The sequence below is a fragment of the Microbacterium sp. Root322 genome, assembly GCF_001425645.1.
Taxonomy (GTDB): Bacteria; Actinomycetota; Actinomycetes; order Actinomycetales; family Microbacteriaceae; genus Microbacterium; species Microbacterium maritypicum.
Genome location: NZ_LMCS01000001.1, coordinates 965,022 through 1,022,110, shown reverse-complemented (window position 1 = coordinate 1,022,110; position 57,089 = coordinate 965,022). Strand labels below are relative to the sequence as shown.

General features: G+C 68.8%; 53 protein-coding genes (2 of these 53 cut by a window edge). 29 read left to right on the top strand and 24 right to left on the bottom strand.

The annotated features are described in order from the left end of the window. A protein-coding gene (locus ASC55_RS04835; protein WP_157559407.1) for a glycosyltransferase crosses the window boundary here: on the bottom strand, positions 1–1,870 show its 5' portion. 257 nt of this gene lie to the left of the window's left edge; the window shows 1,870 of its 2,127 coding nt (coding positions 1–1,870); its start codon is at positions 1,868–1,870; its stop codon lies beyond the left edge, outside the window. Positions 1,871–1,965: 95 nt separating this feature from the next. On the opposite strand from ASC55_RS04835, the gene ASC55_RS04830 reads away from it, so the two are divergent. Together ASC55_RS04830 and ASC55_RS04825 are read left to right on the top strand one after the other, a co-directional pair. Continuing rightward, positions 1,966–2,862, top strand: coding sequence for a glycosyltransferase family 2 protein (locus tag ASC55_RS04830; protein WP_055873041.1), 897 nt, complete (start codon positions 1,966–1,968; stop codon positions 2,860–2,862). Further along, on the top strand, positions 2,859–4,667 hold the full coding sequence (locus ASC55_RS04825) for a glycosyltransferase (RefSeq protein WP_157559406.1): 1,809 nt from the start codon (positions 2,859–2,861) through the stop codon (positions 4,665–4,667). Before ASC55_RS04830 ends, ASC55_RS04825 begins: the two co-directional genes overlap by 4 nt. Before the next feature lie 24 nt (positions 4,668–4,691). Here ASC55_RS04825 and ASC55_RS04820 read toward each other — a convergent pair whose 3' ends face one another. Genes ASC55_RS04820 through ASC55_RS04810 form a run of 3 tightly spaced genes read right to left on the bottom strand, consistent with a single transcriptional unit; the run spans position 4,692 to position 8,535 of the window. Continuing rightward, the gene (locus ASC55_RS04820) at positions 4,692–6,209 is read right to left on the bottom strand and encodes a DUF2142 domain-containing protein (protein ID WP_055873030.1); all 1,518 of its coding nucleotides are present in this window, start codon (positions 6,207–6,209) and stop codon (positions 4,692–4,694) included. Then, the gene (locus ASC55_RS04815) at positions 6,206–7,429 is read right to left on the bottom strand and encodes a lipopolysaccharide biosynthesis protein (RefSeq protein ID WP_055869109.1); all 1,224 of its coding nucleotides are present in this window, start codon (positions 7,427–7,429) and stop codon (positions 6,206–6,208) included. The genes ASC55_RS04820 and ASC55_RS04815 overlap by 4 nt, the downstream gene beginning before the upstream one ends. Next, on the bottom strand, positions 7,426–8,535 hold the full coding sequence (locus ASC55_RS04810) for a glycosyltransferase (protein ID WP_055873027.1): 1,110 nt from the start codon (positions 8,533–8,535) through the stop codon (positions 7,426–7,428). The genes ASC55_RS04815 and ASC55_RS04810 overlap by 4 nt, the downstream gene beginning before the upstream one ends. 121 nt (positions 8,536–8,656) lie before the next feature. Here ASC55_RS04810 and ASC55_RS04805 point away from each other — a divergent pair, with 121 nt between their 5' ends. The 6 genes from ASC55_RS04805 (at position 8,657) to ASC55_RS04780 (ending at position 13,558) form a co-directional block, all read left to right on the top strand. Then, on the top strand, positions 8,657–9,748 hold the full coding sequence (locus ASC55_RS04805) for a glycosyltransferase family 4 protein (protein WP_055873024.1): 1,092 nt from the start codon (positions 8,657–8,659) through the stop codon (positions 9,746–9,748). 66 nt (positions 9,749–9,814) lie between these two features. After that, positions 9,815–10,498, top strand: a complete 684-nt coding sequence (locus ASC55_RS04800) for a glycosyltransferase family 2 protein (protein ID WP_017831129.1) — start codon at positions 9,815–9,817, stop codon at positions 10,496–10,498. Between the two features lie 7 nt (positions 10,499–10,505). Continuing rightward, positions 10,506–10,859, top strand: a complete 354-nt coding sequence (locus ASC55_RS04795; RefSeq protein ID WP_055869106.1) for a DUF2304 domain-containing protein — start codon at positions 10,506–10,508, stop codon at positions 10,857–10,859. Continuing rightward, entirely contained in the window at positions 10,859–11,995 is a 1,137-nt protein-coding gene (glf, locus tag ASC55_RS04790) for a UDP-galactopyranose mutase (protein WP_055873021.1), read from the top strand. Before ASC55_RS04795 ends, glf begins: the two co-directional genes overlap by 1 nt. A 10-nt stretch (positions 11,996–12,005) precedes the next feature. Further along, positions 12,006–12,824 (top strand): ABC transporter permease, encoded by an 819-nt coding sequence (locus ASC55_RS04785; RefSeq protein ID WP_055869104.1) that lies wholly within the window; start codon positions 12,006–12,008, stop codon positions 12,822–12,824. Next, complete coding sequence (locus ASC55_RS04780; protein WP_055873018.1) at positions 12,824–13,558, top strand: ABC transporter ATP-binding protein; 735 nt, start codon at positions 12,824–12,826, stop codon at positions 13,556–13,558. Before ASC55_RS04785 ends, ASC55_RS04780 begins: the two co-directional genes overlap by 1 nt. Positions 13,559–13,585: 27 nt before the next feature. Here ASC55_RS04780 and ASC55_RS04775 read toward each other — a convergent pair whose 3' ends face one another. From ASC55_RS04775 to ASC55_RS04760, 4 genes are all read right to left on the bottom strand, one after another. Continuing rightward, positions 13,586–14,161 carry a hypothetical protein gene (locus ASC55_RS04775; RefSeq protein ID WP_235563088.1) on the bottom strand — a complete coding sequence of 192 codons (576 nt, stop codon included), beginning with the start codon at positions 14,159–14,161 and terminating at the stop codon, positions 13,586–13,588. Next, positions 14,161–15,126 (bottom strand): glycosyltransferase family 2 protein, encoded by a 966-nt coding sequence (locus ASC55_RS04770; RefSeq protein ID WP_055869102.1) that lies wholly within the window; start codon positions 15,124–15,126, stop codon positions 14,161–14,163. The genes ASC55_RS04775 and ASC55_RS04770 overlap by 1 nt, the downstream gene beginning before the upstream one ends. A 181-nt stretch (positions 15,127–15,307) precedes the next feature. Beyond that, on the bottom strand, positions 15,308–16,606 hold the full coding sequence (locus tag ASC55_RS04765; RefSeq protein ID WP_055873012.1) for an O-antigen ligase family protein: 1,299 nt from the start codon (positions 16,604–16,606) through the stop codon (positions 15,308–15,310). Next, positions 16,603–18,018, bottom strand: a complete 1,416-nt coding sequence (locus ASC55_RS04760) for an O-antigen ligase family protein (protein ID WP_055873009.1) — start codon at positions 18,016–18,018, stop codon at positions 16,603–16,605. The genes ASC55_RS04765 and ASC55_RS04760 overlap by 4 nt, the downstream gene beginning before the upstream one ends. Before the next feature lie 20 nt (positions 18,019–18,038). Between ASC55_RS04760 and manA the strand changes: the two genes are divergently transcribed. From manA to ASC55_RS04740, 4 genes are all read left to right on the top strand, one after another. Beyond that, positions 18,039–19,217 carry a mannose-6-phosphate isomerase, class I gene (gene manA / locus ASC55_RS04755; protein ID WP_327038117.1) on the top strand — a complete coding sequence of 393 codons (1,179 nt, stop codon included), beginning with the start codon at positions 18,039–18,041 and terminating at the stop codon, positions 19,215–19,217. Between the two features lie 164 nt (positions 19,218–19,381). Then, positions 19,382–19,702, top strand: coding sequence for a WhiB family transcriptional regulator (locus tag ASC55_RS04750; RefSeq protein ID WP_081603945.1), 321 nt, complete (start codon positions 19,382–19,384; stop codon positions 19,700–19,702). Between the two features lie 103 nt (positions 19,703–19,805). Further along, positions 19,806–22,820 (top strand): glycosyltransferase, encoded by a 3,015-nt coding sequence (locus tag ASC55_RS04745; protein WP_055873004.1) that lies wholly within the window; start codon positions 19,806–19,808, stop codon positions 22,818–22,820. After that, positions 22,817–24,202 carry a DUF5719 family protein gene (locus ASC55_RS04740; RefSeq protein WP_055873001.1) on the top strand — a complete coding sequence of 462 codons (1,386 nt, stop codon included), beginning with the start codon at positions 22,817–22,819 and terminating at the stop codon, positions 24,200–24,202. The genes ASC55_RS04745 and ASC55_RS04740 overlap by 4 nt, the downstream gene beginning before the upstream one ends. 29 nt (positions 24,203–24,231) lie before the next feature. On the opposite strand, the gene ASC55_RS04735 is transcribed toward ASC55_RS04740, so the two are convergent. Continuing rightward, entirely contained in the window at positions 24,232–24,660 is a 429-nt protein-coding gene (locus ASC55_RS04735) for a hypothetical protein (protein WP_235563087.1), read from the bottom strand. Positions 24,661–24,738: 78 nt separating this feature from the next. On the opposite strand from ASC55_RS04735, the gene ASC55_RS04730 reads away from it, so the two are divergent. The 5 genes from ASC55_RS04730 to ahcY all read left to right on the top strand — a co-directional run bounded on the left by ASC55_RS04730 (position 24,739) and on the right by ahcY (position 29,421). Beyond that, positions 24,739–24,945, top strand: a complete 207-nt coding sequence (locus ASC55_RS04730; protein WP_021199833.1) for a DUF3499 family protein — start codon at positions 24,739–24,741, stop codon at positions 24,943–24,945. A gap of 100 nt (positions 24,946–25,045) precedes the next feature. Further along, positions 25,046–25,972: an efflux RND transporter periplasmic adaptor subunit gene (locus ASC55_RS04725; RefSeq protein ID WP_055872998.1), complete on the top strand. Its 927-nt coding sequence runs from the start codon at positions 25,046–25,048 to the stop codon at positions 25,970–25,972. Beyond that, a complete protein-coding gene (locus ASC55_RS04720) occupies positions 25,969–26,721 on the top strand; it encodes an ABC transporter ATP-binding protein (protein ID WP_082524237.1) in 753 nt (250 codons plus the stop codon). The genes ASC55_RS04725 and ASC55_RS04720 overlap by 4 nt, the downstream gene beginning before the upstream one ends. Then, a complete protein-coding gene (locus tag ASC55_RS04715; RefSeq protein WP_055872993.1) occupies positions 26,718–27,932 on the top strand; it encodes an ABC transporter permease in 1,215 nt (404 codons plus the stop codon). Before ASC55_RS04720 ends, ASC55_RS04715 begins: the two co-directional genes overlap by 4 nt. A gap of 43 nt (positions 27,933–27,975) precedes the next feature. Continuing rightward, positions 27,976–29,421, top strand: a complete 1,446-nt coding sequence (gene ahcY / locus ASC55_RS04710) for an adenosylhomocysteinase (protein ID WP_055872990.1) — start codon at positions 27,976–27,978, stop codon at positions 29,419–29,421. Between the two features lie 47 nt (positions 29,422–29,468). On the opposite strand, the gene ASC55_RS04705 is transcribed toward ahcY, so the two are convergent. Beyond that, on the bottom strand, positions 29,469–30,278 hold the full coding sequence (locus ASC55_RS04705; protein WP_055872987.1) for an RDD family protein: 810 nt from the start codon (positions 30,276–30,278) through the stop codon (positions 29,469–29,471). 16 nt (positions 30,279–30,294) lie between these two features. Here ASC55_RS04705 and ASC55_RS04700 point away from each other — a divergent pair, with 16 nt between their 5' ends. Continuing rightward, positions 30,295–31,287, top strand: coding sequence for a stage II sporulation protein M (locus ASC55_RS04700; protein WP_055869090.1), 993 nt, complete (start codon positions 30,295–30,297; stop codon positions 31,285–31,287). A 58-nt stretch (positions 31,288–31,345) separates the two neighbouring features. On the opposite strand, the gene ASC55_RS04695 is transcribed toward ASC55_RS04700, so the two are convergent. The 5 genes from ASC55_RS04695 to ASC55_RS04675 are packed head-to-tail and all read right to left on the bottom strand — an operon-like array spanning position 31,346 to position 36,961. Then, positions 31,346–32,653: a DUF58 domain-containing protein gene (locus ASC55_RS04695; protein ID WP_055872984.1), complete on the bottom strand. Its 1,308-nt coding sequence runs from the start codon at positions 32,651–32,653 to the stop codon at positions 31,346–31,348. Next, positions 32,654–33,577 (bottom strand): AAA family ATPase, encoded by a 924-nt coding sequence (locus ASC55_RS04690; protein ID WP_208323723.1) that lies wholly within the window; start codon positions 33,575–33,577, stop codon positions 32,654–32,656. A gap of 44 nt (positions 33,578–33,621) precedes the next feature. Continuing rightward, positions 33,622–34,872 carry a DUF4350 domain-containing protein gene (locus tag ASC55_RS04685; RefSeq protein WP_055872981.1) on the bottom strand — a complete coding sequence of 417 codons (1,251 nt, stop codon included), beginning with the start codon at positions 34,870–34,872 and terminating at the stop codon, positions 33,622–33,624. Further along, on the bottom strand, positions 34,869–35,510 hold the full coding sequence (locus tag ASC55_RS04680) for a DUF4129 domain-containing protein (RefSeq protein WP_055872978.1): 642 nt from the start codon (positions 35,508–35,510) through the stop codon (positions 34,869–34,871). The genes ASC55_RS04685 and ASC55_RS04680 overlap by 4 nt, the downstream gene beginning before the upstream one ends. After that, complete coding sequence (locus tag ASC55_RS04675) at positions 35,507–36,961, bottom strand: glycerophosphoryl diester phosphodiesterase membrane domain-containing protein (protein ID WP_055872974.1); 1,455 nt, start codon at positions 36,959–36,961, stop codon at positions 35,507–35,509. The genes ASC55_RS04680 and ASC55_RS04675 overlap by 4 nt, the downstream gene beginning before the upstream one ends. A gap of 98 nt (positions 36,962–37,059) precedes the next feature. On the opposite strand from ASC55_RS04675, the gene mtrA reads away from it, so the two are divergent. The 5 genes from mtrA (at position 37,060) to hpf (ending at position 42,672) form a co-directional block, all read left to right on the top strand. After that, on the top strand, positions 37,060–37,740 hold the full coding sequence (mtrA, locus tag ASC55_RS04670; protein WP_017831103.1) for an MtrAB system response regulator MtrA: 681 nt from the start codon (positions 37,060–37,062) through the stop codon (positions 37,738–37,740). A 7-nt stretch (positions 37,741–37,747) separates the two neighbouring features. Further along, positions 37,748–39,427, top strand: coding sequence for an MtrAB system histidine kinase MtrB (gene mtrB, locus ASC55_RS04665; RefSeq protein ID WP_055869085.1), 1,680 nt, complete (start codon positions 37,748–37,750; stop codon positions 39,425–39,427). Next, the gene (locus ASC55_RS04660; RefSeq protein ID WP_229778893.1) at positions 39,424–41,142 is read left to right on the top strand and encodes an LpqB family beta-propeller domain-containing protein; all 1,719 of its coding nucleotides are present in this window, start codon (positions 39,424–39,426) and stop codon (positions 41,140–41,142) included. Before mtrB ends, ASC55_RS04660 begins: the two co-directional genes overlap by 4 nt. 93 nt (positions 41,143–41,235) lie before the next feature. Continuing rightward, on the top strand, positions 41,236–41,883 hold the full coding sequence (locus ASC55_RS04655; protein ID WP_055872971.1) for a ComF family protein: 648 nt from the start codon (positions 41,236–41,238) through the stop codon (positions 41,881–41,883). Positions 41,884–42,015: 132 nt separating this feature from the next. Continuing rightward, a complete protein-coding gene (hpf, locus tag ASC55_RS04650; protein ID WP_055869082.1) occupies positions 42,016–42,672 on the top strand; it encodes a ribosome hibernation-promoting factor, HPF/YfiA family in 657 nt (218 codons plus the stop codon). Positions 42,673–42,746: 74 nt separating this feature from the next. On the opposite strand, the gene ASC55_RS04645 is transcribed toward hpf, so the two are convergent. Beyond that, positions 42,747–44,075 carry a hypothetical protein gene (locus ASC55_RS04645; RefSeq protein ID WP_055869081.1) on the bottom strand — a complete coding sequence of 443 codons (1,329 nt, stop codon included), beginning with the start codon at positions 44,073–44,075 and terminating at the stop codon, positions 42,747–42,749. Between the two features lie 105 nt (positions 44,076–44,180). Next, positions 44,181–44,801, bottom strand: a complete 621-nt coding sequence (locus ASC55_RS04640; RefSeq protein WP_055872968.1) for a PadR family transcriptional regulator — start codon at positions 44,799–44,801, stop codon at positions 44,181–44,183. A gap of 189 nt (positions 44,802–44,990) precedes the next feature. Here ASC55_RS04640 and secA point away from each other — a divergent pair, with 189 nt between their 5' ends. Both secA and ASC55_RS04630 read left to right on the top strand, forming a co-directional pair. After that, complete coding sequence (gene secA / locus ASC55_RS04635; RefSeq protein ID WP_055869191.1) at positions 44,991–47,792, top strand: preprotein translocase subunit SecA; 2,802 nt, start codon at positions 44,991–44,993, stop codon at positions 47,790–47,792. A gap of 67 nt (positions 47,793–47,859) precedes the next feature. After that, positions 47,860–49,086 (top strand): pyridoxal phosphate-dependent aminotransferase, encoded by a 1,227-nt coding sequence (locus ASC55_RS04630; RefSeq protein ID WP_017831095.1) that lies wholly within the window; start codon positions 47,860–47,862, stop codon positions 49,084–49,086. Here ASC55_RS04630 and ASC55_RS04625 read toward each other — a convergent pair. Next, positions 49,010–50,251 (bottom strand): AAA family ATPase, encoded by a 1,242-nt coding sequence (locus ASC55_RS04625; protein WP_082524225.1) that lies wholly within the window; start codon positions 50,249–50,251, stop codon positions 49,010–49,012. The two genes, ASC55_RS04630 and ASC55_RS04625, sit on opposite strands and share 77 nt — an antisense overlap. Next, positions 50,248–50,868: an SAF domain-containing protein gene (locus tag ASC55_RS04620; protein ID WP_055872965.1), complete on the bottom strand. Its 621-nt coding sequence runs from the start codon at positions 50,866–50,868 to the stop codon at positions 50,248–50,250. The genes ASC55_RS04625 and ASC55_RS04620 overlap by 4 nt, the downstream gene beginning before the upstream one ends. Before the next feature lie 97 nt (positions 50,869–50,965). Between ASC55_RS04620 and ASC55_RS04615 the strand changes: the two genes are divergently transcribed. Further along, the gene (locus ASC55_RS04615) at positions 50,966–51,244 is read left to right on the top strand and encodes a helix-turn-helix domain-containing protein (protein ID WP_017831092.1); all 279 of its coding nucleotides are present in this window, start codon (positions 50,966–50,968) and stop codon (positions 51,242–51,244) included. Here ASC55_RS04615 and ASC55_RS04610 read toward each other — a convergent pair. Beyond that, positions 51,232–51,843 carry a hypothetical protein gene (locus tag ASC55_RS04610; protein ID WP_055872962.1) on the bottom strand — a complete coding sequence of 204 codons (612 nt, stop codon included), beginning with the start codon at positions 51,841–51,843 and terminating at the stop codon, positions 51,232–51,234. The genes ASC55_RS04615 and ASC55_RS04610 overlap by 13 nt on opposite strands. A gap of 129 nt (positions 51,844–51,972) precedes the next feature. On the opposite strand from ASC55_RS04610, the gene ASC55_RS04605 reads away from it, so the two are divergent. Beyond that, complete coding sequence (locus ASC55_RS04605) at positions 51,973–52,359, top strand: Rv3235 family protein (RefSeq protein ID WP_017831090.1); 387 nt, start codon at positions 51,973–51,975, stop codon at positions 52,357–52,359. Positions 52,360–52,383: 24 nt separating this feature from the next. Next, positions 52,384–53,868: a sensor histidine kinase gene (locus tag ASC55_RS04600; protein WP_055869076.1), complete on the top strand. Its 1,485-nt coding sequence runs from the start codon at positions 52,384–52,386 to the stop codon at positions 53,866–53,868. 63 nt (positions 53,869–53,931) lie between these two features. On the opposite strand, the gene ASC55_RS04595 is transcribed toward ASC55_RS04600, so the two are convergent. Further along, positions 53,932–54,180, bottom strand: a complete 249-nt coding sequence (locus tag ASC55_RS04595; protein WP_017203224.1) for a WhiB family transcriptional regulator — start codon at positions 54,178–54,180, stop codon at positions 53,932–53,934. A 230-nt stretch (positions 54,181–54,410) separates the two neighbouring features. On the opposite strand from ASC55_RS04595, the gene ASC55_RS04590 reads away from it, so the two are divergent. Continuing rightward, on the top strand, positions 54,411–54,797 hold the full coding sequence (locus ASC55_RS04590; RefSeq protein ID WP_055873205.1) for a hypothetical protein: 387 nt from the start codon (positions 54,411–54,413) through the stop codon (positions 54,795–54,797). 55 nt (positions 54,798–54,852) lie between these two features. On the opposite strand, the gene bcp is transcribed toward ASC55_RS04590, so the two are convergent. The 3 genes in view from bcp to aroA are tightly spaced (at most 9 nt apart) and all read right to left on the bottom strand, a layout consistent with a single transcriptional unit that may run on beyond the window. Next, the gene (gene bcp, locus ASC55_RS04585; protein ID WP_055869075.1) at positions 54,853–55,326 is read right to left on the bottom strand and encodes a thioredoxin-dependent thiol peroxidase; all 474 of its coding nucleotides are present in this window, start codon (positions 55,324–55,326) and stop codon (positions 54,853–54,855) included. A gap of 9 nt (positions 55,327–55,335) precedes the next feature. Next, a complete protein-coding gene (gene rsgA / locus ASC55_RS04580; RefSeq protein WP_055869074.1) occupies positions 55,336–56,406 on the bottom strand; it encodes a ribosome small subunit-dependent GTPase A in 1,071 nt (356 codons plus the stop codon). 2 nt (positions 56,407–56,408) lie between these two features. Further along, positions 56,409–57,089: the 3' portion of a 3-phosphoshikimate 1-carboxyvinyltransferase gene (aroA, locus tag ASC55_RS04575; RefSeq protein WP_055869073.1), read on the bottom strand. Its footprint extends 636 nt past the window's final position; only the last 681 of its 1,317 coding nucleotides appear in the window; its start codon lies off the right edge, out of view; it ends in the stop codon at positions 56,409–56,411.

The window sequence follows — 57,089 nt, the reverse complement described above, 5'->3', positions numbered from 1 at the left end:
ATACGAAGCCGTTGCGCTGCATCGCGGGCCAGTGGTCGTTGAGAACCGCACCGGCGGCCTCGTACACCGCGGGGAGCCGATCATTCGGCACGTGGGTGCCGGCGATCGCTCCGGCGGGGATGTAGCCCCGCCAGTCCGGCCCGTACACACGGACAGGTGCTCCGACGCGCAGCGGCTCCACGACGGAGGGTCGCGCGATCCCGCGCGCCGTCCCGACGAAGACGAGATCGCGCGAACGTGTCAGGCCCTGTGGGGTGAACCGGTGCGGATCCGTGCACTGCAGCAGGGGGGTGACGGGGGTGGAGAACCGGGTCGTCGCGGCTGCCGCCCACGCCGTCGACGCGGCGAAGCATCGATCGAAGGCGGAGAGCTCCTCCGCGTGGATCTCGTCGGGATGACTGATGATCCACAGCAGATTCACACGGCTGCGCGACGGCCGGAGCGGATGGGGTCCTCGAAGGACGACACTCACATCGTCGAGCACATCGGAGGAGCGCTGGGCGGCCGGTCGGGCATCGACCGCCGCATACTGGCCCAGGCGTTCCAGGGCCGCTGCGAGGCCGCGGGCGAAGTGCGTGTCGCCCCAGGCCTCCCCGGTGGGTCCGGCGGGAGCCGCTGTCTTCACCGACCAGCGCAGCCGCGGCACGATCGAGCCGTCGGGAAGCGTCGCGGTCTCCACGGCCGTGCGCTTCATGAGGGGCCAGCGTGCGTCGTCGACCTGCAGACCGCGCCCCACGCTGAGCGCGTCCATCCGAGTGTCGCCGGAGGGCAGGCTCATCGCCGCGGCCACGGCGGCGGAGCGGACGGCGACGCCCAGCAGCGTCCGCGGGCCCTCCGTCGACCCCACGCGGAAGGCGCGGACAGGGCTGTCGAGGACAGCGGAGTCCAGCTGGTCTCCGAGCCCGCTCACGTCTTGTGCCGGGTGGCCGGCGAGGAGATGACGCCCTTCGCCATCACGCACGACGACACCTGCCGAAGCGATCGTCCCGTCCATACGCAGCCACAGCGGCGCAGCGGGCGCACGAGTCGCGCTCTCGAGCAGGGTGAGCGCGTCTTCAGCGGAGATCTCGGAATCAGGGTCCCGCACCAGGAGCACGGTGCCGGCTGGCACGGTGGAATCCGCGGGATTCACATCGGGAGCACTGTCGACGACGACCGCGTTCCCCTGCCAGAGCGGCACCTGGGCGCAGGCGAGGCGCAGTGCTGCAGGGGTCTTCTCATCGACGAAGAGCCAGAGCGCGGAGTCCGAGACGGACGAGACTGTGAGGGCGGTGCGCAACGCCGTCCCGTCGTCGTCACCGGGGCCGAAGCGCCAGATGAGCAGACGCGGCCGTGTCACCGGCCCCAGAGCGTCGTGCGGAACCGGAGGCATCCGCTCTGCGTGAAGGAGTTCGGCACGCGTCACGGCGACCGTGGACGAGCCGATGCCGATGTCCAGTCGTCCGCCGTCCAGCGATGAGCGCCACGCCGCGCCGACGGGCCCTCCGGGTGCGCGCAGCGCGTCGGGATGGGCAGCGGCGTAGGCGGGGGCATCCCACGTCTCGCTGGTGTGGATCTTGGCCTGATCGTTGATCAGATACGCGTACAGTGCGGGCACCCGGCCGGCGTCGGGGAGCTGCGATCCGACTCTGCCGTCGAAGAAGAGGGGATTGAGCGACAGGCCGTCCCGGTGACGCCCGCGGACGTAGGCCCTGATGGCTGCGTTCGCGCGGAGCCGCCGGCCGACCTGCAGCTGCACGTGATCGAGGTCGACGAGCTCTGCGCGACGAATGGTGCGAGCCCACCAGACGCGGTCGACGGCGGCGAGGACCCCGCGCACACCCGGGATCCCCCGCGAAACCCGCCAGATACGCCTCAGAGCTGCGAACACCATCAGAGTCTATTTGGTGAGGTTCCCCGCGGCCTCCGCCGTCCGGGATGATAGGTTCGATGAACCGGCCATCCCGCAGCTCGACAGGAGATCTCGTGCCTGATTCGACTGTCCGCGTCGGCGTCGTCATCCGCACCAAGGACCGCCCGATCCTCCTCGCGAGGGCACTCCACGACGTCGCGGCGCAGAGCTTCCCGTCGTGGGCCGCTGTGGTCGTCAACGACGGGGGCCCCCGAGGCCCCGTCGATGCGGTCATCGACGCGTTGCCCGAAGGGGTCAGACGCAAGGTCGAGGTCATCCACCACACCGAGTCGCTCGGACGATCGGCGTCTGCGAATGTCGGTGTGCGAGCGCTGAGCTGCGAGTTCGTCGTGCTCCACGACGATGACGACCTCTGGCATCCCGAGTTCCTCGCCGGCTCCGTCGAATGGCTCGATTCGCATCCATCGGATATCGGTGTCGTCTCCAGAACCGAGATCGTCTACGAGCGCGTCGAGGGGACGACCTTCGTCGAGACGTCACGGGCACCGTTCTGGGCAGACCTGGCGCAGATCACCTACGCCGACATGCTCCAGGTCAACCGCTTCGTCCCGATCGCCTACGTGTATCGGCGTGCGGTGCACGACGAGGTCGGGCTCTACCGAGAAGACGTCCACGCCGCCGAGGACTGGGAGTTCAACCTCCGGGTGCTGCGCTACCACTCCATCGGGTTCATCGACGGCGAGCCGAAGGCCTACTGGATGCAGCGCCGCGCTTCGACCGGCGCGCTGGGCAACAGCATGTTCGTGCTCGCCTCGGAGCACGAGTACTACGACAAGCTCATCCGAGACGAGGCTCTGCGCGAGTTCGCGCAGAAGCACGGCGACGGGATCATGCTCTACCTCTCGCGCTACATCCAGGACGAGGTCGCGCGACAGCTGGATGAGAGGCGTCCGATCTCGCGACGGATCAACACGGCGCTGCGCGCGTGGCGACGCCGGTTCACCTCATGACGACAGCAGCCGGCATCGCCGAGCAGATCACGGCGCAGCGGATCGTCCTGCCGCATGCCGACCGCGCGGATGCGATGCCCCTCTACGTGAACGGTGCGGCGGACGTGATCGATCGCCGCGCGCTGCGTATCGCAGCTGGTGCGGACGCGTCGTTCGATACGTACTTCAACGCCTTCCCGTCCGGATTCTGGCGAACCCATTCCACGATGACGCGGCTCCTCCTGCGCCTGGACGTCGAGGGAGAGTGTCGCGTGGTGCTCCGGGGCGCGCACGCCGACGGGACGCACGTCGAACTCCACGCGGTCGATGCCTCGACATCGCAGCTCGTGATCGAAGTGCCGAACGCCGGTCGTGAGTACGCCTGGGTCTGGTTGGTCGTCTCGGCCTCGACGGAGACCGTCGTCCGCGACGGAGAATGGGTCATCGAGGCGTCGGAGCGACGGGAAGTCCGTCCCTCGATCGCGATCACGACGATGAACCGCGTCGACGACTGCGTCCGCCTGGTCGACGCCCTCTCCTCTGACGGGCTGCCGGATCTCATCGAGCGGGTGGTCGTCGTCGACCAGGGGAGTACCCGCATCCGCGAGGCCATCGCCCCCGTCCTGGAGCGGGCAGCTGTCGATGTGAAGCTGATCGAACAGGCCAACCTCGGAGGATCGGGCGGCTTCAGCCGAGGGATGATCGAGGCGCTCGGAACCGGGGCGACCCATGTGCTGTTGCTCGATGACGACGTCATGCTGGAGACCGAGTCGGTGCGGAAGATGTGCGCCCTCGCCTCCGTAGCCAGGGCGACGCCGTTGATCGGCGCCCAGATGCTCAGCCTGCGCGAGCCGACCGTCCTGCACTCGATGGGCGAGGTCGTCGATCGGCGTTCGATGTGGTGGCACGCCACAGAGCCGGATCTCGTCGCGGCAGATCTGCGTGAGCACCCGATCGTGAAGACGGCCGGATTCCTCCGCCCGAAGGATGTCGACTTCAACGGATGGTGGATGTGTCTCATCCCCGCGGCGGTCATCCGGGAGATCGGTGTCTCGCTCCCGTACTTCATCAAATGGGATGACGCGGAGTACGGTCTCCGCGCGAGCGCAGCAGGACACCGCACCCTCACTCTTCCCGGGGCCGCGCTGTGGCACATGCCCTGGACGGCGAAGGACGACGGCCTCGACTGGCAGGCCTACCATCAGCTGCGCAATCGTGTCGTGACCGCTCTCCTGCACTCATCGAATCCTCTCCGGCTCCTCGTGAGCTCATGGGCGCAGGACGTGAACCACGTGCTCTGCCAGCAATACGGCTCAGCCGACGTCAGATCCGTCGCGCTCCGAGACGTCCTCGACGGACCGGCGCACCTGTGGGCGACGCTGGGCACCCGTCGGAGCGACATGCAGCGGCTGCTGGCCTCGCGCGGCCAGACGATCACCGCGTTCGGCGACTCTGCCGAGATACCGGACAAGGCGCATCGGCCCGCCGCTCCCGACGGGCTGCGAGGACGCATCGTCCGGCTCGTGCGTGTTCTTCTCGCACAGCTCGGATCGGTCGACGAAACGGCCCCGCCGACTCGTGTGCGCAGGACGGACGGGAAGTGGTGGAGCATCGGCATGCTCGACCGTGTCGCCCTGGAGAGCGCCGCGGGAGATGGCGTGTTCCTCCTCCAGCGGGATCGCCGCACCGCCGCACGACTTCTGATGAGGTCGGGATGGCTTCGCCTTCGACTTCTGGTCGCCTGGCCCGCACTCGCACGCCGCTATCGTCGAGCGGCGCCGGATCTCGCGAGGCCTGCGGCCTGGGAGCGCGCCTACAGCGAGTAGGGGGCGCTCCCAGGTCGCCGACTCTCAGACGGCAGCGGGCTGTGCGTCGAGCGATCGCATGTATCGCGAGCCGATGACTGCGAGGAGCGCCATGAGGCCCGCGAATGCTGCGGAGCCCAGAAGCCAGACGACCAGAGGTGTGGGACCTGCGGCCCACCACCAGGCGACGTCTCCGGAGGGGCTGAGCGTGCCCGGGCCGGTGTAGCGGCGGAGGTTGTCGTACAGTGCCACGCTCTGTGCAGCGCCGAGAAGCACGGCCATGACCCAGATCTGGACGGGCGAGAACCGCAGTGCCGCACGCGCAGCGCTCTCCTCCGCGGAGCCGCGCAATCCCGAGTGGATCGCCGGAGCGATGGCGGTGGCCAGGAAGAGGGTGATGAGGGGGAGGACGTATCGCGGCTGAACCTCGTAGCCGACCGTGGTGCGCATGGAGACGAGGATGTAGACCGGAACGACGACGGCAGCCGCACCCGTGCCGGCCAGGGCGAGGAGCTTGCGCCAGCCCTGCCAGCGCAAAGCGGCGAAGAGCGCGCCAGAGAAGGCGAACATCGTCGCGCCCCAGACGACGGCATGCAGCGTGGTGTCCAGCCACCCCAGGCCCCAGTTGAGGCCGAAGATCCCGGCCCAGAGCGCCGGCAGTGACAGCAGGTTCATGCCCAGCAGGGTCAGCTTCGACGGTCCGCCCGGAACCGGTTCGGCGGCCCCACCGAGCGCGAGACCGGTCTGGCCCGCGGTGAGGAAGGCGACGGCTGCGAGAACGACGAGAAGGAGGGGGAGGAGCGCAGTGAGCGCGAAGCGCTTCGTCGGGCGGAACGCGAGCACCGCTGCCGCTGCGACGGCGACGATCGTGTACGCGGCGGCGTCGCCGCGGGCGCTGAGACCGAGGAGAGCGGCCACCGCGGAGATCACGCCGAGCGCGATGCGTTGGCGTCCCGTGGTCGCGAAGAAGCCCAGCAGAGCGGGGAACAGCACGGCGGTGGAGAGCAGCGCCCAGCTGCTCGGATTGACCGAGGCGATGAGGAAGACGCCGAGCGGGACGAAGGTGAGGGCGATGCTCGCCACGAGTGTCAGGCGCAGCGCCCGAGGCAGGAAGAGCCACGCCGCGATCATCATCGCCGTGAAGATCGCGGAGTGGAGAAGCCGGATCAGGATCGTGGAGACGGCCACGTTGTCACTCGCCAGGAACGACGACACGAAATAGAACCCGGACGGATACTGGTTTCCGGTGTTCACGCGCGTGGACTCGCCGAGCTCGTAGCCCTCGTCCAGGTAGTCGCTGCCCTGACAGGACGCGTCCTGCTCCGGGTGGAACGCGTAGCACGCGGACTCCGCGATCTTGTCGGGGATCTCCCTCGAGCGGTCGTCGTCGCCGGGACCGCAGAGGTCTTCGCGCGCTCCGTTGCCGCACCAGATGCTGGCGAGGTGGAAGTCGTCATCGGGTCCCGCCCCGACCGGTGAGGCCAGGGCCCACATGCTCAGGGATGTCATGAGCATCAGGGCGGCCGCGATCGTGCCGATGATCCGTCTGGCAGGCCTCGTCATGTGGTGATGTCCCTTCGAACGTGAGTAGACGTGGTCGGCGCGAGGAACGCGCACAGAATGATGACGATGGAACCGCCGCCGCCTCCGAGAGCGTAGCCGACGAGCGCTCCCCACTGCCCCCAGACAGGGGCGAGCAGGAGCATCGTGGCGGTGCCGATGACGAAGGCGAACATCCAGATCCGGGCGGCGAGACGCTCGCGTCCGGAGGCGAGGAGGAGAGCGGAAGGCGCCGACGTCAGCGAGAGCAGCAGCACGATGCCGAGAAGCACCTGCATCGCCGGCACGCCGTCGGCGTACCTCGTTCCGTAGAACAGGTCGAGAATCCAGGGGGCGAAGACGATCAGAGCGCCGAAGATGAGGCCGAAGCCGGCGGCCGTCAGGGCGAACAGCCGCCGATGGGAGGCGCGCATCGCGCTCGGGTCCGCGCGCAGTCGCGCGAAGTGGGGGAGGAGCACCTGGCTCACCGCCTGCGCGACGATGTTCGCGGGGGTCGCCAGGGTCAGAGCCGCCGCGAACATCCCGGCTGCCGTCGGGGTGTCGAATGCGCGCACGAAGATCATGGTCGCCGGCAGCATGCCACCCATCACCAGCGCTCCGAACGTGGCCTCGCGCGTGAAGGCGAGGGTCTCGCGCTGAAGACTCGACGGGCCGGGCGCAGCGACCGTGCGGCTTCGTGCGAACAGCGCGAACAGCAGGTAGCCCGCCGACAGCGGCAGGAGCAGCACCCAGCTCGAATGCGCGGTGAGGACGAGCAGGAGGACCGTGATGGCGAGCAGCGACGACACCGTGTCCAGAACCGCCGCGCGCAGCAGGCGGTTCTCGCCGGTGAGCACTCCGCGGGAGAAGACGTAGGCGTTGTAGCTGAAGACCAGCACGGCGCTCGCGAGTCCGATGGGAAGGTCGCCGGTGATCCACCAGGCGATCGGGATCGCGATCAGCGAGAGGGGGATCGTCGACACCCAGAACGACGTGCGAAGCGCACGGATGCTGTCGGCCGCCGTCTCGGGGTTCGCGAGGTAGCGGGTGGCGGCGATCGCCGCTCCCGCAGGCCAGACCAGGGCGAGGTACACGGCGAGCGAGAGGATCGCCGTGGTGTCGCTGAGCGCTTCAGGGCTGAGGGTGCGACCGATCACCAAGGTGTAGAAGAGTCGCGCGACGCCTTGGATGCCCATCCCATAGGTCGACAGGATCAGCTGTCCGGCGACGGAGTGCTGTTTCACGGCTTCCCGGCGTCAGCGAGCAGGCCGACGAAGGCCTCCCGATACCTGCGCGCGACCGCAGCGGGGTCGTATCGTGCTTCTGCGCGTGTGCGCGCGAGGACGGAGAGGCTCTGACGTTCGTCGTCCGAGAGGCGGGTGTAGCACTCGAGCGCCCGGGCGAGATCGTCGACATCATCGGGCTTCACCAGCAGGCGGTCGTCGTCGACGAAGTGCGCACAGCTGCCGACGTCGGTCGAAATCACGGGAACCCCGGCGCCGGAGGCCTCAGCACCGACCAGCGGCGAGCTCTCGCCGTACTTGCTGGAGATCACGAGGGCGGCGCCGTGCTGGAGCACCTCCGCGGGACGGGCGGTGGGCCCGGCCAGCTGGATCCGGCCCTCCGCGAGGAGCTGCTCCGCTCCCGCGTCGGCCACGAGGCTGCGCATCCGTTCGTCGTCATCGTCGACACCGGGACCGTAGGCGCGCAGGCTCCATTGTGGAGCCTGATCCGCGATGCGGGCGAAGGCGGCGAACAGGACGTCGTGCCCCTTCACCGGGTGGTTGCGTGCGAGGGAGAGGAATGTCCTGCTGGACGGGTCGAACGATGCCGCGTCGGGGACATCGGCGCCGTTCAGGATCGGAGGCAGGACCTTGCGCATCCCCAGCTGCCGGATGAAATCCTGCATGCTGGCGCTGTCGCCGGAAGGGATCACGCCATCGAACCGGAACGAGAGGATCCCGACCGCTCGGGCGATCGCGCGGGTGAGGGGGTGGTCGGCCTTGGTGAGGCGCTGGGTGTGCATGGTCGTCGTCTTCACCGCGCTGCTCCGGGCGAGAGCGGTGAGGAGGTCGGCATGGAACAGGTGCGAGGTGATCACATCGGGACCGAAGTCGACGATCTCGCGCTCGAGCGAGCGGACCATGCCGATGATGTTCCGGGACGACCCCGAGTAGCCGAGATAGTGCACGCTCTCGAACGCATCCTCCAGCTCGGTGCTGAGCGTGCCGGGCCCCATGACGACGACGAGGCGGAGCACGTCGCCCTCGTCCCACGACCGCGCGAGAGTGGCGAGCAGACGCTCGGCACCGCCGATGTCGGCGTCCGTGACGACGAACAGAACGCGCATGTGTCCGCTTCCTTCTCGAGCCGTGGGCGATCACACGGCGAACAGATCGATACTATCCACGCTGCCCGCGTGAACCCTGATCGGGCGGAGGGCTCCACCGGGGGTGCATAAGATTGCTGAGGTGAGATTCGCCTTCGCCGTCAACAACTTCCCGCCGCGCGTCGGAGGGGTCGAGACGCACGTCCACAGTCTCGTCGTCGCGTTGCAGAGCGCGGGACATACGGCCGTCGTCATCACGGTGGGCGGTGGCCCCGTGGGCACGCACATCGAAGACGGCGTGCGGGTGATCCGTCTGCCAGAGCGGTTCCGCGTGGGCGACGTGCTCGGGTTCCCGCCGCTGGGCACGACTCGTCGCCTGCGGCGGCTGCTGGCCGAGGAGCGCGTCGACGTGGTGTCGGTGCACACGCGGTTCTTCCCGATGACGTGGATCGGTCTCCGCGCGGCGAGCAGGGCGAGCGTCCCGGTCGTGCACACCGAGCACGGCAGCGGTCACGTCGTGTCGTCGTCGCCGGTGATCACGCTGGCGAGCCGGCTGGTCGATCGGACGATCGGACGATTCGTGCTTCGCCGCGCCGACGAGGTCGTCGGTGTCTCCGAGAGCGTCGTCGGTTTCGTGCAGCGGCTGTCGGGACGACGCGCGCGGGTCTTCTACAACGCGATCGAACCGGCATCGACCGACGGCAGGCGGCACGGCGACAAGAGCCACGTCGTCTTCGTGGGTCGTCTCGTACCTGGCAAGGGTGCCGAGGACTTCGTCGACACCGTCGCCGCCCTGCGGCGCCGCGGGATCGACGTCGCCGCGACGATGCTCGGCGACGGCCCCGAGCGGGCATCGATCCGCAGTCGCATCGATCGGCACGGACTCGCCGAGGTCGTGGAGATGCGCGGTCGGGTTCCCGCGTCCGCCGTGCGCTCGACCCTCGCCGGCGCGGTGCTGGTGAATCCGACGGTTCTCGCCGAGGGATTCCAGACGACACTCCTGGAAGCCCTCGCCGAGCGCGGGAGCATCGTCACGTACGAGGTTCCGGGCGCCGGTGTGCTCCGTGAGCAGGGTCATCCTGTGGTCATCGTGCAGCAGCACGACCCGGAGGCACTCGCCTCGGCGGTGTCGGAGATGCTTGCGCAGGAATGGCCCGTCACTGCGCTGGACGGCTGGTACTGGAAGGATCGTGCGGAAGAGTACGAGCGGATCGTCGAGGGTGTGAAGCGCTGAAGAGCACAGGGAGCTTCGAGCCGACCGGGTAAGATTGGCTTTTCCTGACTCCCATCGAGAACGCAGATGATCAACTCAGCTCCCAACAGCGACACGTGGCTCGTCATTCCCCTGTACAACGAGGCGACCGTCGTCCGCGACGTGATCGCTGAGGCGCGGAGGACTTTCCCCCACATCGTGTGCGTCGACGACGGCAGCAAGGACGACTCGGTCGCAGAGGCGCTCGCGGGAGGCGCCATCGTGCTGCGCCACCCCATCAATCTCGGTCAGGGAGCTGCGCTTCAGACCGGAATCGCGTTCGCGCGCGAGCAGCCCGGAGCCGAGTACTTCGTGACCTTCGACTCCGACGGGCAGCATCAGGTCGCCGACGCGCTCGACATGGTCGAGCGGTTGCGCACGGAGCCGCTCGACATCATCGTGGGGTCGAGGTTCCTCGACGGGCGCACGAATGCGAGTGCGCTGAAGAAGCTGGTCCTGCGAACGGCTGTCCTGTTCGAGCGGCTGTCGACCGGAGTGCGCCTGACCGACGCCCACAACGGTCTTCGGGCGTTCAATCGCCGGGCCGCACTCGCCCTGAATATCCGCCAGAACCGCATGGCGCACGCCAGCGAGATCGTCGCGCAGATCGGCTCGCTCAAGCTCCGCTATGCGGAGCAGCCTGTGCACATCGTCTACACCGAGTACTCGCGTGCGAAGGGGCAGTCGCTGTGGAACTCGGTGAACATCCTCAGCGAACTCTTCATCAAGTAGGACGGTCATGTCTGATCAGATCATCATCAAGGCCGTCCTCATCGGCGCCTTCCTCGTCTTCGGGCTCATCCTCCTCAGGCCGGGCGGATCGGCCCGCACCCAGGCGATCCGCACCGTCACCTTGGTGTTGCTGCTCGCCGCCGGCATCTACGCGGTGATGTTCCCCGGGGTGATCGATGACCTCGCCCGGACGGTCGGCGTCGGTCGCGGCACCGATCTCCTGCTGTATGCGTTCCTAATCGTCTTCGTCGCGAACTCGCTGTCGATCGTGCGCAAGCGTCGCGCTCAGGATGAGCAGATCACTCAACTCGCTCGTGAGATCGCGGTGCGAAACCCCGAGTTCCCGAAGCAGGGAGAGTGATGGATCTCCTCGTCGTAGGATCAGGGTTCTTCGGTCTGACGATCGCAGAGCGCGCCGCGAACGCCGGACGCAAGGTGACCGTCATCGACCGTCGTCCCCACATCGGCGGCAACGCTTACAGTGAGCGCGAGTCGCAGACCGGTATCGAGGTGCACCGCTACGGTGCCCACCTCTTCCACACGTCGAACCCGACGGTGTGGGAGTACGTCAACCGCTTCACGTCGTTCACGAACTACGTGCACCGTGTGTACACCACGCACAAGGGCACCGTGTTCCCGATGCCGGTGAACCTCGGCACGATCAACCAGTTCTTCCAGTCCGCGTACACCCCTGACCAGGCCCGCGCGCTGGTGCGGGAGCAGGCGGGGGAGTTCGACGCGAAGACGGCTGCCAACTTCGAGGAGAAGGGCATCGCCCTCGTCGGACGCCCGCTGTTCGAGGCCTTCTTCCGCGACTACACCGCGAAGCAGTGGCAGACCGATCCGCAGAAGCTCTCCGGCGACATCATCAGCCGTCTGCCCGTGCGCTACACCTACGACAACCGCTACTTCAACGACACGTGGGAGGGTCTTCCCACCGACGGCTACACGGCGTGGCTGGAGCGGATGGCGGATCACCCGAACATCGACGTGCAGCTCGATGTGGACTTCTTCGATGAGACGCAGCCCCTCAACAAGAAAGCGACGGTCGGGCAGGTTCCCCTCGTGTACACGGGCCCCGTGGACCGTTACTTCGACTACGCGGAGGGCGCGCTCAGCTGGCGGACGCTGGACTTCGAGCAGGAGGTCCTCGACATCGGCGACTTCCAGGGTACGAGCGTGATGAACTACCCCGACATGGATGTGCCGTACACGCGCATCCACGAGTTCAAGCACTTCCACCCCGAGCGCAAGGATGTCTACGACGCCGATCGAACGGTGATCATGCGGGAGTTCTCGCGTTTCGCTGAGCGGGACGACGAGCCGTACTACCCGGTGAACACTCCGGCTGACCGCGGGGGCCTCCTGGCGTATCGGGAACTGGCCAAGGGGGAGCGGGACGTCCACTTCGGCGGGCGTCTGGGCACCTACCAGTACCTCGACATGCACATGGCCATCGGCTCGGCGCTGTCGATGTGGAACAACAGTCTCTCGTAGACTCGACATCGTGAGTCACGCTGCTGTCGGGGCGCCCGGGACGCCCCGGCGATATCTGCATTCGCTGTGGCTGCTGTCGGCCCGAGACCTGAAGGTCCGCTACTCGACCAGCATCCTCGGCTATCTCTGGTCGGTGCTCGATCCGCTCGTCATGAGCGCGATCTACTGGTTCGTGTTCACGCAGGTGTTCAACCGCGATGTCGGCGAAGAGCCGTACATCATCTTCCTGATCAGCGCGCTGCTGCCCTGGGTGTGGTTCAACGCCTCGGTGTCGGACTTCACCCGCGCCTTCAAGAAGGACGCCCGGTTGGTGAGGTCGACCGCGATCCCGCGCTCGATCTGGGTGAACCGCATCGTGCTCAGCAAGGGCATCGAGTATCTCTTCTCGCTGCCCGTCCTGGTGCTGTTCATCGTGGTGAACCTCTTCGTCGAGCTCGATCCCGGCCGGACCGTGCACGTCGGCTGGGGAGTGCTGTGGATGCCGGTGGCGATGCTGCTGCAGACGGTGCTCCTGGTCGGGCTCGGACTGCTCGTCGCCCCGCTCTGCGTCCTCTTCGTCGACCTCGAGCGCACGACGGCGCTGATCCTGCGCGCGATGTTCTACGCGACGCCCATCATCTACAACGTCACCGACCTTCCCGGTATCTTCCAGACTCTCGGAGCGTTCAACCCTCTCGCGGGAATCATGATGCTCTACCGCATGCCCTTCTTCCCCGATCAGTGGAATCCGTTCACGCTGACGATCAGCGTCATCATGAGCCTGCTGATCCTCGGACTCGGCATCTGGACCTTCCGGAGCCTGGAACGCCCCGTGTTGAAGGAGCTGTGATGCGCTCGGCCATCGAAGTCCAGGGTCTCGGCGTCCACTTCCGTCGCAACAGGCGCGGGAGCCGCAGCTTCAAGGATCTCTTCGCCGGAGCGTCTCGTCGTTCTCGCCCGGGTGAGTTCTGGGCACTGCGTGACGTCTCGTTCTCGGTGGAGCCGGGCGAGTCCATCGGCGTCGTCGGGCGCAACGGTCAGGGGAAGTCGACACTTCTCCGGCTCGTCGCCAAGGTGCTCCTGCCCGATGAGGGCACCGTCGCCGTCAACGGCGGAGTCGCCCCCCTCATCGAGATCACCGGAGGCTTCGTCGGAGACCTCACGGTGCGCGAGAACGTCCGTCTGACCTCCGGCCTGCACGGGATGTCCCGCGACGAGGTCACGCGCCGCTACGACGGCATCATCGAGTTCGCCGAACTCGCGGGATTCGAGGACACCCCGTACAAGCACCTCTCCAACGGGATGAAGGTCCGACTCGCCTTCGCGGTCGTCTCTCAGCTCGACGAACCGATCCTCCTCGTCGACGAGGTGCTGGCGGTGGGGGACAAGGCGTTCCGCGAGAAGTGCTACACGCGCATCGACGAACTGCTCGCCGAGGGCCGCACGCTGTTCTTCGTGAGTCACAACGAGCGCGATCTCCGTCGGTTCTGCACGCGGGGGCTCTACCTCGACAAGGGGGCGCTGGTTCTCGACGGACCGATCGCCGAGGTCCTCGACAGATACAACGCCGACTACAACTCGTAGCCGCGGCCGGAAGGCGAGGGCTCGGGGTCAGAGCCCCACGAGAGTCTGCAGGCCTGTGACGGCAGCGCGAGCGGCATCGATGGAAGCCGCGGTGTCGGAGCCATCGGTGATGGCAGCGTGCAGTTCGGCGAGGCGCTTCGAATAGGCGTCGACACCGTCGCGCCACTGCTGTGCGATCGACGAGGGCGGCTGCGCGTCGGACAGGCGGCGTGCGTCCTGCTCCAGGGAGTCCATGACGGCAAGCGCATCATCTCCGGTCGCCCCGGCGATGATGTCGAGGCCGCGGGGAGCATCCGTCAGCCAGCCGCCCACCTGCTCGCGGAACACGTCGACGGTCGGGTCGACCGGTGCCGGCGGCGTGGTCTGCGGCGTGCGCGTCTCCGTGGGTGAGGGGGAGGCGGAGGGGGCCGTCGTTCCGGTCGGGCTGGGGGAGCCGCTCGCGCCGGGTGCGGGTTCCTCGCCCCGGGGCAGCAGGAAGAACAGCAGGGCGCCGACGATCGCCAAGGCGGCGACGACGATCCCGATGATCAGCCAGACGCGGCCCGTGTTCTTCGGCTTCGGCTCGATGGGCGCCCAACGGAGCTCGGGAGTCGGCTCGCTCATCATGCGTCTTCCAGCGGGGCCATGGGCTGCCAGGAGCGGTCTCGGCTGATCCGGCCGCCTTCCTTGAGCCCGCGGAACAGGTTGCTCGTGCCCCGCACCGTGCGCTCGACGAAGAGCAGCCGGATGAGCTCCTTCGCGAACGTCATCGCGGTGCCGAGGCCGAAGAGCACGGGGTTGTAGTTGTCATGCACGCGGTAGTAGTGCTTGATGTAGGCGCGGTTGCGCATGATGTAGAAGCGGTAGGCGTTGCTGGAGGCATTCATGTGGCGGATGCCCATGTCCCACTGCTTGATCTCGCGCGTGCGTCGCAGGACGAACTCGTCGACGATGACGGCCGTCGTCTTGCGCGAGGCGAGCCAGCCGTACATCTGGTCATCCCAGTAGATGAAGAAGCGGTGGTCCGGCAGGCCGATCTGCTTCACGATCGAGCGGTGGATGAACATGCCCTCGAAGCAGCCGCTGTTCATCTCCTTGTATCCGGAGTCGTCGAAGCCGGACGGGGCGAACGGGATCGGAATACCCATGCGCTCCGCGATGCGGTACTGCCAGTAGAACTCGCTGCCGTCGTAGTCGTAGCGCCGGCCCTGGATGCTCTTGAAGCGCGGGGCCCACTTGCCCATCTTCGCGAGTCCGTCGGGGAGCACCTCGACGTCGTCGTCCATCATCCAGATCCACTCGGAGCCGAGCTCGTAGGCGGTGCGCATGCCCTCGCTGAACCCGCCGGAGCCACCCGTGTTCGTCTCCAGGCGCCGGTAGACGATCTCGGTGCCGATGCTGTCGCGGAACGACTCGACGACGTCGGTCGTGTCGTCGGAGGAGGCGTTGTCGATGATCACGACGCGTCCGGGCTTCGGGTCCATCGCCGTGATGCTCGTGAGGAGTCCGGTGAGCAGATGCGATCTGTTGAAGGTGACGACGACGATCGTCGCCGCTTTCGGATCGAATGCAGCGGGCGCCGCGGTCATACCTTCTCCTCGAAGATCGGTGGGCAGTTCAGGGGTGTGAGGGCTGCGGCGCCTCGGGCCACCGTCGGGGACGATGCGGGACATGACGAGCAGTGAGTAGCCTACCGTCCGCCACCTTCGTATCCGCGGAGAGGCTCACCTCGGCGCGACGACCGCCACCCGGCAAGACCGGGCTCGTCGGCTACTTCTGAGGCCGCAGCGTCGGGATCGCGCCCGTGTGCGCCGCATCGATGTTCTCGCGCCAGGACCGCGATTGTCCGGCGCGCAGGGCGCACAGCACCAGCATGAACCATCCCGCACCCACCAGGGTGAAGCTCTCGAACATCGAGTCGACCGCGAGCGTGACGATGATGATCGGGGTCCAGGCGTAGACCACCGAACGGCGCGTGCTCGCGACGAGCCAGGAGCGGATCAGGGCGACACCGCCCAGGAGAAGGAAGACCGCCAGGCCGGCCGCACCGAGCTGCAGGAGCACATCGAAGAAGGCGTTCAGCGCACTCTGATGGCGGTCGTCGAGCTGGAAGTTGATGTAGGTGAACGGGTACTCGCCGCGGGCCCAGTCGCCGAACCAGCCCCAGCCCTGGATCGGCTTGACCGCGACGAAGTCGAGGATCGTGTTCCAGAGCGAGCCGCGCAGGGAGAAGTCGGACCCGGCGTCGAGCAGGGCGATGATCTGGTGGCGCAGTGCAAAGGCCGCGGCGAGAGCGAGCGCCACGACCGCAGCGAGCATCCACTGCACGATCGCTCGTCGCTCCGGTGGGGCGTGGCGGACGATCGTGAGCGCCACGGTGACGACGCCGACGGCGCAGGCGAGGACCAGGACCGTCGGCGAGGAGGAGAGCAACGCCAGGAACCCGGCCAGCCCGATCGAGACCACGGCGAGCGGTGCGTTCACCGATTGCGTGCGCCACTCGATCACGAAAGTGATCAGCGCGATGACCGCGATGAAACCGAGCATGTTGCGGCTGCCGAACAGGCCCTGGATCGGGCCCCCCGCCGCGAGATCGCCCTGGATACCGAGGAATGTGAACGGCAGGTCGAGCAGGACGCCGGAGAGGATCTCCACGGCGAGGGAGGCGGCCAGCAGCACGCGGAGAGTGTCTCCGATCGCCCGGACGGTCTGGAGGGTGTCGCGGATGTGTCCGATCGTGATGGCCAGGAACGCGTAGCCGAACAGCGACATCCAGCCGAAGAGCGTGTCGGACTTGTCGGTCGTCCAGAAGACGCTCACGAGTGCCCATGCGAGGAACGCCAGCAGCGAGGACGGCGCGATGCGCAGCAGCGAGAGCTCCTCCCGGCGTACCCAGAGGATCGACGCGCCCAGCACGCACAGCACGGCGATGATCGTCCCCAGTGTGACGGCCGATGTCATCTGCCGGATCGCGTACGACCCGAACACCGCCGTCAGCGCCGCGAGCGTGAACGCACGGGCCAGCTCCACCGATCCGAGCAGGCGGACGAACGGGCGCACCGGCGTCACGGCACCCGCCGCTGCCGAGCGCCGCGTTCGAACAGGAGGTCGCGTTCGCCGACCCCTACCAGCGGCACCGACTTGAGCTTGAATGACAGCAGCACCAGGAGCAGCCAGCCCCACAGCATGATCGGCGTCGACTCGGAGAAGCCCTGCACGAGCAGTACCACCGTGAACAGGTTGGGCAGGAGGGTGAGCGGGGAGAAGGGGCGCTCGCCGTCGAGGTCCCAGCGGGGTCGGTCGACGGCGAAGAACCAGGAGCGCCACAGCAGCGTGCCGTACGCGACGGCCATCAGGATGACACCGACGACGCCGAGCTGGAGGAGCACGTCCAGCCACATGTTGTGGGCATGGAAGACGGTGATGCCGTGGTCGGTGATCCACTCGTCGAAGGCCGGGTCTTCGGGGATCCAGGGGCTCGAGAACCCGTTGCCGAAGACCGGGTGCTCGCCCGCGCGCTGCAGCACCTTCGTCCAGATCTTGTCGGAGCGGCCGGTGAGATCCGCACTCCGGCCGAGAAGACCCAGCAGCGGCTCCCGAAGCAGCCAGGCTCCCAGCCCTGCGATCGCCGTGCCGCCGATGGCGACCACGTAGATCCGGGTGCGGGCGCCGGGCGTGCGCGCACGCCGCATCGCCAGTGCGACGACGAGGACCAGCGCGACCGCGGCTGCGCACACCAGAGCGGTGGCTGATGCCGTGCGCAGGAGGAAGTAGGCCGCGAGCAGCATCCACAGGGCGAGGGTGGTGCGCCACCGGGCCCGCGCCGCGAACAGGACACCGAACGTGATGAGCGCGAAGAGCGAGATGATGGCCAGGAGGTTGGCGTTGCCCACGATGCCCTGGATCCGCCCGCCGTCGAACAGGTTGTCGCGCACCCAGTACCACTGCGGGTCGATCTTGCCGTCCGGCAGCGTGAGGAAGTTCGGAAGCAGCGGGCCGTGCAGCACCAGCGAGACCCAGAGCTCGATCGCCAGCGAGAGGCCCAGGATCCACTTGAACGCCGAGGACAGGGCCCGGACGATCTCATGCCAGGTGAGCACGTGAGCGAGGAAGAGCCCGTTCACGGTGACGGCCGCGAGCAGCACCCAGGTGATGATCGTCGGGCCGCGCCACTGCGACCAGGCGACCGAGACGAGGGCCAGGGTCGTGTATCCGAGCGCGGTCCAGGGCAGGCGGCGCCAGCGGAACGGCTGCGGACGGTTCCGGGCGAGTATCGGGATGCCGATGGCGAGGGTCGCGAGGGTGAAGACGGCGAGCGTGATCGCGGCGCCGTCCCGTCCGAGCAGGTTGTACACGGCCGAGTGGGCGAACGTGACGAAGAGGACGAGGATCGCATAGCCGCGCAGCAGCAGATGCCCCGTCGACTCGCGCTCCGGCGCGGTGGGTGGGGCAGACACCGGGTGCTTCGTGTACTGGGCCATCGCGTTCAGGCTACCGCGCCGTGCTCCGAGCGTCCCTGAACGCCGCAGCGCGGCTCTACGCTGGTGGCATGCTGCTGAGCCTCACGAACACGCCCCGCGACTACGCCTGGGGATCGGACTCGCTTCTCGCCGACCTCGAAGGCCGCACGCCGACCGGCGCACCGGAGGCCGAGGTCTGGTTCGGAGACCACCCCGGCGACCCCGCCGATGTGGCCGACGGCGGCACGCTCGATCAGGTCACAGGGGGCACGCTCCCGTACCTGCTCAAGCTGCTCGCGGCGGGGCGCCCGCTCTCGATCCAGGTGCACCCGACGATCGAGCAGGCTCGCGACGGCTGGGCCAGGGAGAGCGCCCTCGCCTCGGACGACCCGCGGCGCAACTATCGGGACGACAACCACAAGCCGGAACTCCTCGTCGCGCTCAGCGAGCGGTTCGAGTCGCTGAGCGGGCTGCGACCGGTCTCCGACACGCTCTCCCTGCTGGAGACGCTCGACGACAGCGACGGCGTCCGGGAGCTGCGGGCACGCCTGAGCGCCGAGGGCGATGCGCTGCGCGACGTGATCGCGTGGGTGCTCGGCGGCGAGGCGCGCACCGAGGTGGAGGAGATCATCGCCGCGATCGTCGCGGCCTCGACGCGCGCCGACGCGGGGGAGTGGGGCACCACGCTCCGCGCGATCGCGGGTGTGGCGCGGACCTATCCGGGCGACCCGGGCGTCGTCGTGGCGCTTCTGATGAACCACGTGGTGCTGAAGCGAGGAGAGGGCGTCTTCCTACGCGCCGGTCTGCTGCACGCGTACCTCTCCGGCCTCGGCGTGGAGATCATGGCCGCGAGCGACAACGTTCTGCGCGGCGGCCTCACCCCCAAACGCATCGACGTCCCCGAACTCCTCTCGATCCTCGACACCACGCCCGGCGAGGTGCCCGTGCTGCGAGGGGAGGGTGAGGGGCCGATCACGTCCTATCCCGTTCCGGTGCCCGACTTCGCGCTCGAGCGGGTCGTCCTCGACGGCGCGCCGATCGGGCTCGAGATCTCGGGACCGACCATGGTGCTCGCGACCGCCGGCGAGGTCGCTGTGGCCTCGAACACGGGGAACGAGGTCGCGCTCCAGGTCGGCACCGTCGCGTTCGCGGATTCCGCGGAGGGGTCCCTCACCGTCTCGGGCGTCGGAGAGGTGTTTATCGCGGGCCCCGGGCGCTGACCCGCACGCCGACGCTCCGGATTCCGACACGCCGATGACGGCCCAAGAACCTTAAAGAGTTGCTTGAGGGTTTACCATCCGCGACTTGACCGGAGCGAATGACACGGGTGTAATTAGTCATGCGCACGGCCCGCCGGGGGGCGGAGACAGGGTTGGAGATCGAGATGACGGGTTACCGTTCAGACGTACCGGAGAACTGGTTCGTCGATCCGATCAACCTCGGCGTTCCCGGGGTGCGGCGCACCGACGCCGCCGACGACGACAACGCCCTCGCCTGGCAGAGCGATGCGCTCTGCTCGCAGACGGACCCCGAGGCGTTCTTCCCTGAGAAGGGCGGATCCACCCGAGACGCCAAGCGGATCTGCACATCGTGCGACGTCCGCGGTGAGTGCCTCGAATACGCTCTCAACAACGATGAGCGATTCGGTATCTGGGGCGGACTCTCCGAGCGCGAGCGCCGCAAGCTCAAGCGCCGCGCGAGCTGAATCGCCCGCTGCCGAACCGCGAACGATGAGGCCTCATGGCTTCGCGGGCGCGCCGCGTCGGGTACGCCGACGTCGACCGTCGCGCGCATAGGCTGACGACGTCATGCCAGCCCGAGTTCACGCCATCATCGTCGCGCGCACTGGATCCTCTTCCCGAGCGCAACTCCTCCGCACTCTCGAAGCCCTCCGCGCCCAGACCACGCCCGCAACCGCTGTGACCCTCGTCGTCTGCGGCGATGCGTCGTCCGTGCGCGAGAGCGAGGCGGTGGCGAGCACCGTCGAGGGGATCATCGAGGCGCGCGCCACCACGTCCTTCGCGGAAGCCGTGGAACTGGCGCGACCGCGTGTCGCCGAAGGATCGGCGATCTGGCTGCTCGCGCAGGACACGGCGCCGCATCCGCGGGCGCTGGAGCGTCTGAGCGGCACGCTGGAGCGCTCGCCCTCCGCGGCCATCATCGCTCCCAAACTCGTCGCCACGGACAACGACCGTGAGATCGTCTCCCTGGGCGTCAGCATGACCACGCTCGGGCGCTCGGTCGAACTCGCCGCAGGGGAACTCGACCAGGGGCAGCACGACCGCTCCGACGATGCCCTCGGCGCCGATGTGCGAGGCCTCCTCATTCGGGGTGAGGTCCGCGACGCCCTGCGCCCGGATCCCGCACTCGCCGGTGCCGACGAAGGACTCGATCTCGGTGTGCGCGCCCGCCTGGGTGGAGGCCGCGTCGTGCTCGCACCGAGCGCGCGGATATCCGTCTCTCCCGGCGGGCCTGCCGCGCTGCCGTCCGGCCGATCGCGCCGGGCCTACGTGACCCGCCTCGCTCAACTGCACCGGCGCCTGGTCTACGCACCGGCGGCTGCCGTGCCGCTGCATTGGCTCAGCCTGCTTCCGCTCGCGCTGTGGCGATCCGTCACCGACCTCGTCGGAAAGCGGCCGGAGGCCGTTCTGCCCGAATGGGGGGCCGCGCTCACGGCCATGTTCCGCTTCGGCGCGATCGCGCGCTCCCGTGCCAGGATCAAGGCCTTCCGCACGTCGACCTGGACCAGCATCGCGCCGCTGCGCGTGACCTCCTCCGAGCTGCGACGGCGTCTGGACGACGGTCACGGCAGCGAGGGCGGTGCCGTCAGCGAACTGCGATTCTTCTCCGGAGGTGGAGCCTGGGCCGTGCTGGCGGCGCTCGTCGTCAGCATCGCGTCCTTCACGAGTCTGCTGGCTTGGCCGACGCTCGGGGGAGGAGGACTGCTCCCTCTTCGGCAGACCGTCGCCGCACTCTGGAGCGACGCGGCATGGGGAGTGCGCGACGTCGCCGTCGGCCTCGTCGGACCCGCCGATCCCTTCGCCGCCGTCGTGGCGGTGCTCGGCTCGCTCTGGCCTGCCGGTCCGTCCTTCGCCATGGTGCTGCTGTGGCTCCTCGCGCTTCCGCTCGCGGTCCTGGGCGGGTGGTTCGCCGCCACGCGCGTGACCGACCGCGAGGGGCTGCGGATCTTCGCCGGCGTCGCCTGGGCTCTCGCGCCCACCTTCCTCACCGCTCTGATCGACGGACGTCCGACCGCGGTGCTCGTCCACCTCCTGCTTCCCTGGCTCTTCCACAGCGCCGTCGTCGCGCACAGGTCGTGGGGCGCGGCCGGAAGCGCGTCACTCCTCCTCGCCGCCGTCATCGCCTGCGCGCCGTCGCTGGCCCCCGCCCTCGCCCTGCTCTGGATCATCGCGCTGGGCATCGTGTTGGGAACCGCGCAGTTCCGAGGTGCGGGACGACTGCTCTGGCTGCCGCTGCCGACCATCGCGCTCTTCGCGCCGCTCGCGATCTGGCAGCTCTCTCACGGCACGCCTCTGGCACTCCTGGGCGACCCGGGACTCATCTGGGCGGGGGCCCAGGCCGCAGCGGATGCCACCGGGCGTCTCGCACTCGCCGGAGGGTTCCCGACGGAGGCGCTGGCCGGCTGGATGGACGTGATCCCCGCACCCATCGCCGCCTGGGCACCGCTGCTGTGCGCTCCCCTCGCCGCGCTCGCGCTCGGCGCGGCGGTGGCTCCGCGGTGGCGAGCGGGCATCACGCTGCTCGTCGTCGCGCTCTCCGGGCTTGCGACGGCGTTCCTCGCGGTCGGCGTCACGGTGAGTTTCGCCCAGGGCACTCCGGTCGCGATCTGGCCGGGCACGGGCCTCAGCCTGGCCTGGATCGGTGTGGTCGGCGCGGCTGTCGTCACCTTGGACACCGCTCTCACCCTTCCCCGGCTGCGGATCCTCGCCGCCGTCGTCGCAGCATCCGCCCTGGCGGTCTGCGCGGTCCCTGCGCTCAGCGCACTGCACATGGACCGTTCGGCGCTCACGAACGGCCCCGATTCCACGCTGCCGGCGTACGTCGCGGCGCAGGCCGCGGGCGATCGGCCGATCGCGACCCTCGTGCTCACCCCGCAGAACGACGGCGGGCTCGCCGCAGAGGTGGCCTGGGGCGCGAGCGAGACGCTGGGTTCGCAGTCGACCATGCTCTCCACCGCCGTCGAGCCGCAGGGCGCCGACATCTCCGGCCTCGCTGTGGATCTCCTCTCGGCCCGTGACTTCGATGCTCCCGGGGAGCTGGCGCAGATGGGCATCAGCTACGTGCTGGTCGCCCAGGTTCCGGGCGAGGGCGACAAGGCGAGGACTCTGCGCACGGCCGCGGTCGCCTCGATCGACCAGCGCGCCGGACTCGTCCACGCGGGAACGACCGATCGTGGCGTGCTCTGGCGGCTCGAGGCCGAGGTGGCCGCGCAGTCGTCGATGACCTCGAGCCAGCAGGGCACCGCACGACTCGTGATCACCCTCCAGCTGCTGGCGGTCTTCGCCGCTCTCCTGCTGTCGATCCCGACCCGTGCGTCACGCCGTGCGGCGCGCGCGCAGTCCCGGATCGTCGGTCGCGTAGCCGACGAGCCGATCGTCCTGCCGCGGCACGCGGAGGACAGGGAGCTCCTCGACGACGTCCCGGTCGGGGCGATCGAGGATCCCCAGGATGAGCCCGCCCTGAACGACGAGGCGATGGCCCCGATCGCCGAGCCGGTGATCGATGACGCGCCGGCACCGAGTGTCGAAGCATCGACCGCCATCGATGAGCAGCACCCGAAGTCGACCGAGGAGGACCGATGAGCAGCGGGACCCGCGCATTCCGAGTCGCTGCGACGGGCGCTCGAGTCATCACCGGTGTCGCCGTCATCGCCGCCTGCGTGATCGGGGTCGCGACAGCGGTGCACGCGCCATGGCCGGTCGTCGAACACGACCCCGCACAGGTCGAGGTCACGCCCGTTCCCGGCGACAGCACTCTCGTCTGCAACGGCGATCTCCGCGCCCTCGGACGCGACTCGTCGGCCCCGCTGGACATGCTCTCGGCAGCGTCGCCGACCCTGACGACCGGAGGCACGGGGGGAGACCCCGCGGCGGAGGGGCTCGCGATGACGGACCTCCCGGACGCAGGCGGACCGCAGGTGCTCACCGGCGCGGTTGACGGACGCTCGGTGCCCCTGATCGCCGGCGCGGAGTCCGTCACGATCGCCGCCGACGACCTCGCGGGGTACGCCGCGCTGCCCTGCGGGGTGCCGCGGTTGGAATCCTGGCTGGTCGGGGGGAGCGTCGACACCGGCACCGAGGACATCGTCACGCTCACGAACGCGGCCGACGTTCCGTCGACGGTGACACTCTCCGTGTACGGACCTGCCCGCAGCACCCGGACGGTCATCGTCCCCGCTCGGTCGCAGGCAGCTCTCCCGCTCACATCGTTCGCCACCGGCAACGACGTGCCGGTGGTCAAGGTGAGCGCGGTGGGCGCACCGGTGCGAGCCGCCCTCCAGTCCTCGCTCGTGCGCGTTCTCGATCCCGCCGGCATCGATCTCCAGGACTCGGTGGCGGGGCCGCAGCAGAAGCTCGTCTTCACGGGAGTGCAGGCCTTCGCGGCCAGCGGCGATGATGCGGAGATGGCCGTCCTGCGAGTGCTCTCACCGGGTGTCGCCGCGCGCGTCCAGGTGACGGTGCACGCGGAGGGCGCGACGGGCGCCGCTGACGCGTTCACGGTCCCGGTCGAGGCCGATCTGCCCTCTCAGGTGTCGCTTTCCGGCCTCGAGCCGGGGCAGTACACCGTCGAGGTCGAATCCGACGTGCCGCTGGTCGCCGCGATCAGGCAGCAGGACGGATTCGGTCTCGACTCGGACTTCGCCTGGGTGATGCCCTCCCCGGAGCTCGACGTCGACGTGGTGTTCGCGGTTCCGGCCGGCCCCGACGCCCGACTGCAGCTGGCGAACACGTCCGACCGCGATGCGACGGTGACGCTGGAATCCCTCGACGGCGGCCAGCCGCAGGAGATCGTCATCCCGGCGGGACGCACCGGCGGACTCGAGGTGCCCGGGCGGACCACCTATCGGATGCAGACGACAGCCCCCGTGCATGCTGCGGTGACCCTCACGGGACCCGGGGCGATCGCGGTGCTGCCCGTTCAGGCGAGCGGTGCCGGAGAGAAGCCGATCACGGTCTATCCCTGACCGAGGAGAGAGTCTCCGCAGCGGGAATCTCAGTGGTCGTGGCCGAGATCCCACGGCTCGCGGCCGACGTACTCCGCCGCTGCCCGGAACACGGCGCTCTCGATCGCCATACGGCGGTGCGCCGCATCGTCGTGTCCCGGGGGGAGGAGCCGCTCGATGGGAAGACGGAACAGCACGATGCGCTTGTTCTTGCGGTCGAGGTACCAGCGCGGCACCTCTTCGGTCGCATCGAATCCCGGGATCGCGCCGATCTCGAACCTCACGTCCTGCAACTCCGGCCATGTGCCGCGGAGGAATTCGACCGCGGTGCCGACGGTGAGATCGAATCTGTCGAGGCGGCCGTCGAGCGGAGCCAGCGGTGGCCGCACGACCTCGCTGCGGCCGAGGCGGCCGTGGCGGCCGTGTCGCGCCCCGCGCCGAGGGGCTGCGGAGGTCTGAGTGGCACGGCGACGAGGCATGACGAAAGTCTAGGCGGTGCCCGGCGCGCCCGGCGCGGCATCCGCGGCCGCGACGGGGTGCGCCGTACGCTGGCGGAGATGGACGGACGACTGTGCTCGAAGGTCGGCTGCGCGCGAGAAGCCGTGGCCACCCTCACCTACGACTACGGCGACCAGATGGCGGCCCTCGGCCCGCTCGGTGCCGCGAATGATCCTCAGGCGCATGATCTGTGTTCTCCGCACGCGGACCGGCTCTCGGTTCCCGCCGGTTGGCTCGTCGTGCGTCACGAGGCTCTGCGCGCCTGAGGTCGTCGCCTCGACACGCGGACGCACCGGTCGGCCCGGATCCGAACTCTGGATACGCTGACCGCAGGCGTGCCAGGGCGGCGCTGCCGGAAAGGCACTCGTGATCGTCTGGCGTCGCTGGATCTTCCCCCTGCTTCTCGTCGTGATCTTCGGAGCGTGCGCAGCCGCTCTCGTCAAGATCGCCTTCTTCCCCGACCGCGCGGAGAGCGTCGTCAGCCCCGAGGCCTCTGTCACGGATCCGATCGTCGCAGTGGAGCGCGGGTCGGTGGTGAACGCTCTGAGCCTGAGCGGGAACGTCGCGCGTGACGACGCCTACGTCGTGCGTGGGGAGCTCAACGGCACGGTGCTCGCCGTGCACGTGGGGGAGGGCGCGGCGGTGGCTGCCGGCCAGAAGCTCTACACCGTGCGCCAGGACGACCCGCGCAAGGACATCGACGTGCTCGCGCCCGAGGCCGGCGACGTGTCGGAGCTCGCCATCGTCAAGGGACAGACCACCACGGTCGGGACCGAGACCTACAAGCTCACCCCGGCCCGATACCATCTGCTGGCCACCGTCGATCCCGTGCAGCTGTACCGCCTCGTCAACGCCCCGACCGAGGCGACCGTCACCATCACGGGCGGCCCGGCACCTTTCGCGTGCACCGGCGTCGGGGTGCAGGTGACGGCGGAGGGCACCGCGAGCGTGCGCTGCGCGGTACCTGCGGACCAGACGGTCTTCGCCGGGCTCCCCGCGAAGATGGATCTCGCACTCGGTCAGGTCGACGATGCGCTCGTGATCCCGGTCACGGCTGTCCAGGGCGGCGCGGGATCCGGCAAGGTGTGGGTCGACGCGGGCGACGGGTCCGACCCCGAGGAGCGCTCGGTGACGCTCGGCGTCAATGACGGCGTCATGGTCGAGGTGACGGAGGGGCTGGCCGAGGGAGACAGCATCCGCCAGTTCGTGCCCGGCTTCGTCGCTCCGGTCGAGGAGTTCTGCTACGAGGTCTCCCCGGGAGTGGAGCAGTGCGACAGCGGGATGAGCTGGTGAGTCTCGTCGCGCTCGACGACGTCTCCAAGAGCGTCCTGCTGGCCGATGACTCGCGCCTGGAGATCCTTCGTGGCATCACGCTCGAAGTGGCTGCAGGAGACCATGTCTCGATCGTGGGACGGTCGGGGTCGGGGAAGTCGACGCTGCTCAACATCCTGGGGATGCTGGATGCACCCACATCCGGATCGGTCGCGTTCGAGGGACGCGAGGTGCGCCGGATGCGCTCGGGACGGCTCGACCGTCTGCGCGGGGACAACGTCGGCTTCGTCTTCCAGCAGTTCAACCTGCTCCCCGGGCGCACCGCGATCGACAACGTGATGATGCCGCTCGGCCATGCCAAGGGACGCATGTTCTGGAATCGTCGTCAGATCGCCGCCGACATGCTCGAGCGGGTCGGCCTCGGGCATCGCATCGAGCAGATCGCCGACAGACTCTCCGGCGGTGAGCAGCAGCGCGTCGCCATCGCGCGGGCACTCGTTCGCAAGCCCGTGTTGATCCTCGCGGACGAGCCGACCGGCGCGCTCGACATCGACACGGGGGCATCCGTCATGTCCCTCCTCGACGAGGTGGCCACCGAGACGGACGCCGCGCTGGTCACGATCACCCACGACCTCCACGTCGCCGCGCGTGCGCGCCGGCACTACCGGCTCGACGCCGGGCGTCTGGAGACGGTCGACCTCAGCCGCGCTTTCGAGGCCTCGACCCTGGCGGCCTCGGTGCCGTCCGCGCCGCCGGAGTTCGTCGCATGACCGGCCTCCTCGGCGCTCTCTCCGACGCCTGGGCGGAGATCCGCGTGCACAAGCTGCGCGTCCTGCTCAGCCTGATCGGGATCGCCGTGTCGGTGGGGGCGCTCACCGCGGTCGTGGCGATCTCGGAATACCAGCGCCAATTCCAGGCCGAGCAGTCCGACCGATGGGGAGGGCGAGCGGCGACGGTCGTCGTCTCCGTCAGCAGCGATGACGGCACACCTGTCGACGCCGACGAGTTCGATGCGCGCTTCAGCCGTGTCTCCGAGCGCTTCGGGTTCAGCCACACGGCGCGTATCGCCCAGGGAGTGCTCCTCGACGTGCAGCTCCCCGACGGCATAACGCCGGTCGCCGCGCGTGTCATGGACCCCGCGTTCTCGCAGATCCACCGGGAGCGGCTTCTGGAGGGGCGCTGGTTCCTCGACTCCGACGTCGAGGCGATGGCGCCGCCCGTCGTGATCACGGAGCCGCTCTGGGAGCGTCTGGGACGAGTGCCGCTGACGCAGCACCCGACGGTCACGCTCAGTGGCCCGGCCGGCGGCACCTACCAGGTGGTCGGCATCACACCGCGCCAGGGCTTCGGCGACGAGGAGCTGCGCGTGGACCTGCTCTACGACGCGTACCGCGCGCGCGTGGATGCGCTGCCCGCCGACGCCTGGACGCAGTACGAGATCTGTATGGGAACGGGGCAGGTCGACCAGATCGCGCCGGTGCTCGCGATGGATCTCCGAGCGGGCCTGCCCGAGGGACAGACGGTCACGGTGAACCGCTCCGACTGGGCGGCGCAGCCGGGAGCTCTGGACGCTCAGGCCACCTTCGAGATGGTCACCGGGGGTATCGCAGCGCTGATCCTCGCTCTCGGTGCGCTCAGCCTGATCAACATCCAACTCGTGGCGATGCGCCAGCGCGTGCGAGAGATCGGGGTGCGGCGCGCCTTCGGAGCGAGCTCGGGGCGGGTGTTCTTCGCCGTCTTCCTGGAGAGCCTGGTCGCGACGACCGTGGCAGGCGTGATCGGGATCGCGATCGTCGTCGCCGTACTGCGCTCGGAGTGGATCATCACGTCGATGTTCTACGGGATCCAGGACATCCCGCCCTTCCCCATGCGCGCAGCGCTCATCGGTCTCCTCGCCTCCGTCATCGTCGGGGCGGTGTCGGGATTCATCCCCGCCCTGGTCGCGCTGCGGGTGAAGGTGATCGATGCGATCCGTTTCTGACACACGCCTGATGTCGGCCACTTCATGATGGAAGAATGAGCGCATGACCGAGCTCGAGTACCGCGTCGCCGACCTGTCCCTCGCCGAAGCCGGCCGTCACCAGCTGCGACTCGCCGAGAACGAGATGCCGGGTCTCATGGCGCTTCGTGAGGAGTTCGGCGCCGCGCAACCCCTGAAGGGCGCCCGGATCGCGGGCTCGCTGCACATGACAGTGCAGACCGCCGTCCTCATCGAGACGCTCGTGGCGCTCGGCGCCCAGGTGCGGTGGGCGAGCTGCAACATCTTCTCGACCCAGGACGAGGCGGCGGCTGCGGTCGTGGTCGGCCCCGGTGGCACCGTCGACGCGCCGGCAGGCGTTCCCGTGTTCGCATGGAAGGGCGAGACGCTCGACGAGTACTGGGCCTGCACCGATCGCATCTTCGACTGGTCCTCTGCAGGTTTCGACGGACCCAACCTGATCCTCGACGACGGCGGAGATGCGACCCTGCTCGTGCACAAGGGCGTCGAGTTCGAGAAGGCCGGTGCCGTTCCCGAGCCGACCGAGACCGACTCCCACGAGTACACGATCATCCTCGACCTGCTGCGCGCCTCGCTCGCGGTCGCACCCGATCGCTGGACCAGGCTCGCCGCTGGCCTCATCGGCGTCACCGAGGAGACCACGACCGGTGTGCACCGGCTGTACGAGCTCGCGGCCGCGGGGGAGCTGCTCTTCCCCGCCATCAACGTGAACGACTCGGTCACCAAGAGCAAGTTCGACAACAAGTACGGCATCCGGCACTCGCTTCCCGACGGTCTCAACCGTGCGACGGACGTGCTCATGGGTGGCAAGGTCGCCTTCGTCTGCGGCTACGGAGACGTCGGCAAGGGGGCTGCTGAGGCTCTGCGCGGTCAGGGTGCGCGCGTGATCGTGAGCGAGGTGGATCCGATCTGCGCGCTGCAGGCCGCCATGGACGGCTTCCAGGTCGCGCGTCTGCTCGACGTGGCCGGCGAGGTCGACATCTTGGTGACCGGCACCGGCAACCGGGACGTGGTCACGACCGAGCATTTGCAGGCGCTGAAGCACCTCGCGATTGTGGCGAACGTCGGTCACTTCGACAACGAGATCGACATGGCAGGGCTCGAAGCACTCGACGGCGTGGAGAAGGTCGAGATCAAGCCGCAGGTGCACGAGTGGCGCATGCCGAACGGTCGTAGCGTCCTGGTTCTCAGCGAAGGACGCCTGATGAACCTCGGCAACGCCACGGGGCACCCGTCGTTCGTGATGAGCGCGTCGTTCACCAACCAGGTGCTCGCACAGCTCGAGCTCTACACGAACCTCGCCGCCTATCCGACCGGCGTCTACGTGCTTCCCAAGGCGCTCGACGAGAAGGTGGCCCGCCTGCACCTCGATGCTCTCGGTGTGCAGCTGACCACGCTCACCGACGAGCAGGCCGCCTACATCGGGGTACCCGTGGAGGGGCCGTACAAGCTCGAGCACTACCGGTACTGAGCACGCCCACTGCGGAACGGTGCTGACAGGAGGCGCCGCGTACCGGCTCAGACGCCGACGCGTCTACCGGTGAGCCGCTCGGCGCGCCGATCGGAGTTCTGCAGTGCTCTGCGCTCGCGCTCACGGCGCAGCGCCGTGATCCCGATCAGGATCTGCTCCGGCGGTGCTGAGGGCATCGGGGAGACGAAAGGGCTCGCCTCGGTGAGCAGATCGAGGGCGACCCGCTCCCGCGCGGCCGGGATCATGCGGGGAGCGCTCTGCAGGAACTGGGAGATCCGGCGGGCGAGCCGGTCGGGGAGACGCGCGACGTCGGCGATCTGGGCCCAACCGGCCAAGGCCGGAGGGAGCACCGGGACGTGCGAGACGAGTGCCGGTGTGCGCACGCGCTGGCTGTAGGTTCCGGCGACCAGGTCGCCCAAGCGCTGCGACCGCGCGTTGAACGCGCCGGTGAGCACGGCGACGCCGCCGAAGGTCATGTAGATCTCGAGCACACCCAGAAGGGCTCGGATGAAGGCGTGACGGAACCCGGCGGCACCACCGTCCGCGCGTACGATCCTGCCGCCGACCGCCAGCTTGCCGAGACTGCGCCCCTTCAAGGCGACCTCCATCGTGATCGGCAGGACGACGAAGCTCACGACGAACGCCGAGACCAGGGCGATGCGGTCGGTGGTCTCATCCAGAACGCCGACATCCAGCAGCCAGATGCGCAGGAAGATCCACAGGATGAACACGGCGTATCCGAGGAGCATGTCGATCGCGGCGCCGAGCGCCCGCAGGAGGAACCCCACGGGCTGCACATCGATCGCGACGGCTTCGCCGGAGAGCACCTCGTCGGAGACGTCGATCGGGACGGACATGAGTACAGTAAATCAGGTGGATGCCGATGCGCTGACCGATGCACGCCGCGCCGAATGGGAGCGACTGGACGAACTCAGTCGCGCCCGACTCGACGGCGACGGGGTGGACGAGCTCATCGTGCGATACCGCGCCGCCTCCGCCGATCTGGCCGAGCTGAAGACATCCGTCGGCGACTCGCCCCAGGGCGCGTATCTGTCCACCATCCTCGTTCGCGCCCGGCTGCGCCTCACCGGCGCGTCCGACAGCATCCTCACGCAGACGGGACGATTCTTCCGCCTGCAGCTTCCTGCTGCGCTGTACCGCCTGCGCTGGACGACGCTGGTGATCGCGATCTCGTTCATCGCGGTCGCCGTCGGTACCGCAGCCTGGATCGCGAGCGATCCGGCGCTGGTGGCGACCCTGGGCTCCCCGGCGGCCCTCGAGCAGTACGCGGACGAGAGCTTCACTGGGTACTACACCGAGAACCCGGCCGCTGCCTTCATGGGGATGGTCTGGACGAACAACGCCTGGATCGCCATGCAGTGCGTGCTCTTCGGCGTCACCGGGATCTGGCCGGTCTACGTGCTCGTGCAGAACGCGATGGGACTCGGCACCACCGGGGCCGTGATGGCCGTCCACGACAAGGCCGACCTCATGGTCCTGTACATCCTCCCGCACGGAATGCTCGAGATGACGTGCATCTTCGTGGCGGCTGCCGCCGGCTTGCATGTGTTCTGGGCCTGGGTCGCACCCGGCCACCGCACGCGAGGGGAAGCGCTCGCCGAGGAGGGGCGAGCGCTGGCGACCGTCGCGATGGGGCTGGTGTTCGCCCTCTTCCTCGCCGGTCTCGTCGAGGGCTTCGTGACCGGCTGGGCACTGCCGTGGCCGGTGAAGATCGGCATCGGCGCCGCCGCGCTCGCCGTGTTCCTCATCTACATGCTGGTGATCGGCGGGAGGGCGCATCGCCAGGGCGAGACCGGCGATCTCGTCGAATACGAAGCGGGCACCCCGCGCCTGGTCGTCGGCTGACTTCCGGCACCGGGGGAGGCCGCCCCGGGGCTCGGGCTCGGTCTCGATCGGTTCGGCGTCAGAGACGACCCGCCGCCTTCAGCTCGAGGTAGCGATCGGCGATCCTCGGGGGAAGCTCCTCCGGGTCGGCGGCGATCGCCTCCCCGCCGGCTCTGCGGATCGCGTCCGCGACGTTCTCCGCGTCGCGGAGGGAGCGTTCGGCGGCCGCTGCCAGGTACACCTCTTCCCGGGAGTCGCGACGGCGCGCGAGCGCGGAGATCCCGTCGTCGGTCACGGATCCGACGAGCACGGTCGTCGCACGAGACGCGTTCGGGAAGGCTCCGAGGAACCCACGGGCCGACTCGGCGGCATCCTGCGCCGTCAGTGCCACGATCAGCGAGGGACGCGTGGTGAGCGTGCGCACGGCGGCGAAAGCCCCACGCCAGTCCGTATCGACCAGTCGAGCGTGCACGGGAGCCATGGCGTCGGTCAGCGCCGGGAGGAGAGCAGCGCCATCGACACCCGTGACACGACCGCGCACCACCCTGTCGTACATGAGCAGGTGCACGTGGTCGCCCGCGCGCGAAGCGAGCGCGGCCAGCAGCAGGGCCGCCTCGAGTGAGGCGTCCACGCGCGTGCCGTCGCCGACACGCGCCGCCGCGGTGCGCCCCGTATCGATGATGATCACCACATGGCGGTCGCGTTCCGGTCGCCAGGTGCGCAGCATGGTCGTTCCCGCCCTGGCGGTCGCCCGCCAGTCGATCGAGCGCACGTCGTCGCCGCGGACATACTCGCGCAGCGAATCGAACTCGGTGCCCTGGCCGCGCACCTGGATGCTGGTGTTGCCATCCAGTTCACGCAGCCGCGCGAGGCGGGACGGAAGGTGCTTGCGCGAGGAGAACGCGGGGAGCACGCGGATCGAACCACGGACCGAATGACGTGCCTGCCGGCCCGCGATGCCGAGAGGGCCGCGCGATCGGATCATCACGAACTCGCTGACCAGCTCACCGCGGCGGCGCGGAAGCAGCGGAATCGCGACACGGCCGCGTTCGCCCGGGGGCAGGAGCAGTCGCTGTCGCTCCGTCGGCGCGCCCGCCGTCGGCTGCCAGGCGTCACGGATCACCGCGTTCAGCATCTTCGTACCGTGGTTGTGCACGGCCACGCTGACGGGGACGGGCTCTCCGATGCGCACGCGTCGGGGGAGTCTGCGGCTCACCGTGACCGAGCGAGGACTCGCGGCGAGGGCGACGTCGGTGGCGACGAGCAGCAGGCACAGACCGATCCAGGCACCGAGAACCGCGTACGCCGGGTAGCCCGCGAGCCCGGCGATGACGAGCGGGATGAGGCCCACGGCGAGGGCGACGGCGAGGCGGCCGGTGACGAACACCTAGATCGGCACCCTGGTCTGCTGCACCACGGAGGTGAGCACCGCATCGGCGGACACGCCCTCCATCTGGGCATCGGGTCGCAGCTGGAGGCGGTGACGCCACACCGGAACCAGCATCGTCTGCACGTGGTCGGGGGTGACCGCGGAAGAGGCGTTCAGCCAGGCCCACGCCTTCGCCGCGGCGAGCAGACCGGTCGAGGCGCGTGGGCTGGCTCCCAGCTCGACGGACGGCGACTGGCGGGTCGCACGAGCGAGGTCGACGACGTATCCGAGCACGTCGTCGGTGACCTCGACCGCTGCGGCCGCCTGCTGTGCCGCCCTGATCTCGTCGGCGGTGACGACGGCCTCGACGCCGGTGAGCTCGCGAGGGGAGAAGCCCTCGGCGTGTCGGCGCAGCACCGACACCTCCGCGTCTCGCTCCGGCATGCCGACGACGAGCTTCATCAGGAAGCGATCCAGTTGCGCCTCGGGCAGCGAATACGTGCCTTCGTGCTCGATGGGGTTCTGCGTCGCGGCGACGAGGAACGGGTCGGGCAGGGGACGGCTGACGCCGTCCGCCGACACCTGGCGCTCCTCCATGGCCTCCAGGAGTGCGGCCTGGGTCTTCGGCGGCGTGCGGTTGATCTCGTCGGCGAGCAGGATGTTCGTGAACACCGGACCCGCGCGGAAATCGAACTCGCCGGTGCGTGCGTCGTACACGAGTGAACCGGTGACGTCGCCGGGCATCAGGTCGGGGGTGAACTGGACGCGCTTGGTGTCGAGCCCGAGTGCCCTGGCGAACGAGCGGACGACCAGGGTCTTCGCGACACCGGGGACTCCCTCCAGGAGCACGTGGCCCCTGGCGAGGAGGGACACGAGCAGTCCGGTGACGGTGCCAGCCTGGCCCACCACCGCCTTGTCGACCTCGGTGCGCACCCGGTGCATGGCCTGACGCAGCGCGGCGTCGTCGATGGGATGGTTCTCAACGGTCACGTGTTTCCCTCTGATTCTCGGGGATGGGTGGTCGGATCTGATCGGTCGGCGTGGGTGCTGTCGTCCACGGCGGTCTCGAGCTGGTCGAGGCGTCTGGCGAGGTCGACCAGGCTGGCGTCGTCGTCGGGGAGCGGCCCGGCCAGCAGGGTCTGCAGTGTGCCGCGCGGGATGCGCAGTCGGTCAGAGGCCGCATCAGCGACCTCGTCGGCGCCGGCGTGGACGGCGAGTCCTAGTCGTCGGGCGAGCCGGCGCTGCGTCCCCTCGCGGAGAGCCTGCGCGGCGTGCGCCGCATCCGCAGCTCTCGCCGTGAGACGTGCACGTCCGTGCATGGTCTCGGATGCGCGCACGGTGACCGGAAGCGTCTCGGCGACGAGGGGGCCGAACCGCTGGCCGCGCCAGAGGGCAGCGGCTATCCCTGCGGCGATCAGCAGCAGGATCGCAGGAGTGACCCAGGTCGGTGTGAGGCTTCCGAGCGTGTCGATCGGCTCGGCTTCGATATCGGAGTCCGCGAAGCTCGGGACGTACCAGACGATGCGGTCGGTCTGGCCCAGCAGGGCGAGGCCGAGGGCGGCGTTGCCGTTCTCGGCGAGAGTCGCGTTGCTGAAGAGCCTCGTGCCCTCCACGACGACACGTTGCGGACGGGCGCGGCGGTCCACGAGCACGGCCGCACCGTCGGCGTCTCCGAAGCAGGCCTGCACGCCGTCCGCGGGAGTGAACAGGCGGTCGGCGCGGATCGTCCCCACCTCGGCGAACTCGGCGACGTCGCAGTCCGCCGTCGCTGCCGACAGTGTTCCCGTGGCGTTGTCGCCGATGCCGAGCTCGTTCAGCAGGTGTGTGCTGGTGGAGAGGAAAACGACGCGCTCCGCGGGCTCGGTGAGCGTCTGCAGGGCCTCGTCGGTGAGCGTGTACGGGTTGGACATCACGAGCGTCGTGCTCTCGTCGATCGCCGCGCGCGCCTGGGATCGAGAGCGGTGCACCTCGATGTCGACCCCCTGGTCGCGCAGGATCTCGGCGAGCGCGAGCGCGCCGGCGTCATCGCGTGCCTCCGGATCGAGCGCTCCTCGTGCTCCGGGTGCGGTCGCGGCGACACGAAGACCGACCAGCGCGACGATCAACACGAGGGCGGCGACGATCGTCCACCCGATGATCGTCTTCGCCCGACTCGGGCGGTGCTCCGCGGTGGAGGGATCACCCGGGGACGATGCGGCAGTGGGGGAGACGGTGGGCTCGTGATCGATCACACTCATGCCGGCACTCCTTCGGGGCGGCGCGCGCGGATCCGGTCATCGGTGTCGACGAGGTCGCGATACGTCTCCGGCGTCGCGGAGTGCCCGAGGTAGCGGACGTCGTCGAACGAGACGGCCGCTCGACGCATCGCGCCGGCCTCGTCGGCGAACACCGTGCTCGCGTCGCGGGCGATCGACTGGGCCGTCGCGCCGGGGGCCGGATCGATCAGGTCGCGCTCGCGCAGGCTGCGCGCGATGGCCCGGTAGCGGAGGATGGTCGCTGCATCCCAGTCGCGCTCGCGCGCGGCCCGGTCGGCGTCCGACCTCAACTGTGCGGCGCTGCGATCGTCGGCTGCTCCGAGGAGGTCGCCGGTGGGACGCCTGACCGCGCGGGAGCTGCGCGGTCTTCCCCAGATGATGAGAGCGGCGATCAGTGCGGCCGCGATGATGACGGTGACGATGATGAGCGCGGACGGCCCCACGTTCGCGCCGTTGCCCGAACTGAAGAGGTCAGCCAGGAAGCGGCCGATGTCACGGGCGAGGAGATCGAACCACGTGGGTTTCGCGTCGGCGTAGCGGGGATTCGAGAGCTCTTCCTCCGCCCAGCGTCGTGCGTCGTCCCCATCGGGGACGAAGAGGTCGTCGAACCGTCGGATCATACGGCGCCGTCGGCCCCTGGCGCTGTCCAACCGCCGTCAGTGGGAGCGTCTCCGGCGGCAGGGCTGCTGGGCGTCGGGGACGCGCTGGTCCGGACGGGAGGCACGGGAGGCGCAGGAGGCGGCGGTGCGGGGAAGGCGACGGAGGGCGCCGAGGCCGCTGCTCCGTTCTGCGTCTGCGCAGGAGGCGGCACAGGAGGCTGTGCAGGCGAGCCCGGTGCGTACGGGTACGGCGTCCCCGCGTACGGCTGTGCGGGAGAGTACTGCGGAGCGAACGACGGCGCAGCCCCCGGCTGCGTGACGGGTTGCTGTGCGCCGTACTGCGCGTACGCATACCCCTGCGACATCATGACGTGCTCCGGCACCTGGCGGGGCGGCGGCGCCGAGGTGACAGCGCGCGTCGGGTCGACGCGGAAGGGGTCGTCCTGCTGCTCATCGGTCCAGCCGAGGTCGCGGCGCTCGACATACGCGATCAGGGTCTGATCCAGCCCCTCGTAGCGCATCCGGCAGTCGAGGTAGACGAGTGCGGAACCGGTGCTCTGCACCACGAGCGTGATCGCCTGGATGACCAGGAGCAGGATCTGCGGGGCGATGAGCGTCACGATGAAGGCGATGACAGCGCTGGGGTCCTCGGCGCCCGTGGGTGCGACCACGGAACCGAGAAGGGAACCGAGCAGTGTGACGGGCACGCTGACGACCTGCGCCGCGATGCCCATGATCGCGCTGATGAGGAAGGTCACCCCGAACGCGACCCAGAAGCGCCCGCGGGTGAGTCGCCAGGATCGCACGAAGGCGTCACGGAAACGCGCACGCTCGAGGACCAGGATCGAGGGCACCAGCAGCAGCTTCGTGGTGAGCCACACCGCGAGCGGGATGCAGGCGAGGACGATGACGATCACCACGAGGACGACGACGCCGACCATCTCGACGCTGCCGCCAAGACCCCCGGCGATGAAGGCGGCGATGATCACCGCGGCGATGATGAAGATGCCGAACACGGCAGCCACCGAGAGGGAGGCGAACCCGGCGAGTCGCCAGAACGCGGGGGCCATCCGGTGCCAGAGCATGCGCAGCGTCGCCTTCACCCCGATCGCGGCGTACCCGATCTCCGCGGCGACGACGCCCTGCATCATCGCCGTGAAGGCGATCGAGGCCAGTCCGACGGCGAGTCCGGCGATCAGGTTCACCGCGATGGTGCCGGCCATCACCGCTTCGAAATCCGGAGAGGAAGGCGAGACCGTCTCCAGGCGGCTGAAGGTCGTGAAGAGGACGACGCCCATGACCACGGCGGTGACGACGACCACGACGAGCTGGATCACGACGGCGAAGCCGAAGAGCACCTTGGGGTTGTGCCGCAGCGCCGCGAAGGCCTTGCCCAGCAGCATCCCGAACGACAGTGGATGAAGGGGAATGATGCCCTTCTTCGGGGCAGGCGTCCACGTCTGGCCGGTCACAGGCACTCCCTCTCCATCGCGCGCTCCCATCGTGTCATATCCGATGCGTGGCGCGCAGACCTGGGGTCGGCGGGACTCGGTGCCATAAGGTAACTCTTATGACCTCACGTATTCTCGTGGTCGACGACGACACCGCGCTCGCCGAGATGATCGGGATCGTGCTCCGCACCGAAGGCTTCGAGCCGGTGTTCTGCGCGGACGGTGCGCGCGCCGTCGACGAGTGGCGCACGCAGCGGCCCGACCTGGTGCTGCTCGATCTCATGCTCCCCGGTATGGACGGAATCGAGATCTGCACTCGCATCCGTGCCGAGTCCGGCGTGCCGATCATCATGCTCACCGCACGCAGCGACACCGCCGATGTGGTCCGCGGACTCGAGGTCGGCGCAGACGACTACATGGTCAAGCCCTTCAACCCGAAGGAACTGGTGGCGCGCATCCGCACGCGGCTCCGGCCCACGCCGCAGGCCACGAGCGAGCAGCTCCGGGTCGGGGATCTCACCGTCGACGTCGACGCGCACGAGGTCCGTCGCGGCACCGCCCCGATCGCTCTCACGCCGCTGGAGTTCCAGCTTCTCGTCGCGCTCGCCTCGAAGCCTCAGCAGGTGTTCTCCCGGGAGATGCTGCTCGAGCAGGTCTGGGGCTATCACTACAAGGCCGACACCCGTCTGGTGAACGTGCACGTGCAGCGTCTGCGCGCGAAGGTCGAGCTCGACCCCGACAACCCGAAGATCGTCATGACGGTGCGCGGCGTGGGCTACCGCGCCGGGAGCGTCGGCTAGGAGCACGATGGCCGCGACGACAGCGACCACCACGACGGTCGCTGTCCTGCGCGACTGGCGAGGCTGGCCGACGATGCTCGCCATCCTCTGGCGACGCTCGCTCCGCTTCCGCACGCTCTCGATAACTCTGCTCGCCACCTCCCTGGCGATCTTCATCACGTGCGTGACGATGGCCCTGGTCATCCAGAACGATCTGTTCATCTCGCGCAAAGACGTCGCTCTCGAAGACTCCCGCCGCGCGGTCGATCAGGCGCAGGGGATCCTGGATGTGGCCGAGGTGGGAGACGACTCCGCTGCACTCACGGAACTCTGGAACAGCGTCCAGTCGAATCTCACGCGCACATCGAGCACGGATCAGCTCGCCGGGTTCAAGATCGACAACGCGAAGGGCGTCCGCCTGAACGGCTTCGAGGCGGGGTTGAGTCGGAGCCTGCTGAGCCCCGAGCTCCAGGCCCGCGTCGTGGAGTTCGACGATCGCCAGGCCTGGCAGTCCGTGGCGCTGCCCGTCGCGGACGGGGGAGAGGTCCCCGGCATCATCGTGGGCCAGCAGCTCCAGGTGCCCGAGGCGGGAGCGTTCGCGATCTACTTCGCCTACGACCTTGGCGATGCCGATCAGACCCTCGTCTTCGTGCAGCGCACGCTCTGGATCGCCGGGATCGGTCTGGTCGCGATCGTCGCCGCGATCTCGTGGATCGTCCTTCGCGCGGTCTCCACCCCGATCGTGCAGGCCGCAGAGACCAGCGCACGGCTCGCGGCAGGCGACCTCGGGGTGCGCCTCGAGGTGCACGGAGAGGACGAGTTGGCCACGCTCGGACGCTCCTTCAACGCGATGGCGGACAGCATCGAGTCGCAGATCAAGGAACTCGGCGAGCTGTCGATGGTGCAGCAGCGCTTCGTGTCGGATGTCTCGCACGAGTTGCGGACACCGCTGACCACGATCCGCCTCGCTGCGGACATGCTCAACGACCAGCGCGAGGAGTTCGACCCCACCACCGCGCGGACGGCGGAGCTGCTGCACGCCCAGGTGCAGCGGTTCGAGACGCTGCTGTCGGATCTGCTGGAGATCAGCCGCTACGACGCGGGATCGGTGCAGCTCGAACTCGAGGCGACGAGCCTCACCCACCTGGCCGAGGACATCATCGAGCAGATGCGCCCGCTCGCGGAGGGCCATGGCACCGAGCTGCGGCTCGTGGCGCCTGGCGGCTACTCACCCGTCGACATGGATCCGCGGCGCGTGCGCCGGGTGCTGCGCAATCTGATCGGCAACGCGATCGAGCACGGCGAGGGGCGTCCCGTCGTCGTCACGGTCGACAGCAACCAGCACGCCGTGGCGGCGGGGGTGCGAGATTTCGGCCTCGGGATGCAGCCCGCCGACGCGGAGCGGGTCTTCGACCGCTTCTGGCGCGCCGACCCCTCGCGTCAGCGCACGATCGGCGGCACGGGACTCGGGCTCTCCATCGCCCTGGGGGATGCGAGTCTGCACGGCGGCACGCTCGAGGTCTGGTCGGAGCTCGGTGTGGGAACGAACTTCGTGCTCACGATCCCCCGGCACGACGGGATCCTGGACGGTCCGAGCCCGATCTCCATCGAGCCGCAGGAGCCGTTCGCGGAGATCGGCGACGCGACGCAGCCGATCTCGTTGACGGACGCGCCCGCCGGTCTGTTCGACGAGGAGGACCGGTCATGACCCGGCGACGAGGGACACGGAGGATGCTGGCCATCGCGCTGGCACTCACTGCGCTTGTGCTTCCTGCGTGCGCGGGACTGCCCACCAGCGGCGATGTCGCCGTCGGCCTGAAGCTCGGGGAGTCCCCGCAGGACGTCGACATCCTGCCGGTCGCCTCCGGCCCCATCACGGGTGCCGGGCCCGAGGAGATCGTCGAGGGCTTCCTCGAGGCCGGCATCACGACGACCGAGAACTGGGACACCGCACGCGACTTCCTCTCGCCCTCGCTGCAGCGGAGCTGGAGTCCCTCGGCAGGTGTGTCGATCGACGTCGGTACGGATACCAGGACCATCACCTCCTCGGTCCCCGACGACGAGGTGGAGGGTGCGGACACCGCTGAGGTCCAGGTCACGCTCGACCTGGTCGCGAGCGTCGACGACTCCGGCGGCTACTCCGAGGCCCTCGGGTCATCCAACGTGGCGTTCACGCTGCAGCGGATGGAGAGCGGCGAATGGCGCATCACGCAGGCGCCGGACGGCGTCGTGATCGACGAGACGCGCTTCACCAAGGTCTTCGAAGGGTATCCGCTGCAGTACTTCGACCTCGGCTGGTCGAGACTGGTGCCTGACATGCGCTGGTTCCCGCGGCGGCAGAGTCCCGCGACGACCGTCACGCGGGCCCTCATCGGCGGCGAGCCCAGCGGATGGCTGGACCCGGCGGTGCAGAACGCCTTCCCCGCCGACGTGCAGCTGGCACAGGACGCGGTGCCCATCGTCGGGCAGGTGGCCGATGTCGCGCTCACGCGCCCCGCTTCGGGCCTCGATGCGGCCACTCTCGCCCGCATGCGCACCCAGCTGCAGGCGACCCTTCGCGGCGCCGGCGTCGCGGTCACCCAGGTACGGTTCACCGTCGACGGGCGCGACCTCGGTGCCGGCGTGGCGGACGTGGTGGAGCCGTCGGCCGAGGTCGGCACACTCGTGCTGCAGAACGGCGCCTTCGGGCGGATCGTCGGCGATGAGATCTCGCCCCTCACCGGTATCAGCTCGGAGATCACCGCCATCACGCAACCCATCGTCTCGATCGATGTGGCTGCGGATGACTCCCGCGCCGCCACGCAGCTCGGTGACCAGCACGTCTATCTGATCGGCGAGGGAAGCCTCGACGAGCTCGATTCCCGTCCAGGGCTCATCAGACCCTCGCTCGACTCCTACGGGTACACCTGGTCCGTCCCCGCGGGAGCGCCCACGGCCTTGCAGGCGTCGGGGAGCGATGCCGTGGCCCATCAAGTCGCGACGGCGTGGCCGAGCGCCTCGGCGATCTCTCATCTGAGGGTCGCACCGGACGGCGCCAGGGTGGCTGCCGTGGTGACCGTCGGCAAGCAGATGTGGGTCGTGGTCGCAGCCGTGGTTCGCGACTCGGCGGGCATCCCGATCGAGCTCGGCGAGGTCAAGCAGTTGACCCAGTTGTTCGAGCCGGCGACGGGGCTGTCCTGGCTGGGTGCAGACCGTGTGGGAGTCCTCGTCGATCCGAACAGCCCGCGTCTTCTCACTCAGATGGTGGGAGGGCCCGGTTCGGCAGAGGCCGCCCCGAGCAATGCGATCTCGATCGCAGGCGCTCGCACCGCTTCCGGCGTGCGGATCCTCGGAGCGAACGGCGAGCTGTTCGCCCACGCGGGGTCGGCATGGCGCGAGGTCGCGTCCGGCGTCTCCGTGCTCGCCACTCGCGTCGGCGAGTGACATTCCCTGCACCGACGGGGGTCGTCACACGATCGTGCGCAGAACGGAGTGCGGTGGCGGAACCGGGCGGATCCACGGCCGCATACTCCTCGCATGTGGACGAAGCCCCAGCTGATCGGCGTCGGCGCGGAGATCGCCGCGTTCCTCCTCGCAGCGACGTGTGCCGGCTGTGATGAGCCGGGAACACTCCTGTGCCCGCGATGCCGAGAGGCGCTCGCACCGACCCCGCAGATCGCGGTGACGCCTCGAGGGATGCAGGTCACGGCCGCCCTTCGGTTCGAGGGTGTCGCGGCCCGGTGCATCCGTCGCCTCAAGGGTGAGGGCGAGACGCTCCTCGCCCGTCCGCTCGGCGCGGCCCTGGCGACGGTGCTCGCGCCTTCGGTGGGCGCGGCGACGTGGGTCGTGCCGGTGCCGACGACCAGGAGCGCGTTCCGTCGGCGCGGCTATCGCGTCCCCGACCTCCTGATCCGTCGAGCGCAGTCCGAGCCGCAGCGGCTGCTCTCCCTCGCGAGCCGCACGGTCGACCAACGTGATCTCGGTGTGCGGGCACGAGAGGCGAACGTACGCGGAGCCTTGCGTGCGCGTCGGAGGGGGGAGGGCGCCGAAGCGGTGATCGTCGACGACGTCGTCACCACCGGGGCGACGCTGGATGAAGCGTCGCGAGCCCTGAGATCAGCCGGATTCCGTGTGGTGGCGGCGGTCGCGCTCGCCGCCACGCCGCGTCGCAGCGGATTCGGATGAACCTCATCGGGGATGCACCGGCGACACAGGGGAACCAGACCGTGACATCCGCCGATCAGCGGACTACGGTGGGGGGACACAAGGCGACCACGGTCCGCCCTTGGCCGGGAGGACCGGGACAAGGAGGCAGCAATGGAAACAAGCATCGTTGGCGTCGGAGTGGGTATCACCGATCGCTTCCGAACCGTTGTCGAAGAGAAGATCGCCAAGATCCAGATGCTCGCGTCTCGCGCGCAGAGACTGGATGTGAAAGTCACCCATCGCGTGTATCGCAACGGTCGTGTCCCCGACGAGACCGTCGAGCTGACACTGATCGGGAAGGGACCGGTCGTTCGCGCAGAGGCGACGGACGGAGACAAGTTCGTCGCCCTCGATCTCGCTGTCGACAAGATGTCCGAGCAGCTGCGTCGCGCCAAGGAGAAGCGAGTCGACGGACGACAGCACCCCCGCGGCGCGCACTTCGAGAAGGGAAGCGGATCGCTCGAGGGCATCGACGTCCAGCCGGCGTCGGCCGACATCCTCCACGCGGTGGCGACCGGCAGCATGCCGGTGCAGCAGAGCGAAGAGGAAGAATACTCGCCCGTCGTCATCCGCACGAAGAGCTTCGATGCGGAGTGGATGACCGTTGAGGAAGCCGTCGACAGGATGGAACTGGTCGGACACGACTTCTTCCTCTTCGTGGATGTGCGCACCGACCACCCGAGCGTCGTCTACCGCCGCAAGGGCTGGGATTACGGTGTGATCGCGTTGAGCACTCAGGCTCCGCCCTCCGAGGCTCTCGCCTCCTGATCCGCAGTGCACGACGGCCCGATCCCGGAAGGGATCGGGCCGTCGTGATGTCCGGATGCCGAGACGCGTCGGAATCAGTCGAAGATGCCGTCGAGCAGACTGCCGATCACGAGACCGCCGAGGATGCCGGACGCGAGGTCTCCGCCGCCACCGCCGCGTCGTCCGCCGCCACCGCCCCAGCCGCCGCCACCGCCCCAGCCCTGGTCCTGCGGGCGGGAGGAGTCGATGTCGCGCTGGGCGAGCTGGAGTGCCTCGGATGCGAGGTGAGCGACCCGGCGGGCTTGCACGAGTGCCGCCTCGCGGGTGTCCTCGGCGGGCAGCAGATCCGACAGATCCACACGAAGCCTCTCCGCCTCGGCGAGGCGGGTGCGGGCGTCTGCGCCGATCCATCCGCGGTGTCCGGAGATGAGGCCGCGGGCCACGCCGAGCTGGCGGTCGGCGTCATCGATCGCGTGCTGCACCTGCGCGATGCTCGGCAGCGGGTTGTCCGCGCGATGACGTGCCTTGGCGATCGCCTCGTCGAGCGCCGAGTTGGCGTCGCGCAGCTGGGAGAGCTCGGCGAACGGGTCGTTCGGCTGTCCGGAGGGCGTGAGCGCTGCGAGGGCGCTCTGCAGCTCGGCGACGGCCTGGGCGACGGCGGGTACGTTCGGCGCGGTGCGAGCGGCGATGAGATCCCCACGGGAGTCGGCCACGACCTCGGCGAGGGTGGACTCGGCGCGCAGCGCCTCGATCTCGAAGTCCTCCACCGCATCGAGCAGCGCGGACGCGCGTCGTGTGGCTTCGGTCGCCGTCTCCAGGGCGACGTTCGCCTCCTCGTTCTGCTTCGCCGCGCGACGACGCTCCGAGACATCGGCGCTGTGCGTCGCGAAGCTGATGAGCTGCTCGGCCTCCGCCGCGCTGGCCGTGATCTGGTGCATGGCGGAATCGGAGTATCGGGCCGAGAGCCGAGCGACGGCCTCGTTGGTCTGCGGGATCCGAGCGCTGAGGGCGGCTGCCTCGGCCCGTACCTGCGCGATGATCTCGGGCGCGCGGCGAACCTTGGCGACCGACTCGGCGAGGACCGACGTCTTCTCGTCGAGCAGGTCCTGGGCCCAGTCGCAGAGCTGGAGGATGCGGGCGTTGCGGGTACGGAGCTCCTCGACGGTGTCGGGGATCTCGTCGTGGTTCAACTGGTGGAGCTGGAACGCCTCGCGCAGGTGGGTGCGCACCGCGGCGAGAGCCTTGCGCAGGTCACCGGTGAGCGACTCGCCGAGTTCCGCTTCGGCGAAGGAGAGCTCGTCCGAGGTCGTGCGGATCCGCTCGTCGGCGCTGACCAGGGCCTGTTCGGCACGGCGAGCCAGATCGGCGTCCTGTGCGGCGAGTTCTTCCTGTTCGCGTTTGCGTTTGCCCCAAAATCCAGCCATGAACCGATCCTAGTTTCCCCGGGGCCTGTGGTGGCTGAGCATCCGCTCGGGGCGAACGGGGATCTCACGCCCGTCGCGGCGTGCGGAAGACGTCGGCGACGCCGGTCACAGGGCGGGCACGGGCGCGGCGATCGGGGCTCTGGCCTTCGCCGGCCTCCCGCGCTTGGGGCGTTCGGCGGTGAGCTCGAGCGACAGCGCATGGCGGGGATGCCCGCTGAGGCGCTGCGCCGCGTGATCGAGCCAGCGGACTTCGGCCTCCGCGGCGAAGATCATGGAGTCGGCGACCAGCGACCACGCGAGTCCTTCGGGGTCGTCCCCGTCTCCTCGCGCCTGTCGCTCGTGCTGGAGCGCTTCCAGCTGTCGCATCGATGCCGATCGCTGCGCGTCGATCGTGGCTGCGGCGTCGACGCCGGGGAGGGTCGCTGCGACGGCCAGTTTGATCGCCAGTTCGTCGCGGGTGCCCTGGGAGCGCACGACGGGGGAGGAGAGCCAGTTCTCGACGTCCGTGTGCCCCGCATCCGTGATCTGCCAGTACACATGACCGTGGTCGTCGGCGTCCCCGCGCGAGACCAGCCCGTCGCGTTCCAGACGCTCGAGGGTGTTGTAGATCTGCCCGACGTTCAGCGGCCAGATCGAGCCGGTGCGGCGATCGAACTCGTGTCGGAGCTGGTAGCCGTAGCAGGGCCCCTGCGCGAGGATGGCGAGCAGGCTCTGGCGTACTGACATCGTTCATCTCCGTTACCGTGCGTAGGAATGCGATACCGAGTATATGGTTATCGGTCGCACCCCCGGACCGACGCGCGGGACCACCATGCAGGCGACGTGCAGGTCACGGCCCGGTAACATGGCGAAGTATGCCTGGCGTCGGGTTCACCGATGGCCGGCGATTTACCCACTGACAGGGAGATGACATCCGTGGCCAATCCTCTTGAGAAGCTGCTGCGTGCGGGCGAGGGGCGGGTCATCCGCCGCCTGAATCAGGTCGTCAAGGCAGTGGGAGCGCTGGAAGAGGACATCTCCAAGCTCACCGACGACGAGCTGCGCAACGAGACCGTCGAGCTGCGCGCCCGCTTCGAGAAGGGTGAGACCCTCGATCAGCTGATGCCGGAGGCGTTCGCCGCGGTGCGAGAGGCCGCCAAGCGCACCCTCGGCATGCGTGCCTACGACGTGCAGATCATGGGTGGTGCCGCCCTTCACCTCGGCAACATCGCCGAGATGAAGACCGGTGAGGGAAAGACCCTCGTCGCGACGCTGCCCGCGTATCTGAACGCGATCGCCGGCAAGGGCGTGCACGTCATCACGGTCAACGACTTCCTGGCCAGCTACCAGGCAGAGCTCATGGGGCGTGTGTTCCGTGCTCTCGGCATGACCACGGGCATCATCGTCTCCGGTCAGACGCCTGCGGTGCGTCGCGAGCAGTACGCCGCCGACATCACCTACGGCACGAACAACGAGTTCGGCTTCGACTACCTGCGCGACAACATGGCGTGGCGCAAGGAGGACCTCGTCCAGCGCGAGCACTTCTTCGCGATCGTCGACGAGGTCGACTCGATCCTCATCGACGAGGCCCGCACCCCGCTCATCATCTCCGGCCCGTCGTCGGGCGAGGCCAACCGCTGGTTCGCCGAGTTCGCCAAGATCGCCCGCACCCTCGAGGTCGGCGTGGACTACGAGGTCGACGAGAAGAAGCGCACCGTCGGCGTGCTCGAGCCCGGTATCGAGAAGGTCGAGGACTACCTCGGCATCGACAACCTCTACGAGTCGGCGAACACCCCCCTGATCTCGTTCCTCAACAACTCGATCAAGGCACTCGCGTTGTTCAAGAAGGACACCGACTACGTCGTGATGAACGACGAGGTCATGATCGTCGACGAGCACACGGGTCGCATCCTGGTCGGTCGCCGCTACAACGAGGGCATCCACCAGGCGATCGAGGCGAAGGAGGGCGTGCCGGTCAAGGCAGAGAACCAGACCCTCGCCACCGTCACCCTGCAGAACTACTTCCGTCTCTACGACAAGCTCGCCGGCATGACCGGTACGGCCGAGACCGAGGCCGCCGAGTTCATGTCGACGTACAAGCTCGGCGTCATCCCGATCCCGACCAACCGGCCGATGATCCGCAAGGACCAGTCCGACCTCGTCTACAAGAACGAGACCGCGAAGTTCGCTCAGGTCGTCGAGGACATCGCCGAGCGGCACGCGGAGGGCCAGCCGGTTCTGGTCGGAACGGTCAGCGTCGAGAAGAGCGAGTACCTCTCGCGCCTGCTCGCGAAGAAGGGCATCAAGCACGAGGTCCTCAACGCGAAGAACCACGCGCGCGAGGCCGAGATCGTCGCGCGCGCCGGCCGCCTGGGCGCAGTCACCGTCGCCACGAACATGGCCGGACGAGGAACCGACATCATGCTCGGCGGAAACGCCGAGTTCCTCGCGGTCCAGGAGCTCAAGGGCAAGGGGCTCGACCCCGTGGAGACGCCCGAGGAGTACGAGATCGCGTGGGACGAGACCTACGAGGCGATGAAGAGCGTCGTCGCGGAGGAGGCCGAGAAGGTCATCGCGGCCGGCGGTCTCTACGTGCTCGGCACCGAGCGCCACGAGTCGCGCCGCATCGACAACCAGCTTCGCGGTCGTTCCGGCCGTCAGGGTGACCCCGGTGAGAGCCGCTTCTACCTGAGCCTCACCGACGATCTGATGCGTCTGTTCCAGTCGGGGGCGGCCGAGGCCATCCTCGCCCGCACCAACTTCCCGGACGATGTGCCGATCGAGTCGGGGCTCGTCTCCCGAGCGATCCGCAGCGCCCAGTCGCAGGTCGAGTCCCGCAACGCCGAGATGCGCAAGAACGTCCTGAAGTACGACGACGTCCTGAACCGCCAGCGTGAGGCCATCTACGCGGATCGTCGGCACATCCTCCAGGGCGATGACATCGCCGATCGTGTGCAGCACTTCATCGAGGACGCCATCAGCGGCGTCGTGCGAGACCACACCGGCGAGGGCCACAACGAGAGCTGGGACTTCGATGCCCTCTGGACCGAGCTCAAGACGCTCTACCCGGTGGGCGTGACGATCGACGAGGTCGTGGCCGAGGCCGCCGACCGCAAGGGCGGCATCGATGCGGACGGGCTCACCCGTGAGCTGCTCTCCGACGCGAAGATCGCTTACCAGACGCGTGAGGAGTCTCTCGGCGAGGCCGCCACGCGCGAGCTCGAGCGTCGTGTCGTGCTGCAGGTGCTCGATCGTCGCTGGCGCGACCACCTCTACGAGATGGACTACCTCAAGGACGGCATCGGCCTTCGTGCGATGGCTCAGCGCGACCCCCTCATCGAGTACCAGCGTGAGGGCTACGCCATGTTCCAGTCGATGATGGGCCAGATCAAGGAGGAGTCGGTCGGCTACCTCTACAACCTCGAGGTCGAGGTGCGTCGCGCCGGTGACTCGGAGACAGCCGAGGTCGAGGCCAAGGGGCTCGCCTCCGACGGCGGTGAGCAGCGCCTCGAGTACTCCGCGGCGAATGATGCGGGTGAGGTCGAGGTCCGCAACGATCGCGGTCAGGTCCAGCAGGCGGCGACGGATCGCGTCCGTCAGGCGGCGGCTCGTGCCCAGGCTCCGCAGGCCGAGGCTGAGGAAGCACCGCGTGGCGCCTTCGGGCAGCGCGCCGAGGCCGAGGCTCCCGCCGCCGGCAACCGCGAGCAGCGGCGCGCCCAGGGCAAGAAGAAGAAGTAGTCTCTCCGCACAGAGGAGGGCCAGTCCGCGTGGATTGGCCCTCCTCTCGTCGCTGTAGGCTTGGTCGATGACCCCAACGCGCAACTTCGACCAGTCGTCGAAGCTCAAGAACGTCCTGTACGAGATTCGCGGAAACGCCCTCGTCGAGGCGGCGCGCTTGGAGGCGGAGGGGCATCAGATCCTCAAGCTGAACACCGGCAACCCGGCGATCTTCGGCTTCGACGCCCCGCACCAGATCGTGCGCGACATGCTCGCCGCGCTGCCGACGGCCCACGGATACAGCGACAGCAAGGGCATCGTCTCGGCTCGACGTGCCGTGGTGAGCCGGTACGAGGAGATCGAGGGCTTCCCGCGGTTCGACCCCGACGACGTGTACCTCGGAAACGGTGTCTCCGAGCTCATCACGATGACGATGCAGGCGCTGCTCGACGAGGGCGACGAGGTCCTCATCCCGGCGCCGGACTACCCGCTCTGGACGGCGATGACCAGCCTCGCCGGCGGTACTCCCGTCCACTACCTCTGCGATGAGGATGACCAGTGGCAGCCCGACCTCGAAGACATCCGATCGAAGATCACGCCGCGCACCAAGGCGCTGGTCATCATCAACCCGAACAACCCCACGGGAGTGGTGTACTCCCGCCAGATCCTCGAGGGCTTGGTGCAGATCGCTCGAGAGCACCAGCTGCTGCTGCTCTCCGACGAGATCTACGACCGCATCCTGTTCGACGGCGCCGTGCACATCCCGACGGCGACTCTCGCCCCTGATCTGCTCTGCCTGACCTTCAACGGCCTGTCCAAGACGTATCGCGTGGCGGGATTCCGCTCGGGATGGATGGTCATCACAGGGCCGCAGGACCACGCCAAGGGGTTCATCGAGGGGATCACGCTGCTCGCGTCGACCCGTCTCTGCCCGAACGTCCCGGCCCAGCACGCCCTGCAGGCGGCGCTCTCCGGCGTGCAGTCGATCGAGGCGCTCATCGCTCCGACCGGGCGCCTGCACGAGCAGCGGGACATCGCCTGGGAAGGTCTCGAGTCGATCCCCGGCGTCTCGTGCGTGAAGCCTCAGGGGGCGTTGTACGCGTTCCCACGGCTCGACCCGAACGTGCATGAGATCAGGGACGACGCGCGGCTCGTCTACGACCTGCTGGTCTCGGAGCACATCCTCCTGGTCCAGGGCACCGGCTTCAACTGGGCCACCCCTGACCACCTTCGCCTGGTCACGCTCCCCGAGCCCCGAGTGCTGAGCGAAGCCGTCGAACGACTGGGGAACTTCCTCTCGAGCTATCGGCAGTAGCTGACGCGGCGTCCGCCGGGAAGAGCGTCGACGCCAGTCGTCTCACGGCGGCGAGGAACGGCGAACGGGGCGCGACATCGGTCATGGGCCGGGCGTGCAGCAGAGCGGCATCCGCTGCGCGCTGGTCGAACGGCAGGAAGACGACATCGGTGATGCCCGCGAACCTCTCGAGCGTGCGTCGCACCTGACCACGCGCATCGATGCCGAGCGGGCCCGGTCGCACCTGATTGACGACGACGACGACGGGCGTGGGGGCGGTGAGACGCCGCAGTTCGGCGTGCTCACGTACGAATCTGCTGATGCCGAGCGGGTCGGCCGATGCGACCGCGATGATCAGGTCTGCCTCGTTCAACGAGGCCGTGGTCGCCGCATGGCGCCGGGGCCCGGCAAGGTCGTACGTGACCTCCTCGTCGGCGTCGAAGGCAGCGGCCACATCGACGACCGTCTCCTCGGACCACTCGCGGCAGGCGCCGAGCGTGGCCCGCAGGCGGATCGATGACAGCTCGGGCCAGCGGCTGGGACGATTGATACCGGGCAGCACCTCGATATCACCGCCGCCCGTGGCCACCGTCGTGGCGAGTCTGGTCAGCTCGGCGGAGTCGAGCGCACCGCGTTCCGCCCGCCGGCACGCTGCGGCGACACCGGGCGCGTCGTCGCTGAGACCGAGAAGCAGGGCGAGCGCGGGCGCGACCGTGTCGGTGTCGACCAGCGCGGTCCTGCGCCCGCGGCGGGAGAGTTCCACGGCCAGTTGGATAGCGAGGGTCGAGCGCCCCGGAGCGCCGTGCGGTCCCCAGACCGCGATCACGCGATGCGGAAGGACGGACTGCGGGCGTGGCACGGTGTCTGTCTCGGATGCCAGCGCGGCAGCGATCTCCCATCCTGCCGCTTCCGGGCGGAGGGCCTCCGACAGCCCGAGACGCCCCAGCAGGCGGCTGTCTGCGCCGCCGAGCGCCAGGATGCGCACCCCGGCACGGTCGCATGCGGAGATCAGCTCGGCGCTCAGCACCGCTCTGGTGGCGGGGACGATGATCGCCTCCGCGCCCGGCGGCACCTCGATGACGGCGGTGGGGGAGAGGATCGCGACGACGTCGATGCCTTCCAGTGCCAGCTCCGCCGCCAATTCACCCGCCCGTGGCTGCGGGATCGCCACCACGACGCCGGTCACGACCCGGCCCCGACCGGCACCACGGAAAGGGCGGCCCCACCCGTGATGGCGGCGAGCACGTCGGCCACATCGGCCCGATCGATCACGATCTCGAGCTGGGTTCCGGTGTCGGCGAGCACGCCTTCCGCATCGAGCACGTCGTGCACGATCACGTCGGCGACCAGGATGCGGGGGACATCGTAGGAGCGTCCTTCGTCGAGGGGCGGCGCCTGCCAGACCTCCACGACCGTGCCCGCCTCCACTCCTTCCGGGATACCGGTGCTGCTCTGGATGACGATCGTGGTGGAGCGGCTGCGGTCGGCGTCGGTCACGGCCGAGGTCGGAACGAGTTCTCCGCTCTCGAGAGTGCGGGACGCGGTGCTGCCGGTGGGGACGTCGTCCGGGCCGAGGTAGTCGTCGGCCAGCGACCCCAGACCGACGTCGACGACCTGGAAGTCGTCGGACGTCAGCACCTCACCCTGCGTGATGGTCCGGGTGGCCTGGAGCGTCGGAACGGCGTCGTCGAGCGCCGACACGATGAGCCAGACACCGGCGATCGAGAGAGCCACCAGCGCGATGCCCACGAGGAAGCGGATGTCGCCCCAGAACGCGCGCCGAGGAACAGAGAAGGAAGCCATGGCGATATCGTCACAGAAACGGCGGCGGGGCTCCGGGAGTTATCCACAAGGGATGAGCGGACCCGAATCCGGCGAACCTGTGGGCGAGAATGAGGGGATGCCTGCCTTCCCTGTTCGCGCACCGCGTTACCTCGCCCCCTCGCAGGTGGCGGAGCTGCTGAGCATCGGGGTCGACGAGGTCGTCGCCCTGGTGCAGGAGGGAAGACTGCGGGGAGCGCAGCTGGGATCACCGCCTCGTTGGCGAGTGGAGGAGTCCAGCCTCGACGGGTACCTGGCCGAGGAATCGGAGAACTCTCGGCGGATGGCGCTGTGGCGCCAGTCCCAGACCGCGAGCTTCCCCGAGGTCTGGGGCACCTCTTCGGCTCACGGCACCTGATCGACTGGAGTACGCACAGCCACGAGTGATGTGAACGGGATGATGCGGAACCCGTGCACCGCTCGGGCGAGGCGCGCTTCGCCCGGATCATGCACGGCGAGATCGAGGTGATCGGACGCCGCTCGATCGATCGTGCCGTGGACGTCGTCGCCCACATGGGTGCTGATGTGCACGGGCACACGACGGCGTGCGAGGTCACGCAGCACGAATCCGAGGGTCATCCGCTCTCGGAGCGGGGAGTCTGCGGTGGGTGGTTCGTCGAGGCTCGCCAGGATCATGCCGTGATCCGTCGTGATGCCGGTGACGGCCGCGAGGGGGAGGAAGAAGCCGGCGGGTGCGCTGCGTTCCTCGCCGGTGCCGCGCGTGGAGACGGCGACCCAGTCCGCTCCGAGCGTCTGCAACGAGACCGGAATCCGTCGCCCGTTCACGAGACCGATCGTGACGTCCGCTCCTGCGCTGCACAGCGTACGCAGCCGCGCGCGCAGGTCCAACCGTGCGATGCGCAGCCGTTCGGACTCGGCGTCCAGCACCGCTCGTTCCGCCTCCCACTCCGCGGTCAGCTGGCCTTCGAGGTCTTCGAACAGTCGGTCCCAGTGCATCCGACAGAGCGTAGGCGACCCCGCTCGGGCGCGTACGAGTTATCCACATTCTTCGCCTCACCCCACTCCGGCGCTGGCGGCACGGTGCTGTACTGCTCACTCGCAGACCTCCCCGACCGAGAGTTCGACATGACGCCGCACGAGTACTTCGCACCCCAGCCGACATCGACCAGCGAGCTTCCCGACCCCGTGCCGCTTCTGCGCAGCCTCACGCACGGCGTCCTCGAGGTGCTGGCCGGTGTCAGGGAGGTCGATCAGCTCGCCAGGTGGTTCAGTGAGGACGCATTCCGAAGTCTGGTCACGCGCGCGAACCTCTCCTCGAGGGCACGCAGCGCGCGCGGGGTCGCTCCCGCCCGACCCACGTTCGAGATCAGGGCGCTGAGGGTCACGGAGCCGCTCGACGGCGTGATCGAAGCCGTCGTCGTGGTGGCCGGTCCTGGGCGCACCCGCGCCGTCGCCGTGCGCCTGGAAGGGATCGATCGTCGCTGGCGGGCGACGTCGCTGGCCATTCTCTGAGGCATCTGACCGTAGGCTGGTCAGGTGTCAACCCTCAGTGATCTCGCCCATGCCCAGGGGCGCCTGAACGACAGCGATGTCGAATGGCTCCACCGTCTCGCCGGGGACGGACAGCTCCTCGCGGACCTCGCCTCCGCCGACATCGTGATCTGGATCCAGACCGACGACGGTTCGTTCATCGCGGTCGCGCACGCGCGACCCAGCGGCGCGGCGACGCTCTTCTATCGCGACATCGTCGGAGAGCGGGTGCGGCCCCAGTGGCGCACCCAGGTCCAGGGAGCCTTCGAATCGGCCGAGATCGTCGACTCCTCCTCGCCCGACTGGTTCGAGGAGACGCCGACGCGCGTGCGGGCCGTGCCGATCCTGAGCGTCGGTCGCGGTGCCGACGCCCACTCGACCGTGATCGGAGTGGTGACCCGGCACACGAACCTCGGCGAGGTGCGCACGCCGTCTCGCCAGCAGATCACCTTCGACGAGTGCGCGAACGACCTGTTCCGCATGATCGCCGACGGGAGCTTCCCCGACCTCACGGCTCCGACGTCACCGCGTCGGGGAGCGCCTCGGGCCTCCGATGGTCTCATTCGGATCGATGTCGACGGGATCACCACCTTCGCCAGCCCGAACGCGCTCTCCGCCTTCAACCGGATGGGATTCGACGACGAGCTCGAGGGGGAGTCTCTCGCCGAGGTGACCACTCGTCTCGTCCCGCCGTCCCGGCAGGTCGACGAGTCGCTGCCCGTGGTGGTCACCGGGCGCGCTCCCTGGCGCACCGACATCGAAGCCCGCGGTGTGACGGTGTCCTTGCGTGCCATCCCGCTGAAGGACCACGGCACCCGCATCGGGGCGATCGTGCTGTGCCGCGACGTCTCAGAACTGCGCCACCAGGAGCAGGAGCTCATCACCAAGGACGCGACGATCCGCGAGATCCACCACCGGGTGAAGAACAACCTGCAGACGGTCGCCTCGCTTCTGCGCATCCAGGCGCGACGCACCCACTCAGACGAGGCGCGCGACGCCCTCACACAGGCCATGCGCCGCGTGGATGCGATCGCCGTGGTGCACGACACGCTCGCCCAGGGGCTGACGCAGAAGGTCGACTTCGACGAGGTCTTCCACCGCGTGCTCAAGCTCGTGGCCGAGGTCGCCTCGGCTCCGAACACGCGCGCGCGGACGCAGTCCACCGGACGGTTCGGAGTTCTTCCGAGCGAGTACGCGACACCTCTCGCGCTCGCCCTGACGGAGGTCGTGACGAATGCGGTCGAGCACGGTCTCGCAGGTCAAGAGGGCTTCGTCACGATCGACGCCAAGCGCACCGAGGACAATCTGCGCGTGACGGTGCGGGACACCGGTCTCGGTCTGCCGGAAGGGCGCATCGGCCAGGGGCTCGGCACTCAGATCATCCGCACGCTCATCCAGGGTGAGCTCGGCGGCACGATCGAGTGGCACGGGAGCGATGGCGAGGGCACCGAAGTGGTCATCGACATCCCCCTGCGCTGGCTCGAGAGGTGAGAGCTGCCGCATCCGAACAGACGAAAGCGGCCTGAGAGTCGATCTCAGGCCGCTTTCGGATGTTCAGGAGGCGCGGCGTGCGCGAGCGGCGCGACGCTTGAGAGCGCGGCGCTCGTCTTCGGAGAGCCCGCCCCAGACGCCCGAGTCCTGGCTGGTCTCCAGGGCGTACTGCAGGCAGATCTCGGTGACGGTGCAGGTGGCGCACACCGTCTTCGCCTTCTCGATCTGATCGACGGCAGGGCCAGTGTTCCCCACGGGGAAGAAAAGCTCGGGGTCGACAGTCAGGCAGGCGGCCTTATCGCGCCAGTCCATGGGGGCTCCTCGGTGTGGATTTCAAGAGATGTCGCGATGCGACCTCTCGGATTCGGGTAGAAGTTCGGGTTCCGCTACCCTGTTGAGATGCGGACGGAATGCCCGCGAATTGTGATGCGAGCGTGAATGCTCGCCCCACGCCGCTGTGGGAGCACATGACTTTCTCTATTCTGTTACATGAAAACCATGAAATCAAGGGTTTTCTCTTCTTTCGATCCTTGGGAGACACCGTGCGCGCACCCGGAATCGCCTTGGCGGCAGCGGCGATCCTCGCCCTCGAAGCAGTGGCGCTCCTGGTCTTCGCCGTGGTCGAACTCGCCGGTCTCGGGGCGGGCGATGCGGCATCCCTGCCGACGGCCCTGGCGCTCATCGTGCTCACGCTGATCGGCACCGCAGCCCTCGTGGCATTCGCGGTGGGCACGCGGGTCGGGAAGTCGTGGGCTCGATCAGGCGGAGTGGTCTTTCAGGTACTCGCCGTAGCCCTCGCGCTCGCCTCTCTCACGCTGCAGCCGATCTCTTGGCCGTTCACCCTCGGGGTCGGGCTTCCCGGACTGCTCGGGTTCGCGCTGTTGATCTCGAGCGCACGTCGAGAAGGTCCGCAGCGCGCGACGGAGTGACCTCCGAGAGCTGCGGACGTCGGGGAGGTCTGCTGACCTCGGGGACAGCTGCGGGTCAGGCGTCGATGCCGAGCTGCTTGCGCAGCCGTGCCACGTGACCCGTGGCCTTCACGTTGTACTGCGCGAGAGCGATCTTGCCGTCCTCGTCGAGCACGAACGTCGAGCGGATGACCCCCTCGACGAGCTTGCCGTAGTTCATCTTCTCGCCCCACGCGCCGTAGGCGGAGTGGACGGCGTGGTCAGGGTCGCTGAGGAGCGGGAAGGTCAGCCCATCGCGCTCGCGGAACTTCGCCAGCGTGGCGGGCTCGTCGCGTGAGACCCCGATGACGCGGTAGCCGGCGCCCTGGAGGGACGAGATGCTGTCGCGGAAGTCGCACGCCTGGGTGGTGCAGCCGGGAGTCATCGCCGCCGGGTAGAAGTACAGCACGGTCTTCTGGCCGCGCAGATCCTCGAGACGGACGATGTTCCCGTCCTGGTCGAGGAGGGAGAAGTCGGGGGCTGCGGTTCCTGGTTCGAGGCGCTGGGTCACGTCTCCAGCCTAACGGCCGGGGGCCTGATCCGCCTTGTCCGCGAACGTCTGCAGCAGACGCTGCAGGGAATCGAGTCGGGCACGCCCGGTCTCGCCCAGCTCTCCGCGCTCGGCGGCCTCGATCAGAGCGCAGTCGGGTGCATCGGCGAGATGGGTGCAGCCCCGGGGACAGTCTTGGGCGATCGCGGCGAGTTCGGTGAACGCGGCCAGGATGTTCGCCGGATCGACGTGTCCGAGTCCGAAGGAGCGCACGCCGGGGGTGTCGATCACCCAGCCGGTGCCGTCCGCACCCTCGTAGCGCAGCGACACGGTCGATGACGAGGTGTGCCGACCGCGTCCGGTGACCTGGTTCACGTGCCCGGTGGCGCGCAAGGCCGACGGCACGAGGGCGTTGACGAGCGTCGACTTGCCCACCCCGGAGTGTCCGACGAAGACCGTGGAGTGTCCGACCAGCGCGTCGCCGATCTCCTCGAGGGGCATCTCGTCCTGCGCACTGGTGAACACACGCAGGTCCAGGCCGTCGAAGTGCGTCAGGAACTCGGTCGGATCGGCGATGTCGGTCTTGGTGACCACGAGCAGCGGGCGGATGCCGGCATCCAGTGCCGCGACGAGGTAACGGTCGACGAGGCGCGCGCGGGGCTCCGGGTCGGCGGCCGCGACGACGACGAGCATCTGATCGGCGTTCGCCACGATCACCCGTTCGACCTGATCGGTGTCGTCGGCGCTGCGGCGCAGCAGAGAGGTGCGATCGACGATGCCGATGATGCGCGCGAGCGTGCCCTCGTCTCCCGAGGTGTCGCCCACCACCCGTGCCTGATCGCCCGTGACGATGGGCATGCGTCGCAGCTCTCGCGCGCGCGTCGTGGTGATCATGCGCTCCTCGGCGGTGCCCTCACCGAGGAGGACCGAGTATCGTCCGCGGTCGACGCCGAGCACTCGTCCCACCTGCGCGTCCTCGTGCGCGGGTCGCCGTTTGGTGCGGGGGCGATTCGCCTTCGGGTTGGGACGGGTGCGGATGCTGCTCTCGTCGAAGTCCTCGAAGTCGTCTTCGAGGTCGTCGGCGTCGTCCAGCCAGCTCACCCTCAGCCCCGCAGCATCCTCTCCCAGAGCATCGTGAACTCCGGGAGGGTCTTCGCGGTGGTGCCGATGTCGTCGATCTCGACGCCGGGGACGCGCAGGCCGATGAGCGCTCCGGTGGTGGCCATCCGGTGATCGTGGTGTGCGGCCCAGCTTCCGCCGTGCAGAGGCCGGGGGATGATGCGCAGTCCGTCGGAGAGCTCCTCGGCCTCGCCGCCGAGCGCGCGGAGGTTGCCGATCAGCGCCGCGATCCGGTCGGTCTCATGCATGCGGATGTGTCCGATGCCGCGGATCGTGGTCGGAGACTCCGCGAAGGCGGCGAGGCCGACCAGCGTCGGGGTGAGCTCGCTCGCCGCGGACAGGTCGAGGTCGAGGCCCCGGATGCCGGAACCGGCGCGCACGGTGAGCGTGCCGCCGTGACGGCCGACGTGCGCCCCCGTGGCCTGCAGGATCTCGGGCAGCAGGGCGCCGGGCTGAGTGGAATGTGCGGGCCAGCCGGTGATCGACACCGATCCGCCGGTGACCAGCGCGGCGGCGAGGAACGGCGCGGCGTTGGAGAGATCGGGTTCGATCGCGATCTCCTTGGCCCGCGGAACGCCCGCCTCGACCAGCCATTCGCCGACGGCGGGGCGTTCGATGCGGATGCCGCGGCGGCTCAGAGCCTCGATCGTCATGTCGATGTGCGG

Bases quoted from the DNA above. Each gene is read 5' to 3' on its own strand.
- ASC55_RS04760 (WP_055873009.1), bottom strand. From the start codon at position 18,018: ATGGCCCAGTACACGAAGCACCCGGTGTCTGCCCCACCCACCGCGCCG.
- mtrA (WP_017831103.1), top strand. From the start codon at position 37,060: ATGACCTCACGTATTCTCGTGGTCGACGACGACACCGCGCTCGCCGAG.
- ASC55_RS04770 (WP_055869102.1), bottom strand. From the start codon at position 15,126: ATGACCGCGGCGCCCGCTGCATTCGATCCGAAAGCGGCGACGATCGTC.
- ASC55_RS04705 (WP_055872987.1), bottom strand. From the start codon at position 30,278: ATGTCCGTCCCGATCGACGTCTCCGACGAGGTGCTCTCCGGCGAAGCC.
- ahcY (WP_055872990.1), top strand. From the start codon at position 27,976: ATGACCGAGCTCGAGTACCGCGTCGCCGACCTGTCCCTCGCCGAAGCC.
- glf (WP_055873021.1), top strand. From the start codon at position 10,859: ATGGATCTCCTCGTCGTAGGATCAGGGTTCTTCGGTCTGACGATCGCA.
- ASC55_RS04715 (WP_055872993.1), top strand. From the start codon at position 26,718: ATGACCGGCCTCCTCGGCGCTCTCTCCGACGCCTGGGCGGAGATCCGC.
- ASC55_RS04680 (WP_055872978.1), bottom strand. From the start codon at position 35,510: ATGATCCGACGGTTCGACGACCTCTTCGTCCCCGATGGGGACGACGCA.
- ASC55_RS04610 (WP_055872962.1), bottom strand. From the start codon at position 51,843: ATGCACTGGGACCGACTGTTCGAAGACCTCGAAGGCCAGCTGACCGCG.
- ASC55_RS04620 (WP_055872965.1), bottom strand. From the start codon at position 50,868: ATGGCTTCCTTCTCTGTTCCTCGGCGCGCGTTCTGGGGCGACATCCGC.
- ASC55_RS04735 (WP_235563087.1), bottom strand. From the start codon at position 24,660: ATGCCTCGTCGCCGTGCCACTCAGACCTCCGCAGCCCCTCGGCGCGGG.
- ASC55_RS04780 (WP_055873018.1), top strand. From the start codon at position 12,824: ATGCGCTCGGCCATCGAAGTCCAGGGTCTCGGCGTCCACTTCCGTCGC.
- ASC55_RS04745 (WP_055873004.1), top strand. From the start codon at position 19,806: ATGCCAGCCCGAGTTCACGCCATCATCGTCGCGCGCACTGGATCCTCT.
- ASC55_RS04685 (WP_055872981.1), bottom strand. From the start codon at position 34,872: ATGAGTGTGATCGATCACGAGCCCACCGTCTCCCCCACTGCCGCATCG.
- ASC55_RS04615 (WP_017831092.1), top strand. From the start codon at position 50,966: ATGCCTGCCTTCCCTGTTCGCGCACCGCGTTACCTCGCCCCCTCGCAG.
- ASC55_RS04810 (WP_055873027.1), bottom strand. From the start codon at position 8,535: ATGCGCGTTCTGTTCGTCGTCACGGACGCCGACATCGGCGGTGCCGAG.
- ASC55_RS04690 (WP_208323723.1), bottom strand. From the start codon at position 33,577: ATGCACCGGGTGCGCACCGAGGTCGACAAGGCGGTGGTGGGCCAGGCT.
- ASC55_RS04730 (WP_021199833.1), top strand. From the start codon at position 24,739: ATGGACGGACGACTGTGCTCGAAGGTCGGCTGCGCGCGAGAAGCCGTG.
- ASC55_RS04640 (WP_055872968.1), bottom strand. From the start codon at position 44,801: ATGTCAGTACGCCAGAGCCTGCTCGCCATCCTCGCGCAGGGGCCCTGC.
- ASC55_RS04750 (WP_081603945.1), top strand. From the start codon at position 19,382: ATGACGGGTTACCGTTCAGACGTACCGGAGAACTGGTTCGTCGATCCG.
- ASC55_RS04660 (WP_229778893.1), top strand. From the start codon at position 39,424: ATGACCCGGCGACGAGGGACACGGAGGATGCTGGCCATCGCGCTGGCA.
- ASC55_RS04820 (WP_055873030.1), bottom strand. From the start codon at position 6,209: ATGACGAGGCCTGCCAGACGGATCATCGGCACGATCGCGGCCGCCCTG.
- ASC55_RS04655 (WP_055872971.1), top strand. From the start codon at position 41,236: ATGTGGACGAAGCCCCAGCTGATCGGCGTCGGCGCGGAGATCGCCGCG.
- ASC55_RS04825 (WP_157559406.1), top strand. From the start codon at position 2,859: ATGACGACAGCAGCCGGCATCGCCGAGCAGATCACGGCGCAGCGGATC.
- ASC55_RS04645 (WP_055869081.1), bottom strand. From the start codon at position 44,075: ATGGCTGGATTTTGGGGCAAACGCAAACGCGAACAGGAAGAACTCGCC.
- ASC55_RS04605 (WP_017831090.1), top strand. From the start codon at position 51,973: ATGACGCCGCACGAGTACTTCGCACCCCAGCCGACATCGACCAGCGAG.
- ASC55_RS04800 (WP_017831129.1), top strand. From the start codon at position 9,815: ATGATCAACTCAGCTCCCAACAGCGACACGTGGCTCGTCATTCCCCTG.
- mtrB (WP_055869085.1), top strand. From the start codon at position 37,748: ATGGCCGCGACGACAGCGACCACCACGACGGTCGCTGTCCTGCGCGAC.
- ASC55_RS04595 (WP_017203224.1), bottom strand. From the start codon at position 54,180: ATGGACTGGCGCGATAAGGCCGCCTGCCTGACTGTCGACCCCGAGCTT.
- ASC55_RS04740 (WP_055873001.1), top strand. From the start codon at position 22,817: ATGAGCAGCGGGACCCGCGCATTCCGAGTCGCTGCGACGGGCGCTCGA.
- ASC55_RS04795 (WP_055869106.1), top strand. From the start codon at position 10,506: ATGTCTGATCAGATCATCATCAAGGCCGTCCTCATCGGCGCCTTCCTC.
- ASC55_RS04630 (WP_017831095.1), top strand. From the start codon at position 47,860: ATGACCCCAACGCGCAACTTCGACCAGTCGTCGAAGCTCAAGAACGTC.
- hpf (WP_055869082.1), top strand. From the start codon at position 42,016: ATGGAAACAAGCATCGTTGGCGTCGGAGTGGGTATCACCGATCGCTTC.
- ASC55_RS04775 (WP_235563088.1), bottom strand. From the start codon at position 14,161: ATGAGCGAGCCGACTCCCGAGCTCCGTTGGGCGCCCATCGAGCCGAAG.